This is a genomic window from Photobacterium phosphoreum (assembly GCF_002954725.1).
GTDB classification, from domain to species: domain Bacteria; phylum Pseudomonadota; class Gammaproteobacteria; order Enterobacterales; family Vibrionaceae; genus Photobacterium; species Photobacterium phosphoreum.
Genome location: NZ_MSCQ01000001.1, coordinates 1,964,106 through 2,021,776 on the forward strand (window position 1 = coordinate 1,964,106; position 57,671 = coordinate 2,021,776).

Genomic DNA, 57,671 nt, shown 5'->3' on the forward strand with positions numbered 1-57,671 from the left:
ACGTCATAATACGGCTATGCTCGGTTTCATTAACATTATCACCAATTAATAGCTCTTCGTATAACTTTTCACCAGGGCGTAATCCAGTATATTTAAACTCAATATCACCGTAAGGGTTCTGTTCAGACTTCACTTCAAGACCGGATAATTTAACCAAATTCTCCGCTAAATTAACTATTTTGACAGGTTTGCCCATATCAAGCACAAAAACATCCCCTCCTTTCCCCATCGCACCAGCTTGAATCACTAACTGCGCGGCTTCTGGAATAGTCATAAAATAACGAATTATATCAGGGTGAGTAATAGTAATTGGCCCACCTTCTTTGATCTGACGTTTAAATAATGGAATCACCGAACCTGAAGAGCCAAGCACATTTCCAAAACGTACCATACAAAAACGTGTGCCACCTACCTTTAAAGCTTCTTGCTCTGCTAATGCCTGTAAACCAAGCTCTGCCATGCGCTTAGTTGTACCCATGACATTCGTTGGTCTAACGGCTTTATCAGTAGATATTAATACAAATGAAGATACCCTTGAATTAATTGCTGCTTGAGCGGTATAAAAAGTACCAAAAACATTATTCCGCACACCTTCGACAACATTGTATTCAACCATTGGTACATGTTTATAAGCTGCCGCATGATAAATAGTATCAACTTTAAATGCTGTCATAATAGTTTCAAGGCGATTAATTCGTTGTACTGAACCTAGTAATGGAATTAATTCAACGTCTAAACCACGTTTGGCGATATATTCTGATAATTCTTTTTCAATGGTATATAGCGCGAACTCAGATAGCTCAAAAAGTAATAATGTTTGTGGTTGATGTAAAACAATCTGTCGGCACAACTCAGAGCCAATAGAGCCGCCTGCACCTGTCACCATAACGACTTTATGCTTAATATTTGCTTCCATTAAGTGTTCATTAGGTAACACAGATTCACGGCCTAACAGGTCTTCAATTGGCACATCATGTAACTGATCTAATGACACATTATCATGCACAATAGCATCAAGATTAGGAATAGATAACACTTCAACAGGAAGATCAACTAATGCAGTGACAATCGCTTTACGCTGACTACGTGTTGCGCTTGGCATAGCTAATAGAACTTGCTTAACATCAAATTTAGCGACTAATCGTGATAACTGTTCACGCTTATATACTGTTAACCCTTGTAATACACTACGTTGCAGTTTGTGATTATCATCAATATAAACCACAGGATTTAGCTCATCACCTTGACGTAATAAGTTCACTAATTGTCGCCCAGCAACACCTGCACCATAGACTATTACATTAGGCTTTCGCTTCATTTCAAGCTGAGCAAAAAATACGCGAATAGAAAGTCGTGCTCCACCTGTCAATAAAAATAAATAAGCTAAATAAATAACAGCGACAGTTCTCGGCACCCAAATACCAAAAAAGTATGTGGCGAGTACAAAGACAACACTTGATACTAAAGATCCAATTGCGAGTGTAAATATCGCATGCACACTTAAATAGCGTAAAATAGCACGATAAAAACCAATTCGAATAAAGCACGTAATAGTGATTACCGATAAAAATGACACTAAATACCAATAATCAATACTACGCGTTTGATCAAACTCACCTAAGCGGGTCCAAAAAGCACCCCAAAAAGCAATTTGTATAAAAACAAGATCAATACAGACACTTATAACTCGCTTATAAGGTCTAGGAATTGAGAAAAAAGCATCAATAATAGCCATATATCCTCAGAAAATAACATTTACTTATCTTATATTTTATTAAATATTATAGATGATAAGTTCTCTATAATATAAAAGCGGCAATATACCGCTTTATTTAAAACTACAGTTAATATATTTAATTACGTGATGCTTTAACTAAAACTTGCTGAATAACCACACATGTTTTTTGTATTTCATCAGCGGTTAAGGTTGGATGCACTAAAAACATTAAGCTGGTTTCACCTAACTCAACAGCATTCGGTAAAGCATGCTTCGGACGCCAAGCTGTATTATAAAATGCTTTTTCTTTGTATATTTCAGAACAGCTCCCCTGATAAGCTGGTACGCCTAATTTTACAATTTCATCGACAATACGATCTCGACTCCAACCCTCAGCTAAAAACTCAGATTGAATAAACATATAATGCTTATACTCAGCATGTTGACTATATTCAGGCACATTAACTGTTCGAATAATATTAAATTCAGCTACAGCATCATCTAACATTTTACCGTACTGTTGACGCTTCTCAGTCCATTCTGACATGCGTGTTAATTGAATACGACCAATAACTCCCTGCATTTCAGTCATACGCCAATTAGTACCAAAAGATTCATGTAACCAACGAAAACCTGCTGGGTGCTGGCGGTTATAAATAGCATCATAGCTTTTACCGTGATCTTTATAAGCCCACATTGTCGACCAAAAATCATGATTATTGGTGGTCACCATGCCACCTTCACCACCTGTTGTCATAATTTTATCTTGGCAAAATGACCAAGCACCAATATGACCAATCGTGCCAACCGCACGACCTTTATAGATAGCGCCATGTGCTTGAGCACAATCTTCTATAACATAGAAACCATGCTTTTCAGATAGTGCCATTATCTCATCCATTTCAGCAGGCATACCTGCTAAATGCACCACAATAACTGCTTTTGTTTTTGGTGTTATGACGGCTTCAATAGTCGCTGCAGTAATATTTTGGCTATTTAAATCAACATCAGCAAAAACAGGGTTTGCACCAGCAGTCACGATTGATGATGCTGTTGCTAAAAATGTTCGAGAAGTCGTAATTACATCATCTCCAGACGTAACCCCAATAGCTTTTAGCGCTAAATCTAACGCTAATGTGCCATTACCTAGTGCGATCGCGTAATCGCATCCGACCCACTCAGCAAATTCTTTTTCAAACTGACGACATTCAGTACCAGTCCAATAATTTACTTTATTAGATAATAGAACTCGACTAACAGCATTGGCTTCTTGTTCTGTAAACGACGGCCATGGTGAAAAATGGGTATTAAGCACAATAAGCTCCTAGTTATTCGTTATTTTTCTTGCTGGCGTACCAACAACTTTTAATTCATTTGGTATATCATGGATTACCGTTGATCCTGCACCAACAAATACATTTTCACCAATATTTATTTGCTGGATAACAGTAGAACCAATTCCTATCCATGCTTTTTTATCTACTTTCACCTCACCGGCAAGAGCAGTATTAGGACAAATGTGGACATGGTCATTAATAAAACAGTCATGTTCTATTACTGAACTACTATTAATTATACAATTACTGCCTATAACTACATCTGGATTTATCACTACATTAGCCATAATAACAGTACCATTACCAATTTTTGTTCTTGTACTTATAATTGCTCGTGGATGAATTAATGAAATAAAATTAGCATCTTGAGCTACCAACGTTAAATATAATTTAGCCCTTATTTCATTATTACCAATAGCAATAATCACACCATCATAGTCAACAATATTCTTATAAAGAGACTGGATATTCCCCACAACAGTATAATCACTAAATTGTGTTAATGTCGGCCAACGATCATCAAAAAAGTCTAACGATGTCCATCCATTTAACTGAGCAATTTCAGCTACGACTTTGCTATGGCCTCCAGCCCCAACAATCGCTAATTTTTTCACTCTGGCTTTGTCCCTTTAAACGGTTCAATTGTGACATGCCCATCAGCGCTAATACCATCTTTTACTAACACTTTCTTAACTGTTAAGAATAGAATTTTTAAATCTAAAATAAATGCTTGATTATCAACATACCAAACATCTAAATCAAATTTTTGTTCCCAACTAATAGCATTACGGCCATTTATTTGGGCCCATCCCGTTACACCAGGCCGTACATTATGACGACGTTGCTGGTGCTGGTTATAAAGTGGTAAATACTGCATCAACAATGGTCTTGGCCCAACAAGACTCATATCACCTTTTAATACGTTTAATAATTCTGGTAATTCATCCAAGCTACTATTTCGTAACTTATGACCAAAAGTAGTCATTCGCTCTTTATCTGGTAATGCATTACCGTTTTTATCAACCGCATCACGCATTGTACGAAATTTGATCATCTCAAATGGCTTACCATTTAATCCAGGACGCACTTGACGAAATAGCACCGGAGAGCCTAATTTTTTCCTAATAAAATAAGCAGTAATAGCAATAACAGGTGATAATAAAATTAACGCGATAATAGAAACAATAATATCGAATAGACGTTTCATACTAAACATACCTTTGATAGATATCGATAACCGAACTAACGACATCTTTTTCTGTATAATTTTTTTTGATTTCTTGTAACCCTTTACGCCCCATTGTTAAGCGTAATTCTGGGTTTTGAATCAGCGTTGTAAAACCTGCAACCCAAGCCTCAGTATCATTATATTGAACTAACTCACCACAACCTGATGATAATAAATCATTACAACCACGAATATTGCTTGCTATGATTGGACGCTCAGCACACATTGCTTCCATAATACAACGTGGCAAGCCTTCCCGTTGAGATGATAGACATACTACGTCAGCTGCTGATATTAAGTCTTGTACATCATTCCGAAATCCAAGAAACTGAACATCATCAGTTAGATTCAATTGTTTAGTCAACAGCTCTAATTGCTGCAGCTCTAGCCCAACTCCTGCCAATATATATTTAAATTCACCAAGCTGTTGCTGCTTTAATTTTGCTAATGCATGTAACACTTGTTGCTGATTCTTATTATGATTTAGTTCAGCTATTTGCAAAATAACAAATTCATTTTCAACATTAAGCTGTTGTCGTTTTTGAATTCGCATATCTGCATTAAACTGATATAAACTTTCATCAACACCAATACCATATATTTTGGTGACCTTATCTTTTGGCGCTATTTTTTTATCAATCGCAAACCTATAGTCATCATTATTAATAACAAACAGATGATCTGTTTTAAATGAAGCTATTTTCTCAGCCAAGTAAAAAATTAAATTCTTAACTTTGGTATTTGTATTTATATAATGAAAACCATGTGCAGTATAAAATATTTTTGTATTTCTTAATCCAACCGCAGCTAAACGAGTTAAAAAAGCTGCTATTGGTGTATGTACGTGTACAACATCATAACCATTCCTCTTTATTAAGCGTCGAATCTGAACAACAGATGAAAGTAACTGCTTTATTTTTAGAGGGTTACGACAAAAATCAATATTATAAACATTATCATGTGCAGCAATAACACCAGGAAAATCATTTACACCTTCGGCTGCAGCATCAACCTGCCACCCTAAAGCTTTAAATGCTTTTGCATAAGGTAAAAGAAATGCATTTAATGTTGTTACGACGGTGGTAACTTGGAGTATTTTCATAAGAATTTATTATAAATATTAAGCCATGTTTGAGTAACAGACTTTAAACTAAAATGTTCAATAATATAATCACGATTTTGGCGACCAATATTATCTAGCTCTGTTTCTGATAAATGAATTAATTGATTTAATCCCTGACTTAAAGCTGATGCATTTTTAATTGGCACAATATAATCACGATTAGGTAACCACTGAGCTGCACCTCCTGCGTCAGTAGTAATAACTGCACATTCACTGGCCATAGCTTCGCCTATAACAATAGGTAAACCTTCCCATGCAGAAGACATAATGAAGATGTCAGCTGCAGCCATAAGATCTGAAATATCACGCCGTAAACCTAAAAATGATACTCGATCACTAATACCTAATTCTTTAGCTAATGGTACTAGATTTTCAACATTAAGCCCAACAACAAAAAACTTTGCCATATTATCTTGAGGAAGTAATACAATTGCTTCTAACAAGTTGGTATAGTCTTTAGCGGGATCATTACGACCAACGGCAAGAACCATGCGCTCATTTTCCATTACACCAAATGTTTCTTTTACTTGAGCTTGTAGCTGTTTATTTGACGAGAATTGATCAGTATTAATACCATTAGGTACCATATCAATGGTATTTGCTGTTGCTGCCCCCTGTTCAATAAAAGCTTCTACTGCTTTTTGACTTACGTTTGTCGTCATGTTGGCTAAAGGATTAGTTAACCTATACGCTAACATACGTAATTTACTGCCTTCATTCGCACTATGTGCTGTTGAAATAAGCACTGGAGTTTTTGCAAAAATAGAGGCAATACGTGCAATTAAGTTTGCATGCACCATATGTGTATGAATTACATCAGGTTGTAACTTCTTAATTAATTTAACTAGTCGATAAAAAGTACCAAATAAACTAAGAGGAGAGCGTGTTAAACCTAATGGATAAATAGATACTTGATCACTTTGTGGTTTAATAACTTGCGGTTCCAATAAATATGCGAGTGAAACATCGTGGCCTAATTCAACAAATTGGTCGCATAAGTTACAAACCTGAGTTTCTGCACCACCAAGGCCAAGGCCAGTGGTCATATATAATATTTTCATTATAAATATTTATCTTTTAAAAAATAGAGCACCCCAAAAGGTACTGATATAAAGTCATAGAATGTAATTGCACCAAGCGTTTTTTTAACTAGAGGTTTGTTTGAATGACACACAAATCGCCAATAATTAATGCAGGCTTTAATTTTCTCCAGTTTTGGTATTGGATTATTTAAAAGTTCACGATAATAAAGTAATGTCGCATTTGGTGACTTTGCTCTAATTTCAATAATTTTTGACGATAAGCCATTAACTTGATATTCACAGAAATAAATAACATCTTTAACATATTTAGTCTTATGCTTAAGTGCCATTCGATTCCAGACCAATGCTTCTGGACAAAATTTTTCACCAGAAAAGACGGGGAAACGATAGTTATCATAAACTTTTTTGCTAAATACTTCTGTTCTATCACCTGTTCCCTTATATTTATAACTATATTCTAATTGAGAACAAATAAAACCATGAAGCATATTCCCAACATCTTTATTATCAAGAGTTTTATTACAGAAACTAATAATATCGATATCTTTAGCCAAATTAAACTGTCTTTCAATTATTTCAATTGCATTATTAGCTAATATATCATCACTATCTAATATAATTAGATAATCGCCTTTTGCCTCTGAAAAACTAACATTTAATGCTACATGTTTACCTTGATTTTCCTGATATACATATTTTATAGTGAATTTTGATTCTGTGGTTAATTCACTAATAACTTCCTTTGTATTATCAACGCTTCCATCATCAATAACTATCCATTCAAAATTGAATTGCGTTTGATTTTTTAGTGATTTAATTAATCTTTCAAGTAGATGTGCTCTATTATAAGTTGGTGTTACAACTGAAATTAACATAAAATTTTACTTTTCTAATGGATGACGTAAAATTGTTTTTGACAACAATTTAATCTGATTACCACCTTCTGATAAATTATGCTTGAAAATTGATCTAATCCGTGTCGTTAGTGACTGATGAGGAAAATCAAAATAAGCATTGAATATCTCTATTTGAGAGTTATTTAATTCATCTTTGTAAAAATCAAAGAAACATTTCTTCTCTTCATAATGTTTCTTTGATATTACATAACCATCAAAATTAATAGCTCTTTTAACAAAACCAGAAAAACCTGCTTGAATATTTCCTGTTACATTATTGGAGTGTTGACGGTATAGCATTAATGCTTCATCTAAAAAGTAAACATCACCAAATGTATGAGCTAATAAAGAAACAATATCATCATGCATATAGAAATTATTATTATAGCTCTGAGCTAAGTGGCAAAGTTTTCGGTTAAAAAACATTGAACAACCTTGATACCCAGCATTAAAAAATAAGAATTCATTTAAATTTTCAGCATGGGCTCTTGATATACTGTTTAAAGAAATAACACCCTTTTCACTATTATAACCATAACCATCACAATAAACTAAACCCGGTTTATCATCTGATAATTTATTCTCTGCACACGCAAGAAGATTTTCGATTTTTTTCTCAAACCAAATATCATCTTGATCACAAAATACAACATAATCAGATGTTGAATATTTTGTAAGTTCTAAGAATGTTTTCCCAGGACCAAGATTACCTAATGAGTCAGTGATCACTTTAATACGATTATCTTTACTAGAAAAATCATTAATTATTTCTATAGTATCATCTGTTGAACCGTCATCTCTTATATATAAAAACCAATCATTCTCAGTTTGTTGCTGCAATGATAATAACTGGTTTCTTATATAGTTTGAACCATTATAGGTTGCCATTAATATATCAATCATTTAATTTAACTCGTCTAGATATAAAGAATAAAAACAAAAGGCAAAGTGTCATTTGGATATTAGCAGATAATACTGAAAAAATGCCTTCACCAAAAAACTGCGTAAACAAATACGAAATTAGAACTACATATAATATGATATAGAAAGGACTTCTATAAGCACCTAATCGATATAACCCACCAAAAATTATGCCATATACAACAGCAAAAAAACTTACACCAACTGAACTAAAATCACTTACAAAAGGATATAAGACAGTATATGTATTTGTTAATATAGGTACTTCTACATATCCAGAAATTAGATTTATTGGTGCAGGACTTAAACCTAAATAATACCCTACTGCATATAGAAACCTAAACACATGTGTACCAAAACCAAAGTGAGTATCAAAATTAAGATAGCCTAAAGCAACAAATGGTGAATAAGTATAAACAGATAATATTTTTAATATATTAATATTTCCAGCAGATGAGTCACCAGATCTCATAATTTGCATAATAAACATTAAAATGACAGTAATTATAACAACTTTTATTAACTTTCTAAAATCAAGTTCGTTAGATAATCCCTTACACACAATCCATGTTAATACTGGAATTAACACTGAATATTTACCCATTGTCGCAATAGCGTATAATATCATCCAGCACCATAATGAAATCATTTTTATTTTATTGTTTTTTTTGTTAAACATAATTTCAAATGTAAATAATACAAAGATCAATGGATAGAATCGTGTGATAATTCCTAACTGTTGAAACCCCTCTAAACCAATTGCACCTAATCTCAAGTTAAGTAAAAAATGCTCCGGACCAGTAGATCCTACAATCCAAGTTCGATAAAGTAATACACCACATAATAAAAATACGCCATATTGGTAGGGTATTTTAATTTCTCTCTTTTTGGCTATTGATGACTTAATTAATTGATTGCTCGGATGTAATAGTATAAATAAGGTATTTAATATAAAAAACCAAATTAGCCAATAAATAAACATATTATCTTTTATCGGATAATACACATTACTAAAAAACATTCCAGGAGTAAATGTGACATACCAACACATACAATTAATTACGAGAGGTGAAAATAGAGACATTCTTCTATAATAAGCAATAATACAAAAAAATGTAATAATGCACGTTGCATATATTGAGTAATTCATAATTAATACATCTTCCTAGAAAAATATTCAAGAACAATGAAATCAAGGATAACTCGAATACTCCAAGCTATAGCTGCTCCAACAAATCCATATGAATGAACTAAAACAAACAAAACTATAAAGAAAGGAATTATTTCTGCCATATGAATATATGCAGTAAGTTTTGAATTACCTAAAGCTTGAATTCGTGAAAATGGTATTTGAGCAAGTGCATTAAAGAAAAAACCAACAATCAAAACTTTCAAAACAACTGTGGAATTGATACCGTATTCGCTACCAAGCCAAAATGACAATATCTCTTTTGAGAAAATGAATAATGGCACTAATATAGCAAATAATACAAGACTTAAACTAATATATGCTTGCCTTGCCATTTTTTCACTATCATCTGAATTTTTACTAAAATATGGAAAAATTGTTTTAGCTAACGATCCAGGAATGATACTAATTTTCTGAATTAAATCAGTAGGAGCAGCAAAGAAGGCTACTTTTTCTGCTCCCATTATATTTGATAAAATAAACCTATCCGCATATACCATTAAAGGACTAATAATATTTGATAACGTTATCCATCCTCCAAATGTTATTAACTCATAGAATATATTCCACTTAAAGCATAAGAAACTCTTCCCTAAATACTTATAACAGGAATAAAAGGCAACAATAGATACTAATACTCGAGCAATTAATAAACCAACTATAGCAGAAAACAAACTATTATGAATAAATACAGCTACAACAGGAAATAATGATATTATTGTTCCTGTAAATATTTTATATTTATTCAACTCCAGAAACTTTTGTTTTCCCTCTAAATACGCAAAAGCAACAGTACCAACAAGAAAGAAAGGTATAATAATACTTAAGCATTTTATTGAAGATGTAACTTCAACTACTTCATTTGAGCTTACATTTAGTAAACTTGTTATACCACTTGAACCAACATAGATACCAACAGCTGCAATAATTGATATAAAAAATACTGAAACTAATGCTGTTCCCATTATCTTTTTATCAAAATCTAATCCATCTTGCGTCGCGATTTTTCGAATAACGGCTCTTGTTATACCTGCATCAAATAACCCACTATATCCTAGGATTGAAAATGACAACATAAGAATACCAAACAATTCAACATTTAGCCCTCGCGCTAAATATGCCATCGCTGGTATAGATATAAGTCCTGGAATCAACATACCTATAATATTAAAAAGTGTATTCTTATACATGTTAATAATCCAACATTATAAGTTCTAAGGCATTAGCATCTTTTTCTGATAATACGGGTTCATTTGACAATGGCCAATCAACCTTAATATTAGAATCATTCCAAGCTATTGATATTTCAGCTGACGGATTATAGTAATCAGTACACTTATAAACGAACTCAGCCTCATCACTAATCACATAAAATCCATGGGCAAAACCTTCAGGGATCCAAAGTTGACGCTTGTTTTCAGCAGAAAGATAAACACCTACCCATTGACCAAACGTCGTTGAATCTTTACGAATATCAACCGCTACATCAAATACTTCACCAGAAACGACACGGACTAACTTACCTTGGGTATTCTCCGTTTGATAATGTAACCCACGTAAAATACCTTTTTTTGATTTTGAATGATTATCCTGTACAAATTTCGTAGGCTTACCCGTGACTAAGTCTTCAAATTTATTTTGATTCCAAGTTTCCATAAAGAAACCGCGATCATCTCCAAAAACAGTCGGTTCAATAATTTTTACATCAGGTATGCTAGTATCTATAACTTTCATTATTCTTCTCTAATTTAATCTTAAGCGTAATCAACCAGATCATCTAATGCTAACTGCCAATTACTTGCTGGAATATTAAATACTGTTGTTATTTTATTGGTATTTAAAGTTGAATTTGCAGGACGCTTAGCTGGCGTTGGGTACCCTTCTGTTTTAATTCCTTTAACATCAGGTGATTTAATTAATAATCCCTGCTCAACTGCTTTATTAAAAATTTCTTGTGAAAACTCACACCAGCTTACATGAGGTAAACCTGAAAAGTGATAAATTCCATAGTCAGCAGTATCAAATAAATTATCTGAATCCGTGATTTTTTTTGCTATTTCAATTAATGCAGCTGCAATATCACCGGCATAAGTTGGCCCACCAAACTGGTCAGCAACAATATCTAATGAATCTCTTTGCTTTGCTAAACGAAGCATGGTTTTAACAAAATTATTGCCATCTTCACCAAACACCCACGCGGTACGTAAAATAATATGGCGAGGGCAAGCATTAATAACTGCTTCTTCACCCGCTAATTTACTTTCGCCATATACACCTTGCGGACTAACTGAATCAGACTCACTATACAAGCCTTGTTTATCACCCGAAAAAACATAATCTGTTGATATATGTAATATTGCTGCACCAACTTTCTCAGCGGCTTGCGCTAAATATTTAGGGCCATCTCGATTTATAGCATAAGACAATTCAACTTCATTTTCTGCTTTATCAACAGCGGTATGAGCAGCTGCATTAATAATAATAGTCGGCAAGAAATCATTGACAGTTTTTATTACATCTTGCTCAGAGGTAATATCAAGTTTATTTCTATCAACAGCTAAAAATTCAATCTCAGGACAAGATTGTAGCTGTTTTAATAAACAGCTACCTACTTGACCATTGCTACCTGTAATTAATACTTTCACAATGTTTATTCACTTCTTATTTTTCTTCAGAAACAACACGCATTAAATACTGACCGTATTCATTTTTCATCATTGGTCCAGCTAACAACCGTACTTGCTCTGTTGTTAACCAACCATTACGCCATGCTATTTCTTCTAAACAAGCAACTTTTAAGCCTTGGATATTTTGTACTGTTTCAACAAATGAAGATGCTTGATGCAAGCTTTCATGGGTACCCGTATCAAGCCATGCAAATCCACGGCCCAATAATTCAACATTCAATGAACCGTCATTTAAGTACATTTCATTCAATGTGGTTATTTCAAACTCGCCACGGTGTGATGGTTTTACTTGTTTAGCCATTTCAACAACACGATTATCATAAAAATATAATCCTGTTACCGCATAATTTGATTTCGGTTGTAACGGTTTTTCTTCAATAGAAATAGCTTTCATATTGCCATCAAATTCAACCACACCAAATCGCTCTGGGTCTTTGACTTGGTAACCAAACACTGTTGCGATCCCTTGAGAAGTTAGTTTCTTAGCATTGTTAAGTTGTTGTCCAAATGATTGACCATAAAAAATATTATCGCCCAATACTAAACACACACTGTCATTACCAATAAACTCTTCACCAATAATAAATGCCTGTGCTAAACCGTCAGGAGAAGGCTGAATCGCGTACTCAAGGTTAATACCAAAGTCACTACCATCACCAAGTAGACGACGGAAACTTTCATTATCTTCAGGTGTAGTAATAATGAGAATATCTTTAATTCCCGCTAACATTAATGTTGATAGAGGGTAAAAAATCATTGGCTTATCGTATATTGGTAATAACTGCTTAGATACACCACGGGTAATTGGGTAAAGACGAGTACCTGAACCACCCGCTAAAATAATGCCTTTCATAAATAGGGTCCGAGATTAATAATCTCTTAGGTTAGAGGGAAACTAGCCTAAGATAAATTGAAAAAGAATGCTAAATTAACTACCTAAACGCTCGCGATTATATGAACCATCTAATACTCGACTCCACCATTTTTGATTAGCTAAATACCATTCAACTGTTTTACGAATACCTGATTCAAAGCTTTCAGCTGGTTTCCAGCCAAGTTCACGGGCGATCTTAGAGGCATCAATTGCATAACGAATATCATGTCCAGGGCGATCTGTTACGTAAGTAATTAAGTTTTGGTATTCAATTACACCTTGCGGTTTATTGGGTACTAACTCTTCAAGCAGTGAACAAATAGTTTTTACCACTTCAATATTAGCTTTTTCATTGTGACCACCAATATTATAGGTTTCACCAACTTCGCCTTTAGTGACTACGGTATAAAGCGCTGATGCATGATCTTCTACATATAGCCAATCACGAATTTGCATGCCATTACCGTAAACAGGTAATGCTTTACCGTCTAACGCATTTAAAATAATTAACGGAATCAATTTTTCAGGGAAATGATATGGGCCATAATTATTTGAGCAGTTAGTTACGATAGTTGGTAAACCGTAAGTACGGAGCCAAGCACGAACTAAATGATCGCTTGATGCTTTAGAGGCTGAATAGGGGCTTGAGGGCTCATAGGATGTTTTTTCAGTGAACAAATCATCAGATCCTTCCAAATCACCGTATACTTCATCAGTTGAAATATGGTGAAATCGAAATGCTTGCTTACGAGATTCATCTAATTGATTCCAATAGGCACGTGTCGCTTCTAAAATTGTATAGGTACCAATAATATTAGTTTCAATAAATGCCGCTGGGCCATCGATTGAACGATCTACATGGCTTTCAGCAGCTAAATGCATGATGGCATCCGGCTGATGCTTTGCAAAAATGCGATCTAGTTCAGCACGATCACAAATATCGACTTTCTCAAATGCATAACGATCACTATTTTCAATATCAATTAAAGACTCTAAATTTCCCGCATAGGTTAATTTATCTACATTAACAACACTATCTTGAGTATTATTTATAATATAACGAATCACGGCCGAGCCAATAAAGCCAGCTCCACCTGTAACAAGAATTTTCATTTAAAAACCTCTTATTGATAGTTGTTTTTTTGGTTAAATATGTCTTTAATAAGAACACAACAAACACCAAGCATGAATCCAAAAATCAAAAATAGAGACCATCTAAATATTATTTTTGACATTAAAATTTTTATTGGTTTTTCTAGTTTTTCATCAAAACTTATTTTTTCTATTTTAAATGGAATGTAATCTATTTTTTTTATTCTTTTTACAATAGTATTACTTTGACTTATGTCATTAATAAATGATTCAAAATTTATTATATTTTTGTTTGCAAAAATAATATTTTTACTAGGAAGTTTTTTATTTATAATGAAATAAAAATTCAACTTAGAAAAACTATCTTTGGTTATTTCATTTTCAATAAATCTAATATATGAATTAAGAATATCAACACTACTTTTAGAATTTTTCGTTCTAAATTTTAATATATATATATCATTACCATTCTTTGATATAGAAAGGTTACTAGCTATCAAATTAATAAATTTATTATCAATTTTTATTTTTTCATCCTGAATATAGCTTTTAATTATTTCACTTGATAATATAAACTCCTTCTTATTTTCGAAAGATTGAAATAAAGAAAAGAATTTTTCAAATAAAACGTTATTTGAAATTATACGTTCAATAGCTTTATTTTCCTCATTTCCATTTGATCTTTTATAATAATCAACTAATCCTTGATTACCCTCCTCCCTGCCATAAATTATTTTTGTATTATTAGAATAGGAGAGTGTCCCAGAGACTATCCACAATGGCTTAATTGATAAACTATAATACCCTCCAACCAAAGAAAAAAGACAAATGCTAAATATTATCCAGATCTTCCCTTGCCACAACACCCTACACATCTGATTACAACTAACTTCATCAGCTTGATCTTGTGATAGAACCATATTAATTTCCATTCTATTTTAGAAACACGCTACCGCCCTTGGGATATGCTATACACCCACAAAACATTCATTCTAATTTTAAAACTTACTCATAACTACATACTACAGAATGCAATTACACCATTAATTTATCACTGTATTGCTGCACTAATTGCCAATCGCTTGGACTGAGTTCACTTTTTGCATCTAACAAGCTTTGTTTTACTTTATGCTGCATCTGCGCAATATCAGTAATACCTTGTTGCTCACAATTTGCAACGGCAAGTGAGATATGCCCACGTAAATAGCCACCAGCAAACAGTTCATCATCCGTTGCGTTGTCAATATTGTCATCAATAAGCTGTAATAGCTGTTCTTCATAATCGTGGATCATATTCTATCCTTGTCGTTAAGCATGATCTGTTAATGGGATCGGCTTTGGAAAATTAGCAGCTGTTAATGCCGCTATACCATAAAATTCACGAAATGCATCAGATAACATTTTGGCACGCTCAGGAATGCCATTGTTTAAGTAGCTGATAACTTGCTGACGTACTTTTAGAGTAAAACCAACTCTATCAGGCTCGCAGTTTCCACTCAAATTATCGCAACTTACTTGATACTTAAACCCACAACTTGCTGATAAAATCCACTCTATTGCTTGTGGGTTAATCTCAACTACTTCAAATGCGGCTTGTACTTCAGCGCTACGTCCATCTGGTTGATACCAATAACCATAGTCTTCCAATAATCGTCTTGCTTCTCCAGCAATACACCAATGTCCGAGTTCATGCATCGCTGAGGCATAATAACCACGGGCAAAAATAATTTGATGGTGCTGACGTTCCTCTGAGGCAGGAAGATAAATCGGCTCATCACCACCTAATAATAGTTCAGTATTTAAACGTTCCAAAAAGACTGAATTAAACAAACGAATAAGATCGTTATAGTCATGTTTTATATGTGTTTTCATTTAATTATAATTAACGTGCCATGATTATTTAACGCACGAAGTATATAGGTTTTCATAACTGAGCGCGAACTCTCACTATAATTTATTCATTATCGTCAATATAAATATTGTAACTATAAGTATTATTTTTACATGAACTCAGCTCATACCAAATTTAATTCTTTTCATTAGAAGTTGAGATGCGTCACTAATACAATGCTGTTATTCCAGCAATTTATATCAGGTGCCACATTTATTATGCTGCTTTCTATTTTATACATTATCGGTATTACTGCTGAAGCGATGACGGGCGCATTAGCGGCAGGTAAACGTCATATGGATTGGTTCGGGGTAATGTTAGTAGCAAGTGCTACTGCTATTGGTGGCGGAACTGTACGTGATATTTTATTGGGCCATTATCCCCTCGGCTGGGTAGCTCACCCACAATATTTAGTGATCACTTGTATCGCTGGGTTGCTCACCACCGTATTAGGTAAATGGGTAGTCCGTTTTCACAAGATTTTCATCATTCTTGATGCGATTGGTTTGATTGTATTTAGCATAATCGGTTGCCAAGTTGCGATCACCATGGGGCTATCACCGATTATTTGTGTTGTAGCAGCGGTAGTAACGGGTGTGTTTGGTGGGTTGTTACGCGATATGATTACTCGTCGTAAGCCAATGGTATTGCATAAAGAGCTTTATGCGTCAGTGTCGTTTCTTGCGGGTGTTATGTATATCACCATGCTGCACTTTAATGTACCTGCCGATATTACGACGTTAGTGACATTAGTGGTTGGATTTGGTTTACGTATGGCGGCAGTGTTCTTTAGCTGGAGTTTACCGGTATTTAAGTTCGAAGAAGCAGAAGCTTAAAAACAAGGAAAGCAGGGAAAGAATATCGCGAAACTTCCACTTCACAATGACTATTCTTCCCTCTTTACCTCAATGGTATGGACTCCCCACCTTACTGACATTGTCAGCTACAGTTATAGCGTCAACCAAAAAGGAGCCCATACCATGAATAAGCCTAGCACTATTTGTATTGATCTCGCTAAAAACGTTTTTCAAGTTGCATTGTTTAATCAACATGGAAAATTAAAGTCTAATCAAAAAATGTCTCAAGCTAAAATGGTCGCATTTATAGCCCAATACCCCGCATCTATGATTTACATGGAAGCGTGTGGCTCTGCTCATTATTGGGGGCGATATTTTCAAAATAATAAGCATCATGTTCATCTTCTCCCTGCTCAAATTGTCAGGATGTATCGAGCGGGTAATAAGAATGATGCAAATCATTCCCTTGCTATTTATGAAGCTGCCCAACGTCCAGACATACACTTTGTTTCAGTCAAAACAACTGAGCAGCAAGATATCGCAAGTGTGTTGCATCTCAGAGAAAGTTATATAAAACAACGAACAGCGATATCAAATCGGATTAGAGGCTTTGCCTTGGAATATGGGATAAAATTCCCGCAGAGCATTACTAAATTACGCGCTTTACTCCCTCTTGAACTGGAAGATCCTAATAATGGATTAACTTCTTCTGCCCGTTTTGTTTTACATAAGCTTCTTAATCAGCTTATTGAACTTGATAAGCCTATTCAGGAGGTTACTGATTATTTAATCGCTTACGCTAAACAAATACCAGCCTGTCAGTTACTAATGACATTAAGAGGCATTGGCTGGATAGTTGCCAGCGCACTTTATGCTCGAATGGGCGATGCTTCAGCATATAAATGCGGACGCGATGCAAGTGCCAGTATAGGTTTAGTCCCCGCTCATTCAGGTAGTGGTGGTCATAATAAGCTATTAGGTATAAGTAAAAAGGGAGATCGAACATTACGTGCAGTCGTTGTACATGGGGCAAGATCTGTCGTTAGTAATATCAAAGATAAATCAGATCAACTTAGTTGCTGGCTAAGAGCCTTACTTGAAAGAAATCATTTTAATAAAGTTGTTATAGCATTAGCCAATAAGACCGTCAGGATGGCTTGTGCCATGCTGAAATCAAACCAACCTTACCAAGAAAAGCTGCCTGCTTAGTAGTGCTTAGATAAGGTTGCGATGTAACATGAAGTGCAATATCTCACCAATGTAGTTGCAAGAAACCGTGGATAACGTGTAATCAAAGCAGGCAAGGAAAAATCTGAGAGGGACGACGGTGTTGATACACCTTTAACTCGTATAGAATCCTTGCAACGTGAATGAAGCCATACAGGTTCGGGGTAGCTCCCCATAAAGAAACCGAATATACGTGCACTTGCCAACACGCTTTCTCAAACTCTTGCATTACACGGGGAGTCCATATACGTCCCTAGAAAACTAAATCCTAGAAACCTCGTCCCTTGCTTCCCCTCGCCCCACAAACCTCTATCTATATCTTCGGGGTTGTTGTTACGACATCTGCATTTTGGCCGCGGTTACGTAACAAGTGATCCATGAGAGTGATCGCTAACATCGCTTCAGCAATCGGTACTGCACGAATACCCACACATGGATCATGACGTCCTTTAGTGATCACTTCGGCTGACTCACCTTGCTTAGTGATTGTTTCACCGGGAACGCTGATGCTAGAGGTCGGTTTTAGGGCAATATGTGCGATGACATCTTGTCCTGAAGAAATACCACCAAGGATGCCACCAGCATGGTTAGTTTTAAAACCTTGGAGTGTCATTGCATCACGGTGTTCACTACCACGTTGCTCAACCACATCAAAACCATCACCAATCTCAACCCCTTTAACCGCATTGATACTCATCAGTGAATGCGCAATGTCGGCATCTAAACGATCAAACACCGGCTCACCTAAACCAACGGGCACATTACGCGCAACCACAGTAATTTTAGCGCCAATCGAATCACCGTCTTTTTTAAGATTACGGATCAGCTCATCAAAAGCATCGACTTTATCGACATCTGGGCAGAAAAAGGCGTTTTGTTCGATTTGTTGCCAATCAACCTTATCAATTTTAACCTCACCCATTTGTGATAAGTAAGCACATACTTCGATGCCATGTACTTGTTTTAGGTATTTCTTAGCCACAGCACCTGCGGCAACACGCATGGCAGTTTCACGTGCAGATGAACGACCACCGCCACGGTAATCACGTACCCCATACTTTTGATGGTAAGTGTAATCAGCGTGACCGGGACGGAATAAATCCTGAATATTAGAGTAATCTTTTGAACGTTGATCGGTATTTTCAATCAATAAGCCAATCGATGTTCCTGTGGTTTGACCTTCAAACACGCCTGATAGAATTTTAACTTCATCAGCTTCACGACGTTGAGTGGTATATTTTGAAGTACCAGGGCGACGACGATCGAGATCGTGTTGCATGTCGGCCTCAGTAAGTGCTAATCCCGGTGGACAGCCATCAATAATACAGCCCAATGCCACCCCATGACTTTCGCCAAAGGTAGTAACGCGAAACAATTGTCCTATGGTATTTCCAGCCATCTGTAATACTCTTAATATAATTCCAACATTTAATTTACATTATTTTTTAATTTTTTACTAACCTCTTTCCCCATTTTTATCATTGGTTTTTCTATATATGTATAAGTAAACATTGAGAGTAAAATAACGACTAAGAGTACTATTGGCATTAGAAGCATATACTGATTAAATGATAAATTAGCACATAACGAAGGAAATAATATTGTATATGTTGTATATAAAACCAAACCATGAATGAGGTAAATACTATAGCTGATATCCCCCAAATAAATCATGATTTTATTTTTTAATAATCCATTAAAATCAAAACCATAAATAAATAATAAAAAAATTATTGCTATAATAAGACTTTGATAAAATCCAAATGATGTTTTAAATAAGAAAAACAATAAAAACAATAATATAAAAACAGTACAGAATATATATTTATTATTTACGTTAACATTTGTTTTTTTTATTCTAAATTCAACTAAAGCACAAATAAAACCAAACAAGAAGAATGAGAACATAACAGTATTAAAAGTCCAGTGATAAAAATCAATCACAATAGGATCAATACTTAAATAAAAAACAAAAACTGCTAACATAATGAATAATAACTTTATTTTATTAAAAGAAAAATATAACAGTGGTAACATGATATAAAAGAAACACTCATATGATAAGGTCCATGTAACCCCAGCTAACATTAAACTTGCATTATTGTTACCATTAATACTTGGAGTAACGAACATCCCCCAATTATATAGCTCAAATAAGAATGATTTAATCGGAACATGTAAACTAAAATCAGTTCTATAAAATGAATATAGTATAACAACAAAAGCTGAAAATAAATAAATAGGGTAAATTCTGAAGACTCTACCTATAAAGAAATCTAACCAATTACTTTTAGTTAAAATCATTTTTTTTGTAAATAGGTATCCGGTAATGATGAAAAAAAATCCAACACTAGCTTGTCCTAAGTGATTATAAAAATCAGATTCAGGCCTAACCCATATACCTTTGGTTTTCCATACGTATGTTATGACATAGTGATGTATAAATACAGATATAGCCAAAATAGCTCTCAGCCCATCTATTGAACCATATCTACGGTTATCTTCTCGCATAAATCTAATACATAAAATAAAATTTAATTCTATTCCAATACTGCATAATTTAAAAGCGATAGGTTTTCACCTATCGCTTTTATTAAGGAATAAAAGAAGAACGAAGATTAAGATTCTAGGAAAAAAAAGTAAAGTATTACCACTTGCACTTCCTCGCCCCCTGCTTTAACCCTCTACGCTACCGCTAACACTTTATCCGCTTTTGCTTTACGGAATTTCTTCAGTGATACTGCAACCAATGCCGTTACCACCATACCTGTCGCCATACATAATAGAGCAAGCAGGGGTTTGTTCATTGCGCCAAGTAACGCGACTACAGGGCCACCGTGAGCAACGCTGTTAGTGATACCAAATGAGAACGCCATTACTGCGGCAACCATGCTGCCTAATACGTTTGCTGGAATAACCGAGATTGGATCTTGCGCTGCAAACGGAATCGCACCTTCAGAGATACCGACTAAGCCCATTGCACCCGCCGCTTTACCTGCTTCAATTTCTGATTGCTCAAAGATGTTAAGCTTACGACCAATCACTGTCGCTAAACCCATACCCAACGGTGCTACAGGAATTGCACATGCCATCGCCCCCATAAATTGAGTTTGACCATTGGCAATCATGCCGACAGAGAACAAGAACGCCACTTTGTTAAATGGACCACCCATGTCAAAGCCCGCCATACCACCGAGCACAATACCTAGTAGTACCACGTTACCCGTACTCATTTCAGTTAGTACGCTATTCATGGTATGCATTAGACCTGCAATTGGCGCACCAATAACAAAGATAAACGCACTTGCAATGAATAATGTACCTGTAATCGGTGCAATAAGAATCGGCACTAATGGCTGTAATAATTTATGGTATTTACGTGTTGCTACCCAACGAACAAAGTAACCAACGAGTAGACCCGCAATGATGGCACCAATAAAACCTGTACCCGCATCTGCGCCATAAAATGAGCCGTTGTTTGCAATCCAACCGCCAATGAAACCCGGCGCTAATGCAGGACGATCACCAATCGCATACGCTATGTAACCTGCAAGTACAGGGATCATTAACGTAAAGGCGACCACACCGACATCGAGTACTTTTTGCCACATACTACCGACAGGAATTTGCATTCCCGCATCCGTTGGCTGTCCACCAATCGCTAATGCCAACGCAATCAACAAACCACCGGTTACTACAAACGGGATCATGTGTGATACGCCGTTCATCAAAAAGCGATATAGATCTGAACGCGCTTTAGAAACTTTACTTTCACCGTCATCTAAGCCATCACCATTAGCATCAAATGGTTTCGCGACTAATGCTTGCTGAATAACGCCTTTACCGTCTTTTATCGGTGCTTTAACGCCAGTTTTAATTAATTTTTTACCTGCGAAACGATCCATATCGACTTGCTTATCACAGCTGACAATAATCGCTTCTGCACGCGCAATTTCTTCAGCAGTTGGTGAGTTTTTAACACCGATAGAGCCGTTAGTTTCAACTTTAATTTCATAACCTAATTCAGCCGCTGCTTTTTCTAATGCTTCCGCTGCAAGGTAAGTATGCGCGACACCAGCAGGACAGCCAGTAACGCCAATTAATAAGCCTTTATCTTGTGGTAATGTTGCCACCGCTTGTTTTTCAGCCAGTAATAATGCCAATGCGTCAGCAGGTGTTTTCGCAGCTAAAAAAGCATCAATAAAGCCATCTTCAATCAATTTTGATGACAACTCAGCCAATACTTCAATATGGTGATTATCGCCACCATCTGGAGAAGCAATCATAAAAAATAGTTTTGATGGTAAGCCGTCTTCTGCGCCGTATTCAATCCCTGTACGACTCACACCAATCGCAACCGCAGGTTTAATAACAGCGGCACTTTTAGCGTGAGGTAATGCCACACCATCTTCAAAACCAGTATTGCCTAGTTCTTCACGTGCTTTAACATCGACTAAAAATTGGGCTTTATTCGCAACGCGACCTTGTTGAACTAAAATATCTGCCATTTCAGCAAACACTTCATCTTTAGTGGTTGCTTTGAGGTTGAGGTTAATCAACTGCTCATTAATAAGGGTGGTAATCATGGTCTATCCCCGATAATTTTCTTATGGGCTTGATGACATCTCGTTAGTCATCTGCATGCCAATATTGTCGGACGTTTTAGATGGTGAAAGTAGAGTACAAAACAGGCTTTAACTGGAAATTTGTAACATTGAACCATCAGTGTGAGCTATAACTCATATTTTTTATTGTATATAAAACAAGTTGAACTATTGATTTTATCATTAACATTCAATCACCTAGTCATTAAATATTAACAATTAAATATACAAACTCATTCTAAAATAATTTTCACAACTATCTAAATAAGGCTTTAATTATGCCGTTAGGTGGCGTTTTTAGTGCGATAGATCACAAAAGCAGGGAGTGAAACAGGGAGAACAAGGGAGAACAAGGCACGAGGTTTCAAGGGGCGAGGAAGAGCAGTGGCGAGTTTCGAGTTACTGAAAAATAGCCAATCACTATAACTCTACAACGTGCGGATAGTAGATTCCCTATCTCGTTCGTAACCTCACTGTAGGGAATGACGGGGTTGGTTTGGCATTCACTGTAGAAAATCGCGTTCGTTGGACTAGCATTCACGGCAAGGAATAACGGGCTGGATTTGATAACAAAAAAAGCGACAGGCTTGCACCCACCGCTTAATCTCGAAATCTTTAGAACTCGAAACCTCGTCCCTGCTCTTCCTCGTTCCTAAAAAAAACCTTTAGTTATACGCGCGAGCAAACATGCCATCACAATGAGCTGAATATGCTTTTGCATAAGCAGGAATAAACACTGACTGACCTTTTTCAAGTGTCAATGTTTCACCATTCTGATGTGTTACCGTTAGTGGTGCATCAATGGCAAACAAGATTTCAGCACTAGTGTTTTGTAATGCAATATCGTCAACTTGCTTATACACACTGAATTTAAAATCAGGCACAGGCACAATATAATCTAGGCCACCAGCCACCATTGTTGGTGCGAGCAATAACGTATCCGCCGCCATGCTGGTAAATTCAGTATTAGCTACCAACTCTGGGACATCCATAAATTTCGGTGTCAAACCTGCACGTAGCACATTGTCTGAATTGGCCATGATCTCTAGACCAGTACCTTTAATGTATGCATGTGGTGTACAGGCACTTAAGAACATCGCTTCGCCAGGTTGTAATGTCAGTACATTGAGCATCAATGGCACAAACAAACCGATATCACCTGGGTATTGCTCAGATAAATCAATCAATAACGCAAATAATGGCTGATCTTGATTTTCATTACAGAACGCTAAAAGTCCATTAACGGCAACATCTTTACGCTCACCCTCAAGTGATAACATCGCTGCAAAGAAATCACGTAAACCTGTTTCAGTTTGATTAGCAGCCAATGCCGTAACAAGATCACTAATAACCTCAAGATCTAAACGTTGGAATAATGCAACGATCTCTGCAATTTCACGAAAACCATTCATTGCTTGATAAGGGGTTAATGCAAATACTAACTCAGGTTTGTGATTAGGATCTTTGTAGTTACGATTAGCGGCATTACGGGCAATACCGGTTTTTTCTTCTTTCGCATAACCGATTTCAGCTTGATGCTTACTTGGGTGAACCTGAACAGATAATGCTTTCTCTGCCGCTAATACTTTAAACAAGTACGGTAATTCAGCAAATTTAGCTTGGGTTGCTGCACCAATAATTGCATCAGGATCTGTGGCAATAAAATCAGCTAAACGTACTGCTTCACCATTCACCGTAATCACTGAGCAACCATTGGCATGGGCACCCATCCACATTTCAGCTTGTGGTTTTTGGTCTAGATTTGGCATAGCAAACAGTTGCTCAATTGATGTTACACTGCCCCAAGCATAATCTTGGATCACGTTATCCATCTTAAAAAAGACAGTGTGGGTAGAGTCAGTCATTGTCAGATCCTATTGTTATTATTACTTAAAATTTTCATGTCATCACATCAACTATTATTATTGACGCCATGCGCTAACTGACAGCACTATAGCAAACCTTAAACGGTTTATTCAGCACAAACTCACAATCCTGCTATCACCATTCCAAATATAAAGTGAATTCCATGGACAATGTTTTCTTTAATTTAATTGATTCTGTATTAACTGAACGGGAAAGCTTTAACCGAATTTGGTTTGCTGACGGTAAAACGCAGCCTCCGCAATTTAGTTACCAAGTCAATTTTCCACGACTCGAATTGGTACTTAAAGGGGAGTATGTTAACCAACTGGATGATGGTGATAATGGTATTTGTCAAATCAGCCTAATGGCCGGTGATGCTATTTATATTCCCCCTAATAGTTGGAATCAACCGAGGTGGAATACCGAATGTTCAGTACTGAGTCTGCTGTTTGGCAAACGGCAATTAGGTTTTAGTTTAGTCAGTAAAACCAAAGACAGTCCTAAGTTTTATGATGTCCAAAAACACTCTATTCAAGCATGGACGGGTCATGCGATAGATCCTATCTTAACGGCATTGAATATGCTTGCCACCGAGCCGCAACAGCAGCCAATGGATGAATATTTATTACAAGCATTGCTGAGCTACACTCGAAATATGCTCCATGTACCACTGCATCAATCAAAAAACCGCACCGAAGATCTCTATCAAGGAATTTGTATTTATATTCAAGAGAATTTTCACCGTGCGATTAGCCGCGATACCATTGCCAATCGCTTTAATATTACCCCTAATCATCTGTCACGGTTATTTCGTCAACAAGGGCACATGCGATTAGCTGATTATATTTGCTGGGTTCGCATTGAACGCGCTAAATTTATGCTACGCCAATACCCATTTCGATTAACCGAAGTAGCAAGCCGTTGTGGCTTTGTTGACGTGAATTATTTTTGTCGAGTATTTAAAAATAAAACCGGTCGTACCCCTTCAGAATATAGAGCGGTAACGTAAGTGATTATCTCAATGCTTCAATCACTAACGCTTTAAGCTCTTGTGGCTGTTGAGCTGATGTTAATGCTGCACAAAAATCATCATTTAATAAACATTTTGAAAACTGCGCAAACGCCATGATCACCGCTTTAAGTGGCGGCTTTGGCAGTACCATCGCAATCGCACGACGAATATTACCGCGTGACGATCCCCAATCAATGGCCTGATGGTGACAGACTATCGCCATTGCAGGTTGAGTGATCATCTCATGCATAACATGCGGCAATGCAATACCGGGTCCCATCACCGTTGCTGAAATAGTCTCACGGGCTAATAATGCTTGCTGCAATGCGGGTTGTTGTTCTGAAATGATCGCTTGTTGTGCCACCAGCATTTGACTTAATTGGGCAATTGTCTCGGCTTTATTGATGCAGGAAGAACTCTGATTACTCTCACCACGATAAATACTGGTTAATGGCAAACTGATCTTAAAAGGTAGCGCGGGGGAAAATTGTGACAAAGATAGTCCGTATTGAGCAATAAAATCTGTTAATACTAAGTTAGCTAATTCCGCATCACTGCCATTGATAATTAATTGACATAAAGCATGCGGTTTATTGGCTAATGCCAGCATTTTTAATGGCTGTGAGACAGGTGCTCGCGTCAATTGACTCACATTAAATAACTCGACCTTTGATTGAAAATAGGTGGTCAATTTTTTAAGTTGATTTAACTGATAAGCAGGCAGTCCTGCTGCACCACAATAAAAGGTGATCCGTCGCTCTAACATCCGTTATCCCTGTCGTGTTATGCCCTATTTTTACTTTATTTTATTAACATGAAAGTTATTCGCGTAAGCTTATTGGCACAATTGCTGACAACGCTCAATCACAACGGTGGCATCGACTAATACTTCTTCAATGGTAACGCAATGAATACGACTTCCCGTAAAGCGAGCCCGTTGCTCAACTTCAATATCTGAGGCAATTAAGACAATGTCTGCACGGGCAATATCTTTGGCGGTTAAAAAGTTCTCAATCCCCATCGCACCTTGGGTTTCGACTTGGATTTTAATTCCCATTTGATGGGCGGTTTTATTAAGTACATCCGCTGCCATATAAGTATGTGCTATGCCCGTTGGACAGGCAGTTACCGCGACAATTTTCATTTTTATCCCTAAATAAATAGTAGCGAGGTTTCGAGGGGCGAGGAGAAAAAGGGATGAGGAAAGAGCAGTAGCGAGAATAACTCTGCCTAATATGCATGTTCTATTCACCGCATACTTGAGCCTCATAGAGGCCTTTGAAACAACAAAAAAAATATAAAAAACGAGGAAAGTTAAGCGGTTATTATTGGCTTCACTTTTCCTCGTTTCTGTTTTATCTCAAGCTCTACGCTCTTCCTCGAAACTCGTCCCTGCTCTTCCCTATCTTCTGCTCTGCACTCTTACTCTTCGCGCTTTGATTTCCACTTCTTAATACCGTTGCTCTTAGCGCCAAAACTTGGCTTGCTATCAGAGCTTGGCGCTGAAGTGTGCGCAGGACGATCATTGTTATTACGGCGAGGCGCATCAGCACGACTACCATAGCTTTCGTTATGACCATTACGATCTTCATTACGATTACGGCTACTGCGGTTAGCACCATCGGGACGACGGTTAAAATCACCGGTACCGCTATAGGTTTTAAACTGTTTTTCAGCCGCATGGCGTTCATTGCGCGCTTCTTGTGCACGGTGATCATACAACTTCGCATCAGTTGCTTTAGCGATCGTACGGCCTTCAGCATCGGTCATTGACGCTTCTTCAGTACCGCTTGAGTTCGAGATCAACTGCTGAATTTCATTGACTTCAGCATCGGTCAAATAACGCCATTTACCGTTAGGTAAACCATCAATAGTAATGTTCATGATACGTACGCGACGAAGTTTATACACTTCATAACCTAACGCTTCACACATACGACGGATTTGACGGTTTAAACCTTGGGTCAATACGATACGGAATGAATAACTGGTTTCTTTAGTCACTTTACATGGCAGCGTAACAGTATCTAAAATCTCAACACCTGATGACATTTTCTCAATAAATTCAGGGGTGATCGCTTGGTCGACACGAACAACGTATTCTTTTTCATGCGAGTTACCCGCACGAAGAATTTTATTAACAATATCACCGTCATTGGTTAAGAAAATAAGACCATCAGACGGCTTATCTAAACGGCCAATTGGGAAAATACGCTTACGGTGACCAATGAAGTCAATCACGTTGCCTTCAATATGACGCTCAGTCGTACACGTGATACCGGTTGGCTTATTAAGCGCGATATAAATTGGACGTTCTTTACTGCGTAATGGCTTATCATCAACCAATACTTCGTCTTTATCCATTACTCGCATTCCCATTTCAGGCATAGTGCCATTAATGGTTACACGTCCCTGATCAATCAGCTTGTCCGCCTCACGGCGTGAGCAATAGCCAGTATCACTGATAAATTTATTAAGTCGAACCCCTTTCGGGCTCTGCTGTTCAGTAGAATTTTGTGACATGTTTTTCTTCTATAAAGGGCTTTAGGTCGATCAGGGTAATAAACCACTTAACTGTAGTTTAGTTACTCGATAGTTGTTATGAGGGGAAGTTTAACTGATTGTCGAATAAAGAGGTAGTTTTGATGCAAAGACAGTAAGACAAACAGCAAAGGGTATCCACGTTCTGACATCGAATAATTATCGACATCCACAACATGTTACCCTCGCCCTTCGTTTCTTAAATAACCTTACTTCGGTAAATCACCATGGTTAATACGGCCAATATAATCATGCTGCAATTCTTTTTCTAACTGCGCTTCAATATAGCCTGGCGATTTAGTTTTCGCTGACAACAAACGGTACATCGCAGGGATCACCAATAATGTAACAACTGTGGCAAATGCCATTCCAAAGAACACTACCGTACCGACTGATATACGACTTTCAGCACCTGCACCTGTGGATAAAATCAACGGTAACGCACCAAATAAGGTCGTGAAAGCTGTCATTAAAATTGGTCGTAAACGACGTACTGAGGCATCAACGATCGCTTGTTCAAACTCAACACCTTTATCACGCAATTGGTTAGCAAATTCAACGATCAAAATACCGTTCTTGGTTACCATGCCAATCAACATGATCATCCCGATTTGACTATAGATATTAAGCCCTTGTCCCATTATCCATAATCCAGCCAAGCCACCAAAAATACCCATAGGAACGGTTAGCATTACCACCAGCGGGTTAATAAAGCTTTCAAATTGCGCCGCTAACACTAAATAAGCGACCAATAACGCCAATCCAAATACCACTGCGATACTACTTTGGTTATCACGGAAATCTTGTGATTCACCCGCATAGTTGACCGAAATATCAGACGGCAGCGTATCTATTGCTTGTTGATCAAGAAAATCAAGCGCATCACCTAAGGTATAACCATCAGAAAGGCTCGCGGTTAAGGTTATCGATTTCTGCTTTTGGTGATGACTTAACTTTTGTGCTGATGCCACTTCATCAATAGAAGCCACAGTATCAAGAGTGACCAGCTTGCCATTTTTCGCCCGTAAATAAATCTGACTTAAATCGGTTGAGCTATTGAAACTATTTTCATCTCCACGAAGATAAACATCATACTCTTCACCACGATCAACGAAGGTTGTTTCACTGCGTCCACCAAGCATCACTTCCAATGTTTCAGCAATCTCTGTTACAGGGATCCCCAATTCAGCAGCACGCTCACGATTAACATTCACCAATAGCTCTGGGGTGGTTTCTGCATAATCTAAATCAGCGCCTTCCATTAATGGACTGTCTTCAGCGATATGCTTGAGCTTAGTCGCCCATTTAAACAGCTCTTGGTAATCGGCACCGCCTAATACAAATTGAACAGGTTCAGAAGATCCGCCACGGAAACCAGGCATCATTGGCATCACTCGCACATCAGGAATCCCCGATAATGTTTTGCTGATCATCCCCAATGCTTGTTGCGCGCTCACAGTACGATCATTCCAATCTTCTAATTGCATGATCACAAAGCCGGTTTGATCTCCAGCACGACCACCAAAGGCAGGTGATTGGATACTGACTGATTTCAGCACTCCTTTACCAAGTAACGGTAATAAGCGCGCTTCAACTTGATCCATGTTGCCGATCATGCGGTTATAACTGGTGCCTTCTGCACCTTTCACAAACGCAAATAACACCCCACGATCTTCTTGTGGCGCCAGTTGAGCAGGGATCACGGTCATTAATCCAGCACTGGCAGCAATACAGCCCAAAACCACGATCGGTGCTACAAAGCGTTTTTTCACCGCAGTCGTCACAATACGGCGGTAACCATTTTCTAATTTATCAAATTGACGATTAACCCACAGATTAAACCGATTCGGCTTCACATTTGCTTTGAGTAATTTGCTACACATAACAGGCGTTAGCGTTAATGCGATAAGAGATGAGAAGATCACCGACATTGCCAGTAATACTGAGAATTCAGTAAATAAACGCCCTACCATCCCTTCCATAAAAGATATCGGTAAGAACACCATCACCAATACCGCAGTAGTCGCGATTACGGCAAAACCTACTTCTCGAGTGCCTTTATAAGCCGCTAATAACGGTGATTCTCCACGCTGTAAATGGTGGAAAACGTTTTCGACCACCACAATCGCATCATCGACCACTAATCCAATCGCCAAAATTAACGCCATCAAGGTTAATAAGTTAATTGAAAAGCCAAAGAAATAAGCGGTAATAAATGCCGAAATTAATGACACTGGTACAGTAACTGCGGGAATCAACGTCGCACGTACTTGACCAATAAAGATATACAGCACCAAAATCACCAACGCACCCGTCACTAACAAGGTGTTATAAACCTCATTAATAGAGCGTTCGATAAAAATCGTTGCATCATAATCAAGTGTTAGCGATGCACCTTGAGGTAAAAACTTTTGCATCTTGGTAACTTCAGCCCGTACCTCTTTCGCAACATCTAACGGGTTGGCATCTGACATAGTCACTATGCCTAAACTTAAATTAACCGCACCATTACTTTTAAAGGTCGAATTTTCGTTTTCAGCACCAATCGTAACGTCAGCGACATCTTTGAGATAAATTGGCGTTCCAGCGTCTGTTTTGTGAATCACCAAATATTTAAAATCATCAACCGTTTTATAGAGCCGTGCAGTACGCACTGACATCACAGTTTGATCGTTACGGACCTCACCACCGGGTAATTCGACGTTTTCATCTTTAAGTGCGTTAACGATATCTTTAGTGGTGATCCCACGTCCCGCCATTAATACAGGTTGTAATTTTATATACATTACCTTGTACAAACCGCCACTGAGACTTACTGAACTGACACCATTTAAAAGACTAAAACGATCTTCTAATACCCGCTGCGCGTAATCGGTTAGCTGAGTACGATCCATTTCAGATGACGATAAATTAATGTAAATCGCTGGCTCACCTGAACCGTTATCTTTCGATACAATCGGATCATTAGCATCATCAGGCAGACGACGTTGCGCACGGGCAACGGCATCACGAATATCACTCACCCCTTCAGTCAGATCCCAGTCCATATTGAACTCAACCGTGATCCGCGACATGCCATTACGGGTAATCGACGTAATATTTTCTATTCCGCTAATCCCTGACAATTCATCTTCTATCGGCGTGGTAACTTGGCTTTCCATTACGGTTGCCGATGTGCCGTCATAGGTTGTCATGATGGTAACAACGGGACTTTCTACATCCGGCATTTCACGTACGGCGAGTTTAGAAAAAGAGACAATACCAAACACACACAACAGTAAACTTAATACGATAGCAACCACTGGTCGCTTTACTGAAATATCCGATAACCACATTAGCTCACCACTCCAGTAGCAGGGGTAATGTCTTTAACCGTAATGTCTTTAATGGTAATACCATCACGCATATTAACTAAGCCTTGTACAACAATACGTTCGCCAGTTTTGATGCCTTTTTTAATGACGACGTTATTATCAATTCGCTCACCAAGCTCAACCAAAGTGCGGTGTACTTTTTGCTTATTATCAACAACATACACATAACGTTTAGTACCCGAATATTCTAAGGCTTGAACGGGGATAATCGCTTGTTGTTGCGGAATAAAATCAATATCTGTCGCCAGTAGCATTCCCGGCTTTAGGGCGTGATCGCTATTTTCAAAGACTACTCGAACTTTAATATTTAATGAGTCAGGTTGAACACGTGAGTCAATGGCTTGAATTTTACCAACGAAAGCACGATCGCCCCATGCTTGGCTTTTAGCTGTAACGTTAATTCCGACCTTTAAAGAAGAGATATATTGCTCTGGTACTTCAATATCCAGACGCATAGAAGAAAGATCATCAAAATTAAACAACTCGCTACCCGCCGCAGTCATATGCCCAGGGCTAAAATCATATAATCCGATAGTGCCATTAAAAGGGGCGCGAATAGCGTGATCGTTAAGGTTAGCTAATGCTGCTTTTAAACGTGCATTGGCAATGCTAACACTGGCCGCTTGAGCATCAATTTCTGTTTTAGTGATGGCACCACGAACAAGCAACCGCTGAAATTCAGTTAATTTACGTTGTTCATCATTACGATATGCTAAGGCTTCATCGTAAGCAGCGGCCGCTTTATCGTCATCAAGTTGGATTAATAATTGTCCTTTGGTAACGGTTGTATTAACGGGAACAGCAATCATTTTTATTTTTGCGGATACTTCTGCTGCCACATTAACTGCCTGCTCGGCATTTAATTTCCCCACCAATGATAACGATTGAGCAACTGCTACTGAAGCAACCTCACCTGTTGTAACAGCAACAACTCGCTGCGATCGCTCTGGCTGTGATTTATTTTGCGCAGCGTGTGACGTTCCTTGAAAGTAAAAGTAACTACCTGATAATACTGCGGCGACTAATACTGCTACGGCCATTTTTTTCATTAGTTAAACCATTATAAAAATCCTAACCGAATAATATCTGAACTAAGGGGGGAATAACGTCAAGAAATGTAAAGTTAAGCAAAAAATCGCTTACTGATGAAAAATCAAGCAACTACTCAATGATAATGATAAAAAAGGTTTACAGCGCTGAAATGTTTGTTATTATCCGCCCCGCACTTGTGGTGGGGTTCCCGAGTGGCCAAAGGGAGCAGATTGTAAATCTGCCGGCACTGCCTTCGAAGGTTCGAATCCTTCCCCCACCACCATCAATTTTGAGAAGTTGTTTTTATAACAGCTTTTCGGTAGTTAAAGTGGCCTTTAATTACCCTAGCAACGAATAACTATTGCAACTCAAAATAGAGTAGCAAGCAACATCCCGTGGTGGGATTCCCGAGTGGCCAAAGGGAGCAGATTGTAAATCTGCCGGCACTGCCTTCGAAGGTTCGAATCCTTCTCCCACCACCATCATTTTGAAAAGTTGTTTTAATGACTTTTCGATAATTAAAGTGCGCTTTAATTATCACAGCAATATCCCGTGGTGGGATTCCCGAGTGGCCAAAGGGAGCAGATTGTAAATCTGCCGGCACTGCCTTCGAAGGTTCGAATCCTTCTCCCACCACCATCATTTTGAAGAGTTGTTTTAATGACTTTTCGGTAATTAAAGTGGCCTTTAATTATCATAGCAACATCCCGTGGTGGGATTCCCGAGTGGCCAAAGGGAGCAGATTGTAAATCTGCCGGCACTGCCTTCGAAGGTTCGAATCCTTCTCCCACCACCATCATTTTGAAAAGTTGTTTATAACAATTTTTCGGTTATTGAAGTGGCCTTTAATAACCTAGCAACATCCCGTGGTGGGATTCCCGAGTGGCCAAAGGGAGCAGATTGTAAATCTGCCGGCACTGCCTTCGAAGGTTCGAATCCTTCTCCCACCACCATCATTTTGAAAAGTTGTTTATAACAACCTTTCGGTAATTAAAGTGCGCTTTAATTATCACAGCAACATCCTGTGGTGGGATTCCCGAGTGGCCAAAGGGAGCAGATTGTAAATCTGCCGGCACTGCCTTCGAAGGTTCGAATCCTTCTCCCACCACCATCATTCAGCCAGTTGCTTAGCAGCTGGGTTTTTCATATCTAAAACAATCTACTTCAACACGATCAACAAAGCAGACGCCTTTACCCTATATGTGCAATACTGCATAAAGTTCTCTGGCTTATATATGGATCGTTATGACAGAAACACCACCTCACACCAACATAGATTGGCAGCATGTCAACGTACTGATTATTGATGATCAGCTTTCTTCTGCACTATTAATCCAAAATATTTTACAAAGCATTAATCTGACCGCGATTGATATTGCAACTAACAGCACCAATGCTTTACAGCTTTGTAAAACCACCGCTTATGATTTAATACTGATTGATTTTCATCTCGATCCGCAGATAAGTGGCAGTGAACTTCTTACTGTGATAAAAAAAAATAACTACATTAGTTCTTATTGCGGCATTATCTTTATTTCAGGTGATCGTACACCTGAAGTCATAGTGACTTCAATGAGCATGGATGCCGATAGCTTTTTAAGTAAACCATTAAATATTGGCATGCTAAAACACCGTATCGTAACGGTTTATCAAGCTTGTTTAAGCCGTAAGCCTGTTTATATTGCAATAGAAAATAATCACATTCCAGCAGCCATTTCATTGTGCCGACAACAATTACAGCAGCATGGTCATAATATTGACATTGAAATCATATTACTGGATTTGTTAATCGACCAACAAGATTGGCCGCAAGCTCAGCAGCTATTAAACTTATTTAGTGAACGTAGTCAGCATCATAAATTGAGGTTACGCCAAGCGCAGTTAATCCATCGTCAAGGTGACAGTATCGCAGCAACTCAGTTGTTACGAACACTGATTAAACAAGTGCCCTTATTTGTCGAAGCTTATGATGAATTAGCGGCTTTATTACATCAACAACATCAATATGATGCCGCAAAAGAAATTGCCTACCAAGCCCTAAGACTCACCCCCAGTATCAGCCACCGTTCATTACAGGTTGCTCAATTAGCCGTAAAGACTCACGATCCATCTTTGTTTATGAAAACAGGGAAAATACTAGTCACTCATTTACCGCTTATTGATAATGATTGGATCATTCACTTTGCGCAATTTACGGCTTTATTTGAACAACTCCATAACCAACAACTATCCCCAATGCTACAACGAAAATTAATCAAACAGCTCATAAAACTCCATTACCAAGCACGCCAACGACTCACTCATTATCAAAAAATTATTCTAACGGCCTTTCGCCATATTACCTTAGCGAGGTTTGCCGCCACCAATAAGCACCCATTGAAAGCAAAACACCGTTTATTGCATGGTTTAAAAATATATTTTGGACAAATGTCAAAGGCACCAGCTTCTATAATGGTTGATGCATTACCGTTATTAATTCATTTTGGAGAGACTGGGTTGATTAGAGAGATATATCAAGTATTAATGACGCGAAGTGTATTAGATGATCATAGCCATCATCGCCTTAATCAGCTTCAAGAAAATAAATTTATCATTGAAAACATTCGTTTGTTAATTGCTCAATTGGCAACGGCAAAAGTAACAATCTCGCCCGATCCTCAACGTGCTTACTGTATATACCAAACAATTTTACGTGATTATCCTTATAATACAGAAGCACATCTAGGCCGTATTAACAGTCTACTCATAATGCAAAAAATCACTCATCCTGAGATAAACCGTAGCTTACAAAAAATCAAAAAAATGCCACTCGCATCACCGTTATTAGAGTGGTTTACGCAGCTACAGCGGCAAATTAAAGATCAACAAAGCATGATTTATGATTAATTATCACCGTCATCATTATGCCCAAATAAAACCACCATTTACTTAGCACTATCGTTGATTATGATGATCATATATTAAAGTCGCTGGTCGATGTGATAGTATCAGTAACCAATAAGCATTCGCAGTTATGGACATTAAATATGAAAGTTATTTCTTTTAACATCAATGGGCTACGAGCTCGTTTACATCAACTTCAGGCTATTATCGATAAGCATCAACCTGATGTTATCGGTTTACAAGAAATCAAAGTTCATGACGAAGCCTTTCCGTTAGCTGATGTAGAAGCGATGGGATACAAGGTTTACTTTCATGGTCAAAAAGCCCATTACGGCGTAGCCATGTTATGTAAGCAAGAACCAATAAGTGTTCAGAAAGGTTTTCCAAGCGATGAGGAGGATGCTCAACGTCGTATGATCATGGCGACTTTTGCGCAACCGAATGGCAATAATATCACGGTAATGAACGGCTATTTTCCACAAGGTGATAACGTTAGTCATGAAACCAAATTCCCTGCCAAAGAAAAGTTTTATGCCGATCTAATGCAGTACCTTGATAACACTTACACCGTCAATGATGAAGTGATCATTATGGGTGATATTAATATCAGCCCGACGGATCTAGATATTGGTATCGGTCCTGTTAATGCTAAACGTTGGCTAAAAACCGGCAAATGTTCATTCCAGCCAATTGAACGTCAATGGCTAAAGACACTACTCGATTGGGGGTTTGTGGATACGTTCCGCCAACTGCACCCAACTGTTGATGATCAATACTCATGGTTTGATTATCGCTCAAAAGGGTTTGTAGATAACAGAGGCTTACGCATTGATGTGATCCTAGCAACACCTGCATTAGCCAATCGTTGTACTGAATCAAGCATTGATTACGAACTACGCGGCATTGAAAAACCATCCGATCATGCTCCGATTTGGTCAACATTTAGCGACTAATTTTTTAATAAACCACGGCTAATTCTTTTTATAGCGTAAAAATCAACATCAAAAAAGCCGACTATTTTAGTATCGGCTTTTAGTTGATTTCGCATATATATTCATTACTCTACTTCATCTATACCTATACGATATAAACATAAACAATACTCAGTGAATTAATCCATTTATTTTATGAATATAAAAAAAGTTGAATCAATATTCTTTTAGCGGCACAAATACGTTAAAAAAAATAAAAAAAAAGCAAGAGACACCATAACTCCTTGATTCCAAAAGGAGCGTTATTTTGTTACTAACTTTGTGAAATAATGAAATAAAATTACATTAAAATTTTTTTTAGGTTTTTCAAAAAAATTATACCGTTAAAATTCAATTAATTACATTATTTTGCAATGTAATAATATGTCTAATTTTGTTATAAATTTTCACCGCAATGATCCAGATCAAGTTAATGATTCACAACCTTTGCTATTATTCTTGCAGCCAAACTTAAACCATTAAAGAGCACCCCTGTGAAAATGGAAAACAATCCTTTTGACTCACTGATGCCACCTGCTATGGCACACAAAGCCGAAGAAGTCGGCGTTTATAAAGCGACTAAACACCCACTGCAGTCATTTTTCTTAGCGATTACTGCTGGTGTGTTTATTTCAATTGCTTTTGTGTTTTACACAACAGTCACTACCGGTGCTGGTGATATGCCTTGGGGTATGTCTAAATTTATCGGTGGATTAGCATTTAGTTTAGGTTTAATCCTCGTAGTTATATGTGGCGGCGAGCTATTCACCTCTTCTGTATTAACCACTGTTGCTCGTGCAAGCGGCCGTATTACTACTGGTCAGTTAATGAAAAACTGGGGCATTGTTTACTTCGGTAACTTTGTTGGCGCAATTTTCTTTGTTGGATGTATTTGGATTGCAAAACAACACCTTGGCGCTGATGGCCAATGGGGTATAAATGCAATGAAAATCGCCCAACACAAACTTCACCATAATTTTGGACAAGCTGTTGTATTAGGTATGTTATGTAACCTAATGGTTTGTCTTGCAACATGGATGACTTTTTCATGCCGAACTGCCACTGATAAAGTGATGGTTATGCTACTACCGGTTGCAATGTTTGTTGCCTGTGGTTTTGAGCACTCGATTGCAAATATGTTTATGGTTCCTATGGGCATCGTAATTCATGCATTCTCTGGCCCTGATTTTTGGGCAATGACCGGCGTTGATCCGGCACAATTTGCAGATTTAACCGTACATAATTTTGTTTTAAACAACTTAATCCCCGTAACCATTGGTAATATCATTGGCGGTGGTGTGTTAGTTGGCCTAACATATTGGGTTATTCACCGTCGTCCAGAACTTAAAGGCAATAGCCACCACTAAGTTCTAACGCGGTACACTTATTTTTTTTCTACTGAATAGTATAGGTAGGTATACAATGGCAGAGCAATTCGCTGCATGGGAAGGCTTCACAGCTGGTGATTGGCAGAACGAAGTAAACGTTCGTGACTTTATCCAAAAGAACTACACTCCTTTCGAAGGTGACGGCTCTTTCCTAGAAACAGAGGCAACTCCAGCTACAGCTAAACTTTGGGAAGCTGTAATGGTAGGCATCAAGCAGGAAAACGCAACTCACGCGCCTGTTGATTTCGATACTGACCTTGTTTCTACTATCACTGCACATGATGCTGGTTACATCGACCAAGATCTTGAGACTATTGTAGGTCTTCAAACTGACGCGCCTCTTAAGCGTGGTTTGATCCCTAACGGTGGTATCCGCATGATCGAAAACTCATGCAAAGTATACGGTCGTGAACTAGATCCTACTATCAAGAAGGTTTACTCAGAGCTTCGTAAAACACACAACCAAGGTGTTTTCGATATCTACACTCCTTCAATCATCAAATGTCGTAAGTCTGGTGTTCTAACTGGTCTTCCTGATGCATACGGCCGTGGTCGTATCATCGGTGACTATCGTCGTATCGCTCTTTACGGTATCGACAAATTGATGGCTGACAAGCTAGCTCAATTCAAGTCTCTTGAAGCAATGTTTGAGAATGGCGAAGATCTTCAAATGACGATGCAACGTCGTGAAGAGATCTGTGAGCAACACCGTGCGCTTGGTCAAATCAAGACTATGGCTGCTAAATACGGTTGTGATATCGCTCTTCCTGCTGCTACTGCACAAGAAGCTATCCAGTGGACTTACTTCGGCTACCTAGCTGCTGTTAAATCACAGAACGGTGCTGCAATGTCTCTAGGTCGTACTTCGACTTTCCTAGACATCTTCATCGAGCGTGATATTGCCGATGGTAAGATCACTGAAGCACAAGCACAAGAAATGATCGACCACTTCGTAATGAAGCTACGTATGGTTCGTTTCCTACGTACTCCTGAATACGATGAGTTGTTCTCTGGTGACCCAATCTGGGCAACAGAATCAATGGGTGGTATGGGTCTTGACGGTCGTACACTAGTTACTCGTTCAAACTTCCGTTTCCTAAACAGCCTATACACAATGGGTCCTTCTCCAGAGCCAAACATCACTGTTCTTTGGTCTGAGAAACTACCTGTAGGCTTCAAGAAGTTCTGTGCGAAGGTATCTATCGATACTTCTTCTATCCAGTACGAAAACGATGACCTAATGCGTCCAGATATGAATTCTGACGATTATGCTATCGCTTGTTGTGTATCGCCAATGGTTGTTGGTAAGCAAATGCAGTTCTTCGGTGCTCGTGCTAACCTTGCTAAGACTATGCTTTACGCAATCAACGGCGGCGTTGATGAGAAGCTTAAAATCCAAGTTGGCCCTAAAGAAGAGCCAATCAAAGATGAAGACTTCCATTACGAAAACGTTCTAGCGCGTCTAGATCACTTCATGGATTGGTTAGCAACGACTTACGTTTCTGCGCTAAACGCTATTCACTGGAGCCACGACAAGTACAGCTACGAAGCATCGCTAATGGCTCTACACGATCGTGACATCAAGCGTACAATGGCTTGTGGTATCGCTGGTCTATCTGTTGCAGCTGACTCACTATCTGCAATCAAATACGCTAAAGTAACACCAATCCGTGATGAAGATGGCGTAGCCGTAGACTTCAGCATTGAAGGTGATTACCCTAAATTTGGTAACAACGATTCTCGCGTAGATGACATCGCTTGTGACCTTGTTGAGCGTTTCATGAACAAGATCCGTTCACACAAGATGTACCGTGATGCGATCCCTACTCAGTCTATCTTAACTATCACATCTAACGTTGTGTACGGTAAGAAAACGGGTAACACTCCAGACGGTCGTCGTGCAGGTGCTCCTTTCGCACCAGGTGCTAACCCAATGCACGGTCGTGACGAAAAAGGCGCTGTAGCTTCACTTACTTCTGTAGGTAAACTACCGTTTGCACACGCTAAAGATGGTATTTCATACACATTCTCTATCGTACCAAACGCACTAGGTAAAGATCTTGATACTCAAGAGAACAACCTAGCAGGTCTTATGGATGGTTACTTCCACCATGAGTCTGGCATCGAAGGTGGTCAACACCTAAACGTTAACGTTCTTAACCGCGAAACTCTAGAAGACGCAGTTAAGCACCCAGAGAACTACCCACAGTTAACTATCCGTGTATCGGGTTATGCTGTGCGTTTTAACTCTCTAACTGCTGAACAGCAGGCTGACGTTATCGCTCGTACTTTCACAGCGTCTCTATAATATAGAGCCTTCTGTGTAGGAAGTTCGCTTCCTAATAAAAAACCGGCTTATATAGCCGGTTTTTTTATGCGTCAAACTTTATATAAAAACACACACCTCGTTACATTTTTTATATTGTCCATGTCACATTTTATGGATAACCTCACAAAAAAACCATCAAAAGCACTTATCTACTTCTCTTTTAAGGACTCGACCCTCTCATGCGACGCTCCCAATCGGTATTGATTGTCGATGACAGTAGTATTATTCAGCAAACGACCAAACTGATTTTAATCAATGGTCAATTTCAAAGTGCGAATATTTTTTGTGCGTCTAATGCCGCTGAAGCGGTTAAATTTTGCCAACAACACACCTTTGATATCTTGTTTCTTGATTTCAACCTTGGCTTTGGCAGCACTGGGTTACAATTACTTGAACGTTTACACCACAATGCCTTATTACAGCATTCACCGCTGATTTTCATTCTTACCGCCGATGACTCTCCTGCGGTCTTAATGGGTTTTTCTGAATACCAGCCCGATGATTACTTGGTGAAACCTTTACGTTTAAATACCTTAAAGCAACGTTTAGAATATAGCTTTGAACAACGGGCAATGAATGATCGTGCTTTTATGCATTATCAACAAGTGGGGATCAGTGGTATAGAATTAATGTGTACTCAACACACACCGCCACTCACTATTCATTGCACTACCATCACAGCAGTTGCTAAGCGGCTACTCAATCAAAAACAGCCTCACCTTTATGATGATATTTCAGCGCTATTGACACTACTTCAGCGCCTATATCAAAGTTTGCCCGCACAACTTTTGTTAATCCAGTTATGGTTACAGCAGCAAAATTTTACAGCATTAGATCCATTGCTCGCTCAATTACGCCGTTCATACCCAAATCATTTAATGGTACTTGAATACAGTGCCTGCGCTGCGCTATTACAACATAAAATCACCCAAGGCTATGATTTTTGGTTACAGGCTCATAATGTCAGTAAGAATAATCTACAACGTCTTTTGGGTTTATTATGGATTGAATCCCATTTTCAAAACCACAGCGCGATGCAGCAACATTTGCGTGAAGCGATTTCTTACCTTCGCTATTCGGTGTGGGATAAGCCGTGTTATCACGCTTTTATTATCTGGTTACAGTTGCAACACAGCGATAAAAAAAACTTACCTGTCGAACGTTTATGGCGCACAATTAGCCAACAAAAAACCATCACTAAAAATGAACGGCCATTTATTTATTTACTTCAAGCATGGCAGTGTTTAGATAATGATAATAATCTTGGTGCTTACAAGAGCTACAGCGCTGCACAAGATGCCATTCACCATATTGATCCAGAAAACCACAGCTTTGAGTTTGATGCGATTGCGCTGTGTATTAGCAAACGCTTAGCCATGACACGCCATCAAACTGACTGTTATCAGCGCTTACAGCACAACTTGCTGCAATGTCAAAATGAACCACATTCAATTATAAAAAATATGTGGTTAGAGACAATGCAACCGACATCTAACCATCAAACAGATGATCAGTACCGCTATGCGTTAAGATTGGTAAAACAAAAATATTATATTGAGGCCGGACAAATCATCTTACAACTCTGGCCTCATTATCGCTTTGATGGCGTTTTAGCGCGCTGCCTCGTGGAGTTATTTTCGCGTGGGTATGTAGACAATGATCCACAACATCAGCTGTGGATTAAAGAAGCAAGATGGACCTTTGAGTCGCAAGACTTCAAACCAGAATGGTATTTAAAATTAAAAACACAATACCGTAGCCTGCAACGGCCTCTATATTAATCCTTTAATTTACTCTTCTAGGTACTTTTTATGCGAAATTTCATACTGTTGCTAACGTTAATTTTCAGCCTCGCCGTACACGCGACACCAGCAGATGAAACAACCGCGAAACCCATTTTAACCGTGGGTTATACTTCGTTTAATTGGGCGCCATTAGCCTTTAAAAATAACAATAGCATTATCGGCTTATTACCATCATTAATGGATGCCATTGCAGATAAAGCTGGTTATCAAATCCAAAATATCTATTACGACAGTTTTGATGAAATGGTAGCGGCATTTAAGCGTAATGACGTCGATTTATTGATTGGTGTTGCGGCAACATTCGATCGTCAAAAATATATGATCTTTAGCGATCCTATTTTAAGTACTTCGTTCGCCATGCTTAGCCGCTCACCACAACATACAAAAATAGCCGCTCTAAATAATGTCACTGTCAGTGTCGAAAATGGTTTCGCTATCGAACAAAAAATAACAGACCTGCGCATTAAAGGTAAAATACTTTCTCTGCCATCAAGTACTGTTGCACTGAATGCCGTCGAAACAGGGTTAGCGGATGTCTATATCGGCAATGGACTTATACTACAAAACTTACATACTTTGGGTAACCTACCACCGTCATTATATTTTTCACCATTAACAGAATTACCTTTTGAACGCTTATATATCACTGCGACGAAAAATAATAGAGTGCTTATCGATAATATTAATCAAGCCTATAACCAACTGACAGATAATACCTTAACCAACATATATAATACTTGGTTAACAACCGCACAAAAAGAAATGTTAAGTGATCCACATGCTCTTCATTTAACAACAGACGAGACACGTTACTTACAGCTGCATAAAAATATTAGGGTTGGTTATCAATTTCCACGTTCAACCACATTAAACAATAACGATATGCTGCTACGTCAACTCAAAGACACACTAGGGCATATAGAAACACAACTTCATATCACTACGACTATTGTACCCATCATGAATTATCAAGATGGTAAACAAAAATTAGCTCATCACGACATTGATATGCTTGCCGCAGTCGCCATGACAAATTCTCGCCATAAAGAGCTCGCATTTACCACGCCTTATGGTAATGAAAAATGGGTCATGCTTGATCGTATTAACCATAAAAAATTAACATCTATTAATTCAGATGATGTCATCGGCGTTCTACATTCTGGATTTGGCAAAAAACTGGTCAAAGAACATTACCCAACAGCAAAGATCCGCCAGTTTGAAACGAAAGTTGCTATTCTTGATGCTATAACGACAGGTAAAATTAATTACGGTGTTATTTCACTTTCAGCGGCTCACGCATTACTTCAAAATGATTTTTTGGGGCAATTAAAAATTGTCTCCAGTCGTCTCGATGATTATGATCGAAAAATTGCATTTGCGGTAGAAAAAGACAATTTACTACTACGAGATGTGTTTAATAAAGCCATGGACTCTTTACCTCCAGGTACCCTAACTGAGATTCAAAAAAAATGGCATACCGTCACCCTTAAGGCCGATGGTAACTATCACCGATTAATTATATTAGTTATCACATTTAGTTTGATCATTTGTGGGGTTATCGGGGCAATTACCCTATGGAATCGCCGTTTAACTCATGAGATTAAACGCCGTAAAGCCGTTGAAGATAAATTAACCTATTTAACCAATAATTTTGATGGCGTATTGATTCAACATCACCAAAAAAGTGATGATCCAATGGATATCGATATTCTTTTTATGAGTGAAAAAATTGCAGATTTTACAGGAATTTCGGCAAGTAAATTTTATTTTTTTCCGCAGCTATTGCAACAACGCATGGCACAACGTAATGATTATCAAGACTTGCTTATTGCAATGCGTAACGCTGTAAAACAAGGTTATTGGCGTACAGAGCTGCAAATTAATATCCAAGACGATACAAGCCCACGTTGGATTGAGTTGCGCTGTCAAATAACACCCGCAACAACAGGCTGGCAATGGAACAGTATTCTGATTGATATCACTCAATTAAAACACCAACAACTGGCATTAACTGCAGCTAAACAAAAATCCCAAGCGGCAACCACTGCAAAATCACGTTTTTTAGCCATGATGAGTCACGAGATCCGCACCCCAATCAGCGGCATTATTTGTTTATTAGATTTAATGAAACCGTATGCGCAACAACCAGAGCTACATCAACTGCACCAAAACCTCACCCTATCAAGCGAAAATTTATTAAATATTGTGAATGATGTTCTGGATTTCTCAAAGCTTGAATCTAAAAAACTTACGCTTGATCTACGTGAAAAAACACTAAGCAAAATTACCACTATTTTAGTCCAGCCCCATGCTCTTCATGCTGCGCAAAAAGGATTAGATTTTAAACTATGGCTTGATCCTAATATTGCCCAAAGTTTACGCTTTGATAGCATGCGTCTTAAACAAGTGCTTAATAACTTACTCAATAATGCGATTAAATTCACCACAGAGGGAACAGTTTCTCTGGAAATTAATTTAGTGTCGCAACAAGATAACCAACAAATAATGACCTTTAACGTCATCGATTCGGGTATTGGCATCTCCCCTGAAGATATCAATAAATTATTCCAGCCGTTTGAGCAAATAGACAAAGACAGTGCTCGTCGTTATGACGGTACAGGGTTAGGGCTCTCAATTTGCCACCAATTAATTCAGCTGATGGGGGGAACAATCACGGTATCAAGTCAGCCTAACAAGGGAACAATTTTTACCATTACGCTAGCATTAAATATTTGTCAGCCCGCTGAAATTAAATTCTTAAACAAACACTGTGGATTATTATCGACAGTGGTCGATCCTATTTTGGTCAATTACTTAACTGCTTGGCAATGCCCCATTACTGTCTTGAATCTGACCACCAAAGAACAGCTTGCCGCAATGGTATCAATCCAATGTATTGATACACTTTTTGTACCTCAATCATGGGCAACCGAACATAATATTGATATTAATTGGATTGCAATTAATTTACCGTCGGTTAATTGGATTAATATCACCTCACCGGATATCGTGCTGACATCCAGTATTAATGCGCGAAATATCTCTCTGAGTCCATTATTACCTCACCAGCTTTATCGTGCATTAACCCAACCATTCCAACCTTATAATAATGACTACCAATACCAGCAAACCTTACCGTCGCCCCTGACGCGTGAACAAGCGATTGCGAACCATCGATATATACTCGTTGCGGAAGATCATCCGATAAATCAACAAATACTCAAACAGCAATTAGAACAGCTTAATTATGCGGTTGATATTGTTGATAATGGCAAACAAGCATTAATGGCATTAGCCAACAATCATTACAATATATTATTAACAGATTGCCATATGCCAGAAATGGATGGCTATGAGCTCACAAAAATAATTCGTGAGCAAGAACAGCAAACAACCGTCACCGCATTACCGATTATTGCGATTACAGCCAATGCGCTGACGAACACCGATCGTTTTAAAGCGATGGGCTTTAGTGATTATTTAATTAAGCCATTAAAACAACAGCGGCTAAAAGCAGTATTAACTCAATGGATAAAACCCGCCACTACAATTAATAATTGCAACAATTTGCCACCATTAGCAACCAAACATGTCGCGACATCAAATACAGCAACAACGACGGTTGCTATGATTGATATTAATGAATTACTGCCAATTTTTGGTGATAACAAAATCTGCCAGACGCTACTTCAACAATACTTATCTTCTTGTGTTGATGATTTGACCCAACTTAGCACTGCAATGGCACAACAAAATAATGATAGTATATTTATGATCAGTCATCGAATGAAAGGAGCTGCACGGATGATGGCTTTTCATCAATTAGCACAGACAACTCATGATCTTGAATTATGCGCTCAGCAAGCGCAAATAAATAATGTCGATTTACAACGTTATTACTTAGACATTGAACAATTAATCGCACAATTATCACTGCAAATTAACCGTTAATAGGATCGACATATGAACATATTATTGATTGAGGATCATGACTTTCAACGTCAAGTGCTTGCAACCCAATTAACTCATCTTATCGATCCAACGCAAGATCAAATACACTGCGCTGCCAATGGCGTTGATGCATTAGTGCTAATGGCAACTTATCAACCACAACTGCTGTTCTGTGATCTCAATATGCCACAAATGGATGGCATTAGTTTTCTCGGTCATCTTGCTGAACAACAGTTCACAGGTGCGATTATTATCACCAGTGCGCTAGACGCTGAAGTACTCAATAGCGTCAATAAAATGTGTGAAAACTATGGTCTTAATCTATTAGGGACTTTAGTTAAACCAATGCATCTTGAACAGTTAAAACACTTACTAGCAATCGCTAATAATATCCAGCCAATTAGCACCATGATCCAATTACAGCAGGATATTAACGAACAAGATATTATTGAGGCTTTTGATGCGGGTTATTTAACCCCTTATTATCAACCCATTGTCAGTTTAAAAACGGGTGAGTGGGTCGCGAGTGAGGCCTTAATCCGCTTTATTCATCCCGATCATGGCATTGTTCCTGCGATAAAATTCATTAAGCAACTAGCCAATCTGGGTAAAGATAGCCATCTCGCATTACTGATTATTAATCATATTGTTAATCATCAAACTATTTTGGGAGGGCGTAAAGTTGCCGTCAATATATCAGCCAACACCTTGGTTGAACGCAGTTTCATTAATAACGTATTCGCGTTGCACCATCAATATCCACAGCTGCACCATTGGCTGTATTTTGAATTAACTGAATATGATATTTTTGAGTCGGCAGGACAAGCACTAGAAGCTGCAGCACGATTAGGTATGCATGGCTTTAATCTCTCAATTGATGACTTTGGTACCGGTTATTCATCGCTTAAGCAACTTGATATTTTACCATTTAAATCATTAAAATTAGACATTGGTTTTGTGCAAGCAATGCCGACGAATTACACCTCAAAAGTGATCATTGAAACCTGCTTGTCGTTAGCTCAACGTCTTAATTTAACCACCATAGCTGAAGGTGTTGAAGATATTACCTTATGGTTAAAACTCCAAGCAATGGGCTGTGAATTAGCACAAGGGTATTTTATTTCGCCACCACTACCTTTCAGTCAGATCCCCATTTGGCATGCGCAATGGCAACAACGCAGTCGACAATTGCTTAATAATTCATAGTACAAAGATATAACTAATAAAATACAACCCGTATAAATATCAACCACAACTTGATGGTTAAGTTAATTAACAATCCTGAGTTTTCGCTATATTCAGACACCGTTTTGTAATAAAATAACATATAAATAAAACGCAGTATGCGGAGAAATAGCACAATGTCAGTAACAGGTCGTATTCACTCTTTCGAATCTTGCGGAACCGTCGATGGGCCAGGAATTCGGTTTATTGTATTCCTGCAAGGTTGCTTAATGCGCTGCAAATACTGTCACAACCGTGATACATGGGATACCCATGACGGTCGTGAAGCGACTATTGAAGAATTGATGCATGAAGCGAGATCATACCGTCACTTCATGAATGCTTCTGGTGGCGGTGTTACCGCTTCAGGTGGTGAAGCAATGTTACAGCCAGAATTTGTCCGCGACTTTTTTCGGGCAGCACAAGCTGACGGTATCCATACTTGCCTTGATACCAATGGCTACATTCGTAAACATACCGATGTGGTTGATGAAGTATTGGACGCAACGGATCTTGTGATGCTAGATCTTAAACAAATGGATGACACTATCCACCAAGATTTAGTTGGCGTTGCAAATAAACGTGTACTTGATTTTGCACGCTATCTACACCAACGTGGTCAAAAAACATGGATCCGTTACGTGGTTGTCCCTGGCTATACTGATGATGAGCGTTCAGTACACTTACTGGGTGAATTCATTAAAGATATGGACAATATCGAAAAGGTTGAGCTGCTACCCTACCATCAGCTTGGTGAGCACAAGTGGGAAGCACTTGGCTTTGAATACCCACTCACTGGCGTTCAACCACCGAAAAAAGAAACCATGGAAAAAATTAAAGATATTCTTGCCAGTTATGGCAAAAAGGTTATGTATTAATCTTCAGTCTTATTTAACCGCGCAATGTAATAACGGCAGATAAAAAAAGAGCGGCTTATCTTTACCCCTAAAGGATAGATAAGTCGCTCTTTTCTATTTATATACAGACTATAAAAAATTTTTATCGTGACAACGGTAAAATTGTGACAAGAAAAGAAATTAATAACACCATAATTAACAGTGAGATAGGTACGGTATATTGCCACTTAGTTACAGGCTCTTGCATAATAACTTCCTTTACTAAATTTGCACCCTAATTGATCAGGGTCATTTTTTATGTGTTACATACTGTAAAGGCAGAGCAAAAAACAACCAACAGTTAATAATGAAATAATACATTCCATAATTAATTAACCTTAAAACTCTCCTCTCTCTTCTTTATTATAAAGCAGTAATAGCCTCTATAAAAAACCCAAAAAACCATAAAATGATATTTATCCATGATAAAATTATGGTATAAACCAAAAGCAAACGTTTGCGTTGGTGATAAAAATCTATTTTTCCCGTTATACAACGTTCAATACCAGCATTCGTATTACTCTCTCTGCCTATGAGGAAATAAGCTCTCATGAAAAGCGACATCGAAATTTGCCGTGCAACGCTACTCACTCCTATTGATCGTATTGCTTTAAAAGCCGGCATTGAAGCACAAGATCTGACGCCTCAAGGCAGCTTAAAAGCAAAAGTTAAACCTGCTATCTTAAAACGATTAACCAACAACCCCGAAGGTAAGCTAATACTGGTAACTGCCATTACTCCCACCCCTTTAGGTGAAGGTAAAACAGTGACCACCATTGGCTTAGCACAAGGCTTAGCTAAAATTGGTCGTTCAGTATTTGCTTGTATCCGCCAACCATCAATGGGGCCAGTGTTTGGTGTTAAAGGCGGTGCTGCCGGTGGCGGCTATAGCCAAGTCGCTCCAATGGAAAAACTCAACTTACACTTAACCGGTGATATTCATGCTGTCACGGCAGCCCACAATCTCGCTGCAGCTGCATTAGATGCACGTCTATACCATGAATCTCGCTTAGGTTATGAGACTTTCACTGCGCATACTGACTTACCCGCACTACGGATTGATATTAACAATATTAGCTGGAAGCGAGTAATGGACCATAATGATCGCGCACTACGTATGATCACAGTTGGCCAAAATGAGCCAGGAAAAACCATTAATGGCCTTGAGCGTCAAGATGGATTTGATATCTCTGCCGCTTCTGAGTTAATGGCAATTTTAGCCCTTGCCACAGATTTGGCAGATATGCGCCAACGGATCGGCAAAATAGTGGTTGCTTATAACCTTGATGGTGAGCCGGTTACCACTGAAGATCTGCAAGTTGCAGGCGCAATGGCAGTCACCATGTGTGAAGCGATTGAACCGACACTGATGCAAACCTTAGAAGGTGTTCCTACGCTTATTCATGCCGGGCCGTTTGCTAATATTGCTCACGGTAATTCCTCAATCATTGCCGATAAAATTGCGCTTAAATTAAGTGACTTTACGGTGACTGAAGGCGGTTTTGGTTCTGATATGGGGTTTGAAAAAGCCTGTAATATAAAAGCTCAACAAGCACTGCGAGGACCAGATTGTGCAGTGGTTGTCGCTACTCTACGTGGCTTAAAGGCTAACTCTGGCCTTTATGACTTACGCCCAGGACAACCGCTTCCTGATACTATTTTTGACCCCGATGCTGATGCACTCATTGCAGGGTTTGAAAATCTACGGTGGCATATCAATAACGCAGCCAAATATGGTGTGCCGGTTGTGGTTGCGATTAACCGTTTCCCACAAGATACCGTTCAAGAACTTGAGCAACTAAAACAATTAATTTTAGATTCCACCTTCAATGTTCATGTTGATGTCGCATTAAGTGAAGCCTTTGCCAAAGGTGGCGACGGGGCAATTGATCTTGCCCATGCGGTAGTTAACGCCTGTAAAACCCCCGCAAACTTCAAACCACTTTATACATTAGATCAAACCATTGAAGAAAAATTAATGGCCGTTGCAGAAGTGGGTTATGGCGCTAAAAATATTGAACTGTCACCATTAGCAATACAACAATTAGCCCAGTTAAAAGCGCAAGGCTTTAATGATTTAGCTATCTGTATGGCAAAAACACCATTATCAATTACGACTGAACCGCATATTAAAGGTGCTCCAACGGGTTTCACTGTCCCTGTAAGAGAACTAAAGTTATGCGCGGGTGCCGGCTTCATTTATGCCTTATGTGGTAATGTTATGACGATGCCGGGCTTACCTGAAAAACCCGCTTTTATGAATCTCGATCTCGATGCAGATGGCAATATCATTGGCCTAAGTTAATCCCTCTCGATGCGTAACCACAATATCGGCAGGCTGTATTTACTGCCGATATTGTTCAATACCTTTCTACCTATCTATAACATCATTGATTATCGTAAGATTTTCTTGGCCTTGATTTACATTACCCTGATCTTTTTATAGCAAATAAACCTACAAAAAAAGTGGTTTTCAATTGAAATCAAACAGATAAAAATTTTACTTTCATATCAAATGAATAACATTCATTAACAAAAAATAATCCTATTCGTGGTGTCAGATCATTTTATTTTAAACGTAACCTGCTAATCTCACGCTCATAATAAATATTCCTTGCGCTCACTACAGCGATACAATAAAAACTGAGTAGGCGTAATCTATAAAAAATTTGAGGCTTATTGCTATGGACATGACTAACGCTCAACGTCTAATTCTATCGAATCAATACTACATCATGGCGAAACTAACGCCTGAGAATGCTGAAAAGTATCAGCGTCTACAAATGATTATCGAACGCGGTTATTGCTTACAAATGCGTGAACTTGATAAGGATTTTGGCGAAGTCTCAGAAGATGAATGTAAGCAAATCATTGAAATAATGGAAATGTATCACGCTCTACAAGAATCATTCAATTTAGAAGATTGCCGTTGTGATGGTGCGAAAGATATTGACCAACGTCGCTTACAATTCTTAGGCTTTGATGCGATAACCGAAGCTAAATTAGTAAATTATGTGCGCTTCCTTACTAAGGATGAAGGTTTATACCCACAGTTTCCTAAAAATGAACATCAGTTTAATAGCCACGTACCGATGCTTGATAAGTATCTACGCATGCTAACAATTTGGCGCGCATGTCCACGTCACTATCATTTATCATGCAGTGAAATCCAACAGATTATTACTGCATAATAGTAATCACCTATGTCATAAAACCGAACCAAGCAGTTCGGTTTTATTTCTTTACAGCTATTCTCACGCTATAAAAACCTAACACTTAACGCTATTACCACCTATCTATCACAACTTGGTATCATATTAATCACGGTATTATTTTTGTTATAAAAACCGTTAGTGATCATTTCTATCACTGACGTATAATCATTTAACTTCTTCGCGATTAATGAGTGACCTAATACGGTTTCTTTTTTATTAGCAAATGCCATTATAAATGGAATAAAAAATAACAATGATTCGCTGCGTAAAAAATAATACCATCGGTAATCGTCTGACGTCAGCCATTATATTAATGGCCTTTTTAACGATCAGTGTCAGTGTTATTGCAGCATTAACATGGCAAAAACTGAGTCAGCAAATAGGAACGATTGCCAATGACAATATGCCGACCTTACGTGCCAGCTATCGCTTAGAACGTAGTACCGCAGAATTACAAGCGGCACTAACAGCATTAGATATAAATACTAATCCACTCAAGCATAAAGCAATTAAGAAAAATATTAGTGCTATTTTGACTGATATTCATCAATCAATTGATAATATCTCCAGTTTATATTACTACCCCAAAATAAAAGCAGGGCAACAGCGATTAGTCACAAATATTGATAACTATATCGATTTATTACAACACAGAAACACCCAGAAATTAGCATTAAAACAAACAGAAAATACGATTAAGTGGCTCCATCAAGATTTAATTGATGAGTTACAGCCATTACGGCTAGAGATTGAATGGCAAATGATGCGGTTACTAAATAATCCTCAGCAATCTCCCCTTAAACACGATAGTAATATCAAAAGTGTCATGACTGAGCTTTCTATTATTCAGACAATTACTGTCAATGAAAACGAATTATATCAACTTATTGCAGATATCATTCTACATCATCAACACAATGATATTAATTCTGCGTTTGATGTTATTGCTCAGAAAGTAATTCAACTCAATAAAATCAGTAAGCAATTAAATAACTATCCCTCGACAATTGCTTACCGTCAATTACAACAAGAATTTACACAATTAGTTATTCCTAATAGTAATCTTCAAAAATTATTAGTTAACAGTAATTTAAATAATATAAAAATCACTCAGGCACAACGTAATATTCGGAATAAACTAACACAACAAGAAAATATAATTCAAACGTTAGTTAATCATGCTGATAATGCGCTTGAAAAACTCAATGGTGAAACGCGACACTCTATTTGGGTTAGTAATTTAGTTTTATTTGGCGTGGTCTTTATTACCATTATCCTCAGTATTATTTTATCTATTTATGTAGTCGGTCGTGGTGTTGTTAAACGCTTAAACCTCCTTGGTAAAGACTTAAAAGCCATTGCCAGTGGCGATCTTAATACTAATATACAAACAACAGGTGTTGATGAGATTGGTATCTTAGGTGACAATTTGCGCTATTTTTGTCAACAAATGCAAGAAATTCAAAATTCAAATGCGCTAAACCTGATCAATAATACCCAAGCGAGCATTATTACCTGTGATCTAAACGGGGCTGTAGAATCTGTTAATCCTCAGGCACTAAAACAACTAAACTTCTGCAATGTAACCAAAAAACACCAAGTCTGGGATCTTTTTAATACGTCAACCCAGACTAAACTACAACTCTTGTTTACCGCTAATGGGCCGCTAATGGCCAATGGCGCCTATAACATGACAATAAAATTAGTCACTAAGCACAATCATAGCTTATATTTACGCTTAGATTTCCGTACCTTTACCCAAGGTAATGATGACAAAGTGATCATTACGATGACGGATATTACTGAGCAAGAAAACACTGCACGCTGGTTAGAAAGTACCGTTGCTGAAAAAACCCAATCATTAACGATTCGAAATCAACAACTACGAGATGAAATAGAAGATCGTAAACGAATTGAGGGTGATTTGATCGAAACCCAAGATGAATTAATTCAAGCGGCCAAAATGGCGGTTGTCGGTCAAACAATGACATCGCTTGCACATGAACTTAATCAGCCTTTATCCGCGATTTCGACGCGAATCTTCAGTGCCAAACTTGCACTTGATCACAAAAAATACGAAAATCTACCCAAAAATCTGACAAAAATAGACGATCTTGTTACTCGAATGAGTAAACTGATTATAAGTTTTAGAAACTTTGCCAAAAAACAATCAGCAACCAAGCCATTAAGTCAGGTTGATATTCAAGATTCAATCAAACAAGCATTGATATTGGTAGAAAGTCGCGCCAAAGTACAAAAAATAACAATAGTGAATACTATTGAACAACCACTTTACGCCCTTGCCGATCAAGTTCAGCTAGAACAAATTTTGGTAAACTTATTAGTCAATAGTTGTGATGCGGTAGCGCATTGCGAACAACGAAAAATAGACATTATACAACTAAGCGGCCCATCGAATAAAATTCGCTTGGCGGTCTATGACAGTGGTGATGGCTTTGATGCCACTATTATTGAAAAGTTATTCATTCCCTTTACCACCACTAAAGATGTTGGGTTAGGCCTTGGGTTAAGTATTTGTGGTTCAATTATGACGCGACTAAAAGGCGATATCTTCCTTGCTTCTAGTTTATCAGGTGGAGCAATGGTCGTACTGGAGTTAAATAAATATGATGAGTGATGATATTGAAGTACTGATTGTCGATGACGATCATGATGTTGTCGAAGCCTATCAAGAGCTACTTGAAATAGCTGGATTTAAAGCGAAAACTGTAACAGATCCAACCTTAGTATTAGAAATGCTAAAACGCAATTGGCCGGGGGTAATTGTTTCTGATATGTACATGCCGGGCTTAGATGGCATGGAATTATTAGCCAAAATTCAACAATTTGATCATGAACTACCGGTTATTATTATTACAGGTCATGGTGATATTCCAATGGCCGTCGGGGCGCTTAAAAAAGGCGCGGTCGACTTTTTACAAAAGCCGTTACAGCCAAAAGAACTGATTACGCTACTTGAGAAATATTTACCTCAACGTCGCCAAATCATTGAACAACGCAACACATTACACACCACGACAGCAGAAGTATTATTGGGAGAAAGCCCATTAATCATTAAAATTCGCGAGCAGTTAAAAACCATCGCGCTCACCACCAAAGATGTGTTAATTGAAGGTGAAAATGGTACGGGTCGACATACTGTTGCAAAATTACTTCATCAAAATAGTCAATTAAGTAATGGCCCTTTTGTTGAAGTCAATGCTGCTAATATTACCCGCACCCCCGATTTACAGCGCAGTATGATTTCAGCGCGCAGTGGCTGTTTGTGTTTATGTAACCCACACCATATGCCGATTGAAACCCAACAATGGCTCTGTCGTTTTCTGCTTGAGCAAGAACGCCAAGGTAAAAAAGAAGTCCGTGTGATCGCATTATTTGATGGCGACCCAACAGAATCTGTCGAAACAGAACAATTTTTACCTGAGCTGTTCTACTTTTTAAGTCAGGTACGGTTTAATTTACCAACTTTGCGCCAACGTAGCAGTGATATCACATTGATATTTAAGCACTACATTAAGCAAAGTTGTAAAAAACTCAATAAAACAATCCCAGCGATTGATAAAGCCTACCTTGCTATTTTGAACCGTTATGAATGGCCAGGAAATGTCTTAGAACTGAAAAACGTCGCTGAATTGTATGCGATTGGTATCGTCAAACTTGCAGGCCAAGAACGATCTAAGCCTTTAGATCAAATGAGTAGCCCACTTGATGATCTGGTTGATGGTTATGAAAAACAAGTGATTGAAGATGCGTTATATTTATTTTCTGGTCGCATCAATGAAGTGTCATCATACTTACAAATACCGCGTAAAAAGCTCTATTTAAGAATGAAAAAACACGGGCTCGATAAAGCTGAATATAAAGTACGTACCACGAATTAACCATCTATGACACAACAAGCCTTCAGTGATGAGGGCTTCGTTTTTGTGCTATCAAAATCTGTTAGCGACAACCGCTAATAACCATTACACTCTACGGCTGTTTTTCAGCTTTGGTCTATATACATGTCTTATCAATGCCCTTTATGTCACCTGCCACTTACTATGGACGCTAACAGCGCATCATCAACCTCATACCGCTGTAGCAATAATCATCAGTTTGATCAGGCCAAAGAAGGCTATGTAAACCTGATGCCCGTGCATCATAAAAGCTCGAAAAACCCTGGCGATAACAAAGAAATGATGCAAGCCCGACGCTTATTTCTTAATACTGACCATTACCAACCACTGCGTGACGCAGTTATGGCACAGTTACGTCAGCACTTACCGCAAGATGCCACTGAGCTGCTTGATATTGGTTGTGGTGAAGGCTATTACACCTCCGAGTTTGTGCAACTACATCAACAATTTCCAGACATTACTGTCCACGGCTTAGACATTTCAAAAGTTGCGGTTAAATATGCTGCCAAACGCTACCATGCTTGTGATTTCTGTGTTGCCTCTAGTCACCGCTTACCGTTTGCTGATCACTTCTTTGATGGCGTAGTCCGTATTTATGCTCCCTGTAAAGGCGAAGAATTGCACCGCGCGATTAAATCTGGCGGCATTCTTGTGGCAGTAACGCCAGCACCACGCCATTTATATCAGTTAAAAGAATTGATTTATGACGGTGTTAACTTACATGATGTGCCAGTAGAAAACATTGAAGGGTTTGAATTAGTGGTGGATCAACAACTGCACTACGACATGACACTCAGTGGTGAAGAAGCAACAGCATTAATGCAAATGACGCCTTTTGCATGGAAAACCTCAGATCAAGTGTGGCAACAACTCGCACAAGCCCAAAATTTTGCTTGTGAAGCTGATTTTGCTATTCGTGTTTATCGTCGTCAATAAGCGCCAAGCAGTGAGATTGATTATCATTTAGTGTTGATAATCAATCTCAACCTATCTATTATTTACCGTTTATTCTTTTCGGTATAACAACAATGAAGTCATTAATTTGTTTAGGTATTGCAAGCTTATTAGTCGGTTGCGCCTCTCCTCCATCAGTAAATAACACCTCACCAACCACCAGCACCGCAGCAACCACTCGCACAACAACCCTATATGATTACACTATCGCGAGCCCTCAAGGTGAACCACTTTCTGTTACTCAACTCGCTCACGCTTTAAAACAAGCCGATATTATTCTCGTCGGTGAATGGCATAGCCACCCTGCAGCCCATCTTTTGCAAGCCCAATTACTGGCGGCGCTGTACCAACAAAACCCAAATATCACCTTATCAATGGAACAATTTACACGCGATAAACAAGCAATCATAGATGCTTACCTCGCAGGAAAAATCGGAGAAAAAACCTTAGTCAAAGAGGCTAATGCATGGCCAAACTACGACAGCGATTACCGTCCATTAGTTGAGTTTGCCAAGCAAAATAATATCGATGTGATGGCTGCGAATGCGCCAAAATCCATTGTGCGTTGTATCGGACGTCAAGGCGCAGAATATTTAGATAAATTACCCAAAAATGAACGTTTATGGGTTGCGCGATCATTAACACTGGCCCCCGATGCTTATCAACAAACCTTTATTGATTCGATGCATCATGGCAATGAAGCTCAAACGAAACGTCAATTTGCGGCTCAAACGACGTGGGATGACACCATGGCAGAAACTATGGTGGATTATCTAAAGCAACATCCTCAACAACAAATCATTCACGTTGCTGGACGTTTCCATACTGCTGAAGGACTAGGAACAGCCTCACGGATTCAAGCTCGTAATCCCAAGCTAAAAGTGATGATGGTCACCCCAATTTCAGATAAAGTATCGCTACACGCTGACGTACCAGACTTCACCGTCAAGATGCAACCACTACCACAACGGTATGTACAAAAAGATAAAATGATGGCGGCAATGACTGCCATGGGAAAGAGAAATACAGATTTGAAATGTTACTAAGCCGCATGGATCAACAAAATACCAAACGCTAGATAGAGAAGAACCCCATCGGCGGCCAAGCAGTTGGGGTTCTAAGAGAGATAACAGCTATATCTCCAGTTGCTGAGTAAGTATACCCCAACAACCTGTTTATTGCCTGAATAGTCATCAACTATCGATACAATACGTACTATAATACGGCTGTAGCATGGCATTTTCATTACGTTTTAACGCCATTTTACACTCCAGATATTAATAAGACCGCAGCAGTTAGAATTAGTTGCAAAAAAGATCTCGTTAACTGAATATTTTTTTATCGCACGAATTTCAGCCTTACCCCATCGCTACCCACGACAATTTACAGTAAAATAGCCACAGAGCTCTTTTCTTTGAGCCAAATTAATTAGGAAAACAATGAAAAAAACATTTGCTTTAACTCATCCCAAAAAAGCGGCTGCTCGTGTTGTAGAAACGATTAAACACGATGTAAAGAAATACATTCGTCGTGAGCGTAACAAAACATTACCTGCTGGTACTGATTTTTGGGATTTTGATTGCAAGTTTGGTCATACCGAGCAAGAAGCAAAAGTTATTCACGTAAAAGAAATCAACAAGTGTATTGATGAAGCTGAAAAGCTAGAACTACCATCATTATACTT

At 38.2% G+C, this 57,671-nt stretch carries 44 protein-coding genes and 6 tRNA genes (1 of these 50 only partly in view); 24 read left to right on the top strand and 26 right to left on the bottom strand.

The annotated features are described in order from the left end of the window. From BTO21_RS08510 to BTO21_RS08590, 17 genes are all read right to left on the bottom strand, one after another. On the bottom strand, window positions 1–1,735 hold a 1,735-nt coding region (locus BTO21_RS08510), incomplete at its 3' end, for a nucleoside-diphosphate sugar epimerase/dehydratase (RefSeq protein ID WP_045031903.1). A 118-nt stretch (window positions 1,736–1,853) separates the two neighbouring features. Beyond that, on the bottom strand, window positions 1,854–3,032 hold the full coding sequence (locus BTO21_RS08515) for a DegT/DnrJ/EryC1/StrS family aminotransferase (protein ID WP_045031859.1): 1,179 nt from the start codon (window positions 3,030–3,032) through the stop codon (window positions 1,854–1,856). 9 nt (window positions 3,033–3,041) lie between these two features. Continuing rightward, on the bottom strand, window positions 3,042–3,668 hold the full coding sequence (locus tag BTO21_RS08520; RefSeq protein ID WP_045031861.1) for an acetyltransferase: 627 nt from the start codon (window positions 3,666–3,668) through the stop codon (window positions 3,042–3,044). Next, window positions 3,665–4,261, bottom strand: a complete 597-nt coding sequence (locus tag BTO21_RS08525; RefSeq protein WP_045031863.1) for a sugar transferase — start codon at window positions 4,259–4,261, stop codon at window positions 3,665–3,667. Before BTO21_RS08525 ends, BTO21_RS08520 begins: the two co-directional genes overlap by 4 nt. Before the next feature lies 1 nt (window position 4,262). After that, the gene (locus BTO21_RS08530; protein ID WP_045031865.1) at window positions 4,263–5,384 is read right to left on the bottom strand and encodes a glycosyltransferase family 4 protein; all 1,122 of its coding nucleotides are present in this window, start codon (window positions 5,382–5,384) and stop codon (window positions 4,263–4,265) included. Then, on the bottom strand, window positions 5,381–6,466 hold the full coding sequence (locus BTO21_RS08535; protein WP_045031867.1) for a glycosyltransferase: 1,086 nt from the start codon (window positions 6,464–6,466) through the stop codon (window positions 5,381–5,383). Before BTO21_RS08535 ends, BTO21_RS08530 begins: the two co-directional genes overlap by 4 nt. Further along, on the bottom strand, window positions 6,466–7,323 hold the full coding sequence (locus BTO21_RS08540) for a glycosyltransferase family 2 protein (protein WP_105026767.1): 858 nt from the start codon (window positions 7,321–7,323) through the stop codon (window positions 6,466–6,468). The genes BTO21_RS08535 and BTO21_RS08540 overlap by 1 nt, the downstream gene beginning before the upstream one ends. Before the next feature lie 6 nt (window positions 7,324–7,329). After that, window positions 7,330–8,247, bottom strand: a complete 918-nt coding sequence (locus tag BTO21_RS08545) for a glycosyltransferase family 2 protein (RefSeq protein WP_045031870.1) — start codon at window positions 8,245–8,247, stop codon at window positions 7,330–7,332. Beyond that, entirely contained in the window at window positions 8,240–9,415 is a 1,176-nt protein-coding gene (locus BTO21_RS08550) for an O-antigen polymerase (RefSeq protein WP_105026768.1), read from the bottom strand. The genes BTO21_RS08545 and BTO21_RS08550 overlap by 8 nt, the downstream gene beginning before the upstream one ends. 2 nt (window positions 9,416–9,417) lie before the next feature. Then, a complete protein-coding gene (locus BTO21_RS08555; protein ID WP_052672710.1) occupies window positions 9,418–10,644 on the bottom strand; it encodes a flippase in 1,227 nt (408 codons plus the stop codon). A 1-nt stretch (window position 10,645) separates the two neighbouring features. Beyond that, entirely contained in the window at window positions 10,646–11,188 is a 543-nt protein-coding gene (rfbC, locus tag BTO21_RS08560; RefSeq protein WP_045031875.1) for a dTDP-4-dehydrorhamnose 3,5-epimerase, read from the bottom strand. 20 nt (window positions 11,189–11,208) lie between these two features. Further along, complete coding sequence (gene rfbD / locus BTO21_RS08565; RefSeq protein ID WP_205068427.1) at window positions 11,209–12,102, bottom strand: dTDP-4-dehydrorhamnose reductase; 894 nt, start codon at window positions 12,100–12,102, stop codon at window positions 11,209–11,211. Window positions 12,103–12,115: 13 nt separating this feature from the next. Continuing rightward, window positions 12,116–12,994, bottom strand: coding sequence for a glucose-1-phosphate thymidylyltransferase RfbA (gene rfbA, locus BTO21_RS08570; RefSeq protein ID WP_045031878.1), 879 nt, complete (start codon window positions 12,992–12,994; stop codon window positions 12,116–12,118). 75 nt (window positions 12,995–13,069) lie between these two features. Then, a complete protein-coding gene (rffG, locus tag BTO21_RS08575) occupies window positions 13,070–14,128 on the bottom strand; it encodes a dTDP-glucose 4,6-dehydratase (protein WP_045031880.1) in 1,059 nt (352 codons plus the stop codon). Between the two features lie 11 nt (window positions 14,129–14,139). After that, the gene (locus BTO21_RS08580; RefSeq protein WP_105026769.1) at window positions 14,140–15,027 is read right to left on the bottom strand and encodes a Wzz/FepE/Etk N-terminal domain-containing protein; all 888 of its coding nucleotides are present in this window, start codon (window positions 15,025–15,027) and stop codon (window positions 14,140–14,142) included. A 115-nt stretch (window positions 15,028–15,142) separates the two neighbouring features. Beyond that, window positions 15,143–15,400: a YfcL family protein gene (locus BTO21_RS08585; protein WP_045031883.1), complete on the bottom strand. Its 258-nt coding sequence runs from the start codon at window positions 15,398–15,400 to the stop codon at window positions 15,143–15,145. A 15-nt stretch (window positions 15,401–15,415) separates the two neighbouring features. Beyond that, window positions 15,416–15,967, bottom strand: a complete 552-nt coding sequence (locus BTO21_RS08590) for an elongation factor P hydroxylase (RefSeq protein WP_045031905.1) — start codon at window positions 15,965–15,967, stop codon at window positions 15,416–15,418. Between the two features lie 249 nt (window positions 15,968–16,216). On the opposite strand from BTO21_RS08590, the gene BTO21_RS08595 reads away from it, so the two are divergent. Continuing rightward, window positions 16,217–16,834 carry a trimeric intracellular cation channel family protein gene (locus tag BTO21_RS08595; RefSeq protein ID WP_045031907.1) on the top strand — a complete coding sequence of 206 codons (618 nt, stop codon included), beginning with the start codon at window positions 16,217–16,219 and terminating at the stop codon, window positions 16,832–16,834. 144 nt (window positions 16,835–16,978) lie between these two features. Beyond that, window positions 16,979–18,004 (top strand): IS110 family RNA-guided transposase, encoded by a 1,026-nt coding sequence (locus BTO21_RS08600; protein WP_045031885.1) that lies wholly within the window; start codon window positions 16,979–16,981, stop codon window positions 18,002–18,004. Window positions 18,005–18,335: 331 nt separating this feature from the next. On the opposite strand, the gene aroC is transcribed toward BTO21_RS08600, so the two are convergent. The 4 genes from aroC to manA all read right to left on the bottom strand — a co-directional run bounded on the left by aroC (window position 18,336) and on the right by manA (window position 24,491). Then, the gene (gene aroC / locus BTO21_RS08605) at window positions 18,336–19,421 is read right to left on the bottom strand and encodes a chorismate synthase (RefSeq protein WP_045031887.1); all 1,086 of its coding nucleotides are present in this window, start codon (window positions 19,419–19,421) and stop codon (window positions 18,336–18,338) included. A 29-nt stretch (window positions 19,422–19,450) separates the two neighbouring features. Then, on the bottom strand, window positions 19,451–20,533 hold the full coding sequence (locus tag BTO21_RS08610) for an acyltransferase family protein (protein ID WP_105026770.1): 1,083 nt from the start codon (window positions 20,531–20,533) through the stop codon (window positions 19,451–19,453). A 173-nt stretch (window positions 20,534–20,706) separates the two neighbouring features. After that, complete coding sequence (locus BTO21_RS08615) at window positions 20,707–22,608, bottom strand: PTS fructose transporter subunit IIABC (RefSeq protein ID WP_045031892.1); 1,902 nt, start codon at window positions 22,606–22,608, stop codon at window positions 20,707–20,709. A 683-nt stretch (window positions 22,609–23,291) separates the two neighbouring features. Further along, on the bottom strand, window positions 23,292–24,491 hold the full coding sequence (gene manA, locus BTO21_RS08620) for a mannose-6-phosphate isomerase, class I (protein ID WP_045031893.1): 1,200 nt from the start codon (window positions 24,489–24,491) through the stop codon (window positions 23,292–23,294). Between the two features lie 164 nt (window positions 24,492–24,655). On the opposite strand from manA, the gene BTO21_RS08625 reads away from it, so the two are divergent. Continuing rightward, window positions 24,656–25,501 (top strand): helix-turn-helix transcriptional regulator, encoded by an 846-nt coding sequence (locus BTO21_RS08625; RefSeq protein WP_045031895.1) that lies wholly within the window; start codon window positions 24,656–24,658, stop codon window positions 25,499–25,501. Between the two features lie 4 nt (window positions 25,502–25,505). Here BTO21_RS08625 and BTO21_RS08630 read toward each other — a convergent pair whose 3' ends face one another. The 5 genes from BTO21_RS08630 to BTO21_RS08650 form a co-directional block, all read right to left on the bottom strand. Beyond that, window positions 25,506–26,270 carry a PTS sugar transporter subunit IIA gene (locus BTO21_RS08630; protein ID WP_045031897.1) on the bottom strand — a complete coding sequence of 255 codons (765 nt, stop codon included), beginning with the start codon at window positions 26,268–26,270 and terminating at the stop codon, window positions 25,506–25,508. Window positions 26,271–26,339: 69 nt separating this feature from the next. After that, window positions 26,340–26,648, bottom strand: coding sequence for a PTS fructose transporter subunit IIB (locus tag BTO21_RS08635; protein WP_045031898.1), 309 nt, complete (start codon window positions 26,646–26,648; stop codon window positions 26,340–26,342). Window positions 26,649–26,926: 278 nt separating this feature from the next. Beyond that, window positions 26,927–28,027, bottom strand: a complete 1,101-nt coding sequence (gene rluF / locus BTO21_RS08640; protein ID WP_045031900.1) for a 23S rRNA pseudouridine(2604) synthase RluF — start codon at window positions 28,025–28,027, stop codon at window positions 26,927–26,929. Between the two features lie 227 nt (window positions 28,028–28,254). Then, the gene (locus BTO21_RS08645) at window positions 28,255–31,380 is read right to left on the bottom strand and encodes a multidrug efflux RND transporter permease subunit (RefSeq protein WP_045031902.1); all 3,126 of its coding nucleotides are present in this window, start codon (window positions 31,378–31,380) and stop codon (window positions 28,255–28,257) included. After that, window positions 31,380–32,468 carry an efflux RND transporter periplasmic adaptor subunit gene (locus BTO21_RS08650; protein WP_065194529.1) on the bottom strand — a complete coding sequence of 363 codons (1,089 nt, stop codon included), beginning with the start codon at window positions 32,466–32,468 and terminating at the stop codon, window positions 31,380–31,382. Before BTO21_RS08650 ends, BTO21_RS08645 begins: the two co-directional genes overlap by 1 nt. A gap of 181 nt (window positions 32,469–32,649) precedes the next feature. Between BTO21_RS08650 and BTO21_RS08655 the strand changes: the two genes are divergently transcribed. From BTO21_RS08655 to BTO21_RS08755, 21 genes are all read left to right on the top strand, one after another. Further along, window positions 32,650–32,734 (top strand) — tRNA-Tyr (locus BTO21_RS08655). Window positions 32,735–32,848: 114 nt separating this feature from the next. Next, window positions 32,849–32,933 (top strand) — tRNA-Tyr (locus BTO21_RS08660). A gap of 72 nt (window positions 32,934–33,005) precedes the next feature. Continuing rightward, window positions 33,006–33,090, top strand: a tRNA-Tyr gene (locus BTO21_RS08665). Between the two features lie 72 nt (window positions 33,091–33,162). Then, window positions 33,163–33,247: transfer RNA gene (locus tag BTO21_RS08670), tRNA-Tyr, on the top strand. A 72-nt stretch (window positions 33,248–33,319) separates the two neighbouring features. After that, a tRNA-Tyr gene (locus tag BTO21_RS08675) sits at window positions 33,320–33,404 on the top strand. A 73-nt stretch (window positions 33,405–33,477) separates the two neighbouring features. Further along, window positions 33,478–33,562 (top strand) — tRNA-Tyr (locus BTO21_RS08680). Window positions 33,563–33,696: 134 nt separating this feature from the next. Next, window positions 33,697–35,337: a response regulator gene (locus BTO21_RS08685; protein ID WP_105026771.1), complete on the top strand. Its 1,641-nt coding sequence runs from the start codon at window positions 33,697–33,699 to the stop codon at window positions 35,335–35,337. A 140-nt stretch (window positions 35,338–35,477) separates the two neighbouring features. Further along, window positions 35,478–36,287: an exodeoxyribonuclease III gene (xthA, locus tag BTO21_RS08690; protein WP_065194528.1), complete on the top strand. Its 810-nt coding sequence runs from the start codon at window positions 35,478–35,480 to the stop codon at window positions 36,285–36,287. A 518-nt stretch (window positions 36,288–36,805) separates the two neighbouring features. Next, window positions 36,806–37,672, top strand: a complete 867-nt coding sequence (gene focA / locus BTO21_RS08695; protein WP_045031288.1) for a formate transporter FocA — start codon at window positions 36,806–36,808, stop codon at window positions 37,670–37,672. 55 nt (window positions 37,673–37,727) lie between these two features. Then, window positions 37,728–40,001 (top strand): formate C-acetyltransferase, encoded by a 2,274-nt coding sequence (gene pflB / locus BTO21_RS08700; protein ID WP_045031286.1) that lies wholly within the window; start codon window positions 37,728–37,730, stop codon window positions 39,999–40,001. Window positions 40,002–40,201: 200 nt separating this feature from the next. After that, the gene (locus tag BTO21_RS08705) at window positions 40,202–41,803 is read left to right on the top strand and encodes a response regulator (protein WP_105026772.1); all 1,602 of its coding nucleotides are present in this window, start codon (window positions 40,202–40,204) and stop codon (window positions 41,801–41,803) included. Between the two features lie 30 nt (window positions 41,804–41,833). Further along, window positions 41,834–45,778, top strand: coding sequence for an ATP-binding protein (locus BTO21_RS08710; protein ID WP_045031280.1), 3,945 nt, complete (start codon window positions 41,834–41,836; stop codon window positions 45,776–45,778). Between the two features lie 12 nt (window positions 45,779–45,790). Beyond that, on the top strand, window positions 45,791–46,984 hold the full coding sequence (locus BTO21_RS08715) for an EAL domain-containing response regulator (RefSeq protein ID WP_045031278.1): 1,194 nt from the start codon (window positions 45,791–45,793) through the stop codon (window positions 46,982–46,984). A gap of 155 nt (window positions 46,985–47,139) precedes the next feature. Next, window positions 47,140–47,880, top strand: a complete 741-nt coding sequence (gene pflA / locus BTO21_RS08720; RefSeq protein ID WP_045031276.1) for a pyruvate formate lyase 1-activating protein — start codon at window positions 47,140–47,142, stop codon at window positions 47,878–47,880. A gap of 568 nt (window positions 47,881–48,448) precedes the next feature. Next, window positions 48,449–50,203: a formate--tetrahydrofolate ligase gene (locus BTO21_RS08725; RefSeq protein ID WP_045031269.1), complete on the top strand. Its 1,755-nt coding sequence runs from the start codon at window positions 48,449–48,451 to the stop codon at window positions 50,201–50,203. A 379-nt stretch (window positions 50,204–50,582) separates the two neighbouring features. Next, the gene (locus tag BTO21_RS08730; RefSeq protein ID WP_045031268.1) at window positions 50,583–51,089 is read left to right on the top strand and encodes a YfbU family protein; all 507 of its coding nucleotides are present in this window, start codon (window positions 50,583–50,585) and stop codon (window positions 51,087–51,089) included. A gap of 277 nt (window positions 51,090–51,366) precedes the next feature. Then, on the top strand, window positions 51,367–53,751 hold the full coding sequence (locus BTO21_RS08735; protein ID WP_045031267.1) for an ATP-binding protein: 2,385 nt from the start codon (window positions 51,367–51,369) through the stop codon (window positions 53,749–53,751). Further along, window positions 53,741–55,015, top strand: coding sequence for a sigma-54-dependent transcriptional regulator (locus BTO21_RS08740; protein WP_045031266.1), 1,275 nt, complete (start codon window positions 53,741–53,743; stop codon window positions 55,013–55,015). Before BTO21_RS08735 ends, BTO21_RS08740 begins: the two co-directional genes overlap by 11 nt. Window positions 55,016–55,138: 123 nt before the next feature. Then, a complete protein-coding gene (gene rlmA / locus BTO21_RS08745) occupies window positions 55,139–55,969 on the top strand; it encodes a 23S rRNA (guanine(745)-N(1))-methyltransferase (RefSeq protein WP_045031265.1) in 831 nt (276 codons plus the stop codon). 92 nt (window positions 55,970–56,061) lie between these two features. Then, complete coding sequence (locus BTO21_RS08750; protein ID WP_045031263.1) at window positions 56,062–57,033, top strand: ChaN family lipoprotein; 972 nt, start codon at window positions 56,062–56,064, stop codon at window positions 57,031–57,033. 393 nt (window positions 57,034–57,426) lie between these two features. Beyond that, a protein-coding gene (locus BTO21_RS08755; protein ID WP_045031261.1) for a DUF6172 family protein crosses the window boundary here: on the top strand, window positions 57,427–57,671 show its 5' portion. Its footprint extends 64 nt past the window's final position; only the first 245 of its 309 coding nucleotides appear in the window; its start codon is at window positions 57,427–57,429; its stop codon lies beyond the right edge, outside the window.

What these genes read in the sequence shown, in the direction of transcription:
- BTO21_RS08525 (WP_045031863.1), bottom strand. Translation starts at nt 4,261, where the DNA reads ATGAAACGTCTATTCGATATTATTGTTTCTATTATCGCGTTAATTTTA.
- BTO21_RS08530 (WP_045031865.1), bottom strand. Translation starts at nt 5,384, where the DNA reads ATGAAAATACTCCAAGTTACCACCGTCGTAACAACATTAAATGCATTT.
- BTO21_RS08535 (WP_045031867.1), bottom strand. Translation starts at nt 6,466, where the DNA reads ATGAAAATATTATATATGACCACTGGCCTTGGCCTTGGTGGTGCAGAA.
- BTO21_RS08540 (WP_105026767.1), bottom strand. Translation starts at nt 7,323, where the DNA reads ATGTTAATTTCAGTTGTAACACCAACTTATAATAGAGCACATCTACTT.
- BTO21_RS08545 (WP_045031870.1), bottom strand. Translation starts at nt 8,247, where the DNA reads ATGATTGATATATTAATGGCAACCTATAATGGTTCAAACTATATAAGA.
- BTO21_RS08550 (WP_105026768.1), bottom strand. Translation starts at nt 9,415, where the DNA reads ATGAATTACTCAATATATGCAACGTGCATTATTACATTTTTTTGTATT.
- BTO21_RS08555 (WP_052672710.1), bottom strand. Translation starts at nt 10,644, where the DNA reads ATGTATAAGAATACACTTTTTAATATTATAGGTATGTTGATTCCAGGA.
- rfbC (WP_045031875.1), bottom strand. Translation starts at nt 11,188, where the DNA reads ATGAAAGTTATAGATACTAGCATACCTGATGTAAAAATTATTGAACCG.
- rfbA (WP_045031878.1), bottom strand. Translation starts at nt 12,994, where the DNA reads ATGAAAGGCATTATTTTAGCGGGTGGTTCAGGTACTCGTCTTTACCCA.
- rffG (WP_045031880.1), bottom strand. Translation starts at nt 14,128, where the DNA reads ATGAAAATTCTTGTTACAGGTGGAGCTGGCTTTATTGGCTCGGCCGTG.
- BTO21_RS08580 (WP_105026769.1), bottom strand. Translation starts at nt 15,027, where the DNA reads ATGGTTCTATCACAAGATCAAGCTGATGAAGTTAGTTGTAATCAGATG.
- BTO21_RS08585 (WP_045031883.1), bottom strand. Translation starts at nt 15,400, where the DNA reads ATGATCCACGATTATGAAGAACAGCTATTACAGCTTATTGATGACAAT.
- BTO21_RS08595 (WP_045031907.1), top strand. Translation starts at nt 16,217, where the DNA reads ATGCTGCTTTCTATTTTATACATTATCGGTATTACTGCTGAAGCGATG.
- BTO21_RS08600 (WP_045031885.1), top strand. Translation starts at nt 16,979, where the DNA reads ATGAATAAGCCTAGCACTATTTGTATTGATCTCGCTAAAAACGTTTTT.
- aroC (WP_045031887.1), bottom strand. Translation starts at nt 19,421, where the DNA reads ATGGCTGGAAATACCATAGGACAATTGTTTCGCGTTACTACCTTTGGC.
- BTO21_RS08610 (WP_105026770.1), bottom strand. Translation starts at nt 20,533, where the DNA reads ATGCGAGAAGATAACCGTAGATATGGTTCAATAGATGGGCTGAGAGCT.
- BTO21_RS08615 (WP_045031892.1), bottom strand. Translation starts at nt 22,608, where the DNA reads ATGATTACCACCCTTATTAATGAGCAGTTGATTAACCTCAACCTCAAA.
- manA (WP_045031893.1), bottom strand. Translation starts at nt 24,491, where the DNA reads ATGACTGACTCTACCCACACTGTCTTTTTTAAGATGGATAACGTGATC.
- BTO21_RS08625 (WP_045031895.1), top strand. Translation starts at nt 24,656, where the DNA reads ATGGACAATGTTTTCTTTAATTTAATTGATTCTGTATTAACTGAACGG.
- BTO21_RS08630 (WP_045031897.1), bottom strand. Translation starts at nt 26,270, where the DNA reads ATGTTAGAGCGACGGATCACCTTTTATTGTGGTGCAGCAGGACTGCCT.
- BTO21_RS08635 (WP_045031898.1), bottom strand. Translation starts at nt 26,648, where the DNA reads ATGAAAATTGTCGCGGTAACTGCCTGTCCAACGGGCATAGCACATACT.
- rluF (WP_045031900.1), bottom strand. Translation starts at nt 28,027, where the DNA reads ATGTCACAAAATTCTACTGAACAGCAGAGCCCGAAAGGGGTTCGACTT.
- BTO21_RS08645 (WP_045031902.1), bottom strand. Translation starts at nt 31,380, where the DNA reads ATGTGGTTATCGGATATTTCAGTAAAGCGACCAGTGGTTGCTATCGTA.
- BTO21_RS08650 (WP_065194529.1), bottom strand. Translation starts at nt 32,468, where the DNA reads ATGAAAAAAATGGCCGTAGCAGTATTAGTCGCCGCAGTATTATCAGGT.
- BTO21_RS08685 (WP_105026771.1), top strand. Translation starts at nt 33,697, where the DNA reads ATGACAGAAACACCACCTCACACCAACATAGATTGGCAGCATGTCAAC.
- xthA (WP_065194528.1), top strand. Translation starts at nt 35,478, where the DNA reads ATGAAAGTTATTTCTTTTAACATCAATGGGCTACGAGCTCGTTTACAT.
- focA (WP_045031288.1), top strand. Translation starts at nt 36,806, where the DNA reads ATGGAAAACAATCCTTTTGACTCACTGATGCCACCTGCTATGGCACAC.
- pflB (WP_045031286.1), top strand. Translation starts at nt 37,728, where the DNA reads ATGGCAGAGCAATTCGCTGCATGGGAAGGCTTCACAGCTGGTGATTGG.
- BTO21_RS08705 (WP_105026772.1), top strand. Translation starts at nt 40,202, where the DNA reads ATGCGACGCTCCCAATCGGTATTGATTGTCGATGACAGTAGTATTATT.
- BTO21_RS08710 (WP_045031280.1), top strand. Translation starts at nt 41,834, where the DNA reads ATGCGAAATTTCATACTGTTGCTAACGTTAATTTTCAGCCTCGCCGTA.
- BTO21_RS08715 (WP_045031278.1), top strand. Translation starts at nt 45,791, where the DNA reads ATGAACATATTATTGATTGAGGATCATGACTTTCAACGTCAAGTGCTT.
- pflA (WP_045031276.1), top strand. Translation starts at nt 47,140, where the DNA reads ATGTCAGTAACAGGTCGTATTCACTCTTTCGAATCTTGCGGAACCGTC.
- BTO21_RS08725 (WP_045031269.1), top strand. Translation starts at nt 48,449, where the DNA reads ATGAAAAGCGACATCGAAATTTGCCGTGCAACGCTACTCACTCCTATT.
- BTO21_RS08730 (WP_045031268.1), top strand. Translation starts at nt 50,583, where the DNA reads ATGGACATGACTAACGCTCAACGTCTAATTCTATCGAATCAATACTAC.
- BTO21_RS08735 (WP_045031267.1), top strand. Translation starts at nt 51,367, where the DNA reads ATGATTCGCTGCGTAAAAAATAATACCATCGGTAATCGTCTGACGTCA.
- BTO21_RS08740 (WP_045031266.1), top strand. Translation starts at nt 53,741, where the DNA reads ATGATGAGTGATGATATTGAAGTACTGATTGTCGATGACGATCATGAT.
- rlmA (WP_045031265.1), top strand. Translation starts at nt 55,139, where the DNA reads ATGTCTTATCAATGCCCTTTATGTCACCTGCCACTTACTATGGACGCT.
- BTO21_RS08750 (WP_045031263.1), top strand. Translation starts at nt 56,062, where the DNA reads ATGAAGTCATTAATTTGTTTAGGTATTGCAAGCTTATTAGTCGGTTGC.